This window comes from Sinomicrobium pectinilyticum (assembly GCF_003725735.1).
Taxonomy (GTDB): Bacteria; Bacteroidota; Bacteroidia; order Flavobacteriales; family Flavobacteriaceae; genus Sinomicrobium; species Sinomicrobium pectinilyticum.
This window is the reverse complement of the sequence record NZ_RJTM01000107.1, coordinates 1-57671: the sequence shown is the minus strand read 5'-3', so window position 1 is coordinate 57671 and position 57671 is coordinate 1. Positions and strand designations below refer to the sequence as shown.

General features: G+C 44.8%; 38 protein-coding genes (1 of these 38 running past the window's edge). 8 read left to right on the top strand and 30 right to left on the bottom strand.

Annotation, left to right across the window (positions count from 1 at the left end; genetic code table 11):
• The 28 genes from ED312_RS15625 to trmB form a co-directional block, all read right to left on the bottom strand.
• Nucleotides 1–1498, bottom strand: the 5' portion of a protein-coding gene (locus ED312_RS15625) for a RagB/SusD family nutrient uptake outer membrane protein (RefSeq protein WP_123216953.1). The gene continues 152 nt to the left of window position 1, outside the view; only the first 1498 of its 1650 coding nucleotides appear in the window; its start codon is at nt 1496–1498; its stop codon lies beyond the left edge, outside the window.
• A 30-nt stretch (nt 1499–1528) separates the two neighbouring features.
• Nucleotides 1529–4981, bottom strand: coding sequence for a TonB-dependent receptor (locus tag ED312_RS15620; protein WP_123216952.1), 3453 nt, complete (start codon nt 4979–4981; stop codon nt 1529–1531).
• Between the two features lie 173 nt (nt 4982–5154).
• Nucleotides 5155–6315 carry a FecR family protein gene (locus ED312_RS15615; RefSeq protein WP_123216951.1) on the bottom strand — a complete coding sequence of 387 codons (1161 nt, stop codon included), beginning with the start codon at nt 6313–6315 and terminating at the stop codon, nt 5155–5157.
• 150 nt (nt 6316–6465) lie between these two features.
• The gene (locus ED312_RS15610; RefSeq protein ID WP_123216950.1) at nt 6466–7062 is read right to left on the bottom strand and encodes an RNA polymerase sigma-70 factor; all 597 of its coding nucleotides are present in this window, start codon (nt 7060–7062) and stop codon (nt 6466–6468) included.
• A gap of 361 nt (nt 7063–7423) precedes the next feature.
• A complete protein-coding gene (locus tag ED312_RS15605; RefSeq protein ID WP_123217006.1) occupies nt 7424–8866 on the bottom strand; it encodes an alpha-L-fucosidase in 1443 nt (480 codons plus the stop codon).
• Between the two features lie 97 nt (nt 8867–8963).
• Nucleotides 8964–11042 (bottom strand): glycoside hydrolase family 2 protein, encoded by a 2079-nt coding sequence (locus tag ED312_RS15600; RefSeq protein WP_123217005.1) that lies wholly within the window; start codon nt 11040–11042, stop codon nt 8964–8966.
• A 307-nt stretch (nt 11043–11349) separates the two neighbouring features.
• A complete protein-coding gene (locus tag ED312_RS15595) occupies nt 11350–12714 on the bottom strand; it encodes a M60 family metallopeptidase (protein WP_123216949.1) in 1365 nt (454 codons plus the stop codon).
• Between the two features lie 59 nt (nt 12715–12773).
• A complete protein-coding gene (locus tag ED312_RS15590; RefSeq protein ID WP_148044311.1) occupies nt 12774–14159 on the bottom strand; it encodes a beta/gamma crystallin family protein in 1386 nt (461 codons plus the stop codon).
• A 47-nt stretch (nt 14160–14206) separates the two neighbouring features.
• Nucleotides 14207–15991 carry a RagB/SusD family nutrient uptake outer membrane protein gene (locus tag ED312_RS15585; protein ID WP_123216947.1) on the bottom strand — a complete coding sequence of 595 codons (1785 nt, stop codon included), beginning with the start codon at nt 15989–15991 and terminating at the stop codon, nt 14207–14209.
• A 21-nt stretch (nt 15992–16012) separates the two neighbouring features.
• On the bottom strand, nt 16013–19492 hold the full coding sequence (locus tag ED312_RS15580) for a TonB-dependent receptor (RefSeq protein ID WP_123216946.1): 3480 nt from the start codon (nt 19490–19492) through the stop codon (nt 16013–16015).
• A gap of 126 nt (nt 19493–19618) precedes the next feature.
• A complete protein-coding gene (locus ED312_RS15575) occupies nt 19619–20599 on the bottom strand; it encodes a FecR family protein (protein WP_170164536.1) in 981 nt (326 codons plus the stop codon).
• Between the two features lie 530 nt (nt 20600–21129).
• The gene (locus ED312_RS15570) at nt 21130–21726 is read right to left on the bottom strand and encodes an RNA polymerase sigma factor (protein WP_170164535.1); all 597 of its coding nucleotides are present in this window, start codon (nt 21724–21726) and stop codon (nt 21130–21132) included.
• A 435-nt stretch (nt 21727–22161) separates the two neighbouring features.
• Entirely contained in the window at nt 22162–22902 is a 741-nt protein-coding gene (locus tag ED312_RS15565) for a rhamnogalacturonan acetylesterase (protein ID WP_123217004.1), read from the bottom strand.
• A gap of 81 nt (nt 22903–22983) precedes the next feature.
• Nucleotides 22984–24612 carry a glycoside hydrolase family 43 protein gene (locus ED312_RS15560; RefSeq protein ID WP_123216943.1) on the bottom strand — a complete coding sequence of 543 codons (1629 nt, stop codon included), beginning with the start codon at nt 24610–24612 and terminating at the stop codon, nt 22984–22986.
• Nucleotides 24613–24802: 190 nt separating this feature from the next.
• Nucleotides 24803–26041 (bottom strand): glycoside hydrolase family 88/105 protein, encoded by a 1239-nt coding sequence (locus ED312_RS15555; RefSeq protein ID WP_123216942.1) that lies wholly within the window; start codon nt 26039–26041, stop codon nt 24803–24805.
• Between the two features lie 43 nt (nt 26042–26084).
• The gene (locus ED312_RS15550) at nt 26085–27101 is read right to left on the bottom strand and encodes a DUF4861 family protein (RefSeq protein ID WP_123216941.1); all 1017 of its coding nucleotides are present in this window, start codon (nt 27099–27101) and stop codon (nt 26085–26087) included.
• A gap of 191 nt (nt 27102–27292) precedes the next feature.
• Nucleotides 27293–28942, bottom strand: a complete 1650-nt coding sequence (locus tag ED312_RS15545) for a RagB/SusD family nutrient uptake outer membrane protein (protein ID WP_123216940.1) — start codon at nt 28940–28942, stop codon at nt 27293–27295.
• 23 nt (nt 28943–28965) lie between these two features.
• On the bottom strand, nt 28966–31962 hold the full coding sequence (locus ED312_RS15540; RefSeq protein ID WP_206363267.1) for a SusC/RagA family TonB-linked outer membrane protein: 2997 nt from the start codon (nt 31960–31962) through the stop codon (nt 28966–28968).
• A gap of 242 nt (nt 31963–32204) precedes the next feature.
• Nucleotides 32205–33698, bottom strand: coding sequence for a pectate lyase (locus ED312_RS15535; RefSeq protein ID WP_206363266.1), 1494 nt, complete (start codon nt 33696–33698; stop codon nt 32205–32207).
• A gap of 100 nt (nt 33699–33798) precedes the next feature.
• A complete protein-coding gene (locus tag ED312_RS15530; RefSeq protein ID WP_170164534.1) occupies nt 33799–35454 on the bottom strand; it encodes a DUF4957 domain-containing protein in 1656 nt (551 codons plus the stop codon).
• A 34-nt stretch (nt 35455–35488) separates the two neighbouring features.
• On the bottom strand, nt 35489–37315 hold the full coding sequence (locus ED312_RS15525; protein ID WP_123216937.1) for a RagB/SusD family nutrient uptake outer membrane protein: 1827 nt from the start codon (nt 37313–37315) through the stop codon (nt 35489–35491).
• Nucleotides 37316–37338: 23 nt separating this feature from the next.
• Nucleotides 37339–40575, bottom strand: coding sequence for a SusC/RagA family TonB-linked outer membrane protein (locus tag ED312_RS15520; RefSeq protein WP_206363265.1), 3237 nt, complete (start codon nt 40573–40575; stop codon nt 37339–37341).
• A 447-nt stretch (nt 40576–41022) separates the two neighbouring features.
• Nucleotides 41023–42075, bottom strand: a complete 1053-nt coding sequence (locus ED312_RS15515) for an NAD(P)/FAD-dependent oxidoreductase (RefSeq protein WP_123216936.1) — start codon at nt 42073–42075, stop codon at nt 41023–41025.
• Nucleotides 42076–42193: 118 nt separating this feature from the next.
• On the bottom strand, nt 42194–42433 hold the full coding sequence (locus ED312_RS15510; protein ID WP_123216935.1) for a NifU family protein: 240 nt from the start codon (nt 42431–42433) through the stop codon (nt 42194–42196).
• A 61-nt stretch (nt 42434–42494) separates the two neighbouring features.
• Nucleotides 42495–43628 carry an Mrp/NBP35 family ATP-binding protein gene (locus tag ED312_RS15505; protein WP_123216934.1) on the bottom strand — a complete coding sequence of 378 codons (1134 nt, stop codon included), beginning with the start codon at nt 43626–43628 and terminating at the stop codon, nt 42495–42497.
• A gap of 167 nt (nt 43629–43795) precedes the next feature.
• Complete coding sequence (locus tag ED312_RS15500) at nt 43796–44152, bottom strand: MGMT family protein (protein ID WP_123217002.1); 357 nt, start codon at nt 44150–44152, stop codon at nt 43796–43798.
• A 145-nt stretch (nt 44153–44297) separates the two neighbouring features.
• Nucleotides 44298–44939 carry a LysE family transporter gene (locus ED312_RS15495; RefSeq protein WP_123216933.1) on the bottom strand — a complete coding sequence of 214 codons (642 nt, stop codon included), beginning with the start codon at nt 44937–44939 and terminating at the stop codon, nt 44298–44300.
• 61 nt (nt 44940–45000) lie between these two features.
• Nucleotides 45001–45672, bottom strand: coding sequence for a tRNA (guanosine(46)-N7)-methyltransferase TrmB (trmB, locus tag ED312_RS15490; RefSeq protein ID WP_123216932.1), 672 nt, complete (start codon nt 45670–45672; stop codon nt 45001–45003).
• Nucleotides 45673–45742: 70 nt separating this feature from the next.
• Between trmB and ED312_RS15485 the strand changes: the two genes are divergently transcribed.
• A complete protein-coding gene (locus ED312_RS15485) occupies nt 45743–46822 on the top strand; it encodes a glycosyltransferase (RefSeq protein WP_123217001.1) in 1080 nt (359 codons plus the stop codon).
• A gap of 154 nt (nt 46823–46976) precedes the next feature.
• On the opposite strand, the gene ED312_RS15480 is transcribed toward ED312_RS15485, so the two are convergent.
• Together ED312_RS15480 and ED312_RS15475 are read right to left on the bottom strand one after the other, a co-directional pair.
• Nucleotides 46977–48059 carry a sensor histidine kinase gene (locus ED312_RS15480; protein WP_123216931.1) on the bottom strand — a complete coding sequence of 361 codons (1083 nt, stop codon included), beginning with the start codon at nt 48057–48059 and terminating at the stop codon, nt 46977–46979.
• Nucleotides 48060–48309: 250 nt separating this feature from the next.
• The gene (locus tag ED312_RS15475; RefSeq protein ID WP_123216930.1) at nt 48310–48996 is read right to left on the bottom strand and encodes a response regulator transcription factor; all 687 of its coding nucleotides are present in this window, start codon (nt 48994–48996) and stop codon (nt 48310–48312) included.
• 241 nt (nt 48997–49237) lie between these two features.
• Here ED312_RS15475 and ED312_RS15470 point away from each other — a divergent pair, with 241 nt between their 5' ends.
• The 7 genes from ED312_RS15470 (at nt 49238) to ED312_RS15440 (ending at nt 57229) form a co-directional block, all read left to right on the top strand.
• A complete protein-coding gene (locus ED312_RS15470; protein ID WP_123216929.1) occupies nt 49238–50506 on the top strand; it encodes a hypothetical protein in 1269 nt (422 codons plus the stop codon).
• Between the two features lie 104 nt (nt 50507–50610).
• Nucleotides 50611–53427: a TonB-dependent receptor gene (locus ED312_RS15465; protein WP_123216928.1), complete on the top strand. Its 2817-nt coding sequence runs from the start codon at nt 50611–50613 to the stop codon at nt 53425–53427.
• A 366-nt stretch (nt 53428–53793) separates the two neighbouring features.
• On the top strand, nt 53794–54747 hold the full coding sequence (locus ED312_RS15460; RefSeq protein WP_123216927.1) for a CARDB domain-containing protein: 954 nt from the start codon (nt 53794–53796) through the stop codon (nt 54745–54747).
• Nucleotides 54748–54805: 58 nt separating this feature from the next.
• Nucleotides 54806–55333, top strand: coding sequence for a hypothetical protein (locus ED312_RS15455; RefSeq protein WP_123216926.1), 528 nt, complete (start codon nt 54806–54808; stop codon nt 55331–55333).
• A gap of 251 nt (nt 55334–55584) precedes the next feature.
• A complete protein-coding gene (locus ED312_RS15450; RefSeq protein WP_170164533.1) occupies nt 55585–55959 on the top strand; it encodes a T9SS type A sorting domain-containing protein in 375 nt (124 codons plus the stop codon).
• Between the two features lie 437 nt (nt 55960–56396).
• Nucleotides 56397–56882: a DUF6265 family protein gene (locus ED312_RS15445; RefSeq protein WP_123216924.1), complete on the top strand. Its 486-nt coding sequence runs from the start codon at nt 56397–56399 to the stop codon at nt 56880–56882.
• Nucleotides 56882–57229, top strand: a complete 348-nt coding sequence (locus ED312_RS15440; protein WP_123216923.1) for a hypothetical protein — start codon at nt 56882–56884, stop codon at nt 57227–57229. The genes ED312_RS15445 and ED312_RS15440 overlap by 1 nt, the downstream gene beginning before the upstream one ends.
• Nucleotides 57230–57671: the final 442 nt, after the last annotated feature.

Sequence of the window (57671 nt, the reverse complement as noted above, 5' to 3'; positions counted from 1 at the left end):
GCCATCTGCGGATATCCATATACCGATGACCTTCCAGGGCAAGCTCTACTCTTCTTTCATTGCGGATCACTTCCCGCAATTTCTCCTGGGTGTTATATAAATTCCTGTCTACAGAAGGCATGCCCGCTCTTTCCCGTATATCGTCCAGGACATCATAAATACCGGTATCGGGACCGCTCAGTTCATTTTTGGCTTCGGCATAGGTCAGCAGGACTTCGGCATAGCGCAGGAGAATAACATTGGCGTAGTTCCCTATATTTTCCCGGTATATCTTCGGATCGACAAGTTTCCGGAAGTTATAACCGGTCTGCGACATATTGGAAGCCCCTTGTACCCATTCGAATACAAATCCGTCTTCTATGGCATTCCACGGTGCCCCGGGAAACATTACAGTTGCGTACAGGCGCGGGTCCCGGTTGCGGAACTCTTCTTCAAAGGCAGGATCTCCGCTGTTGTACCATTCAGCCCTTTGTTCCGGTGCGGGAAGGATTACTGGTTCTCCTGTCTTATAACTGTTGTAGCTGTTTACCAGTTCCTGTGTGGGGGTTACGGAACTCCATCCGCCGATAGTACCGGGAGGCAGATAGGTGTTGAGAAAATTATCATCGATCTGGGCTATACGTTGCCTGTCCAGGATCACTTCGCTATTTCCTTCATATTCTTCGTGAAATAATGTCTCATAACTGCGTAAGCCCAGCCTGAAGTTCTGCTTGTCCTGTTCATCGTCGAAGTCAACCCAATGACTGTAGTTATCTTCCAGGTTAATATCGCTTTCGGCATCCAGTTTAAAGAGGTCGTATATCCCCAGGTCCATTACTTTTTGGGCGGCATCCACAGCTTCCTGCCATTGCCCTTCGTAAAGATGGGCCCTTGCTTTAAGGGCTAGGGCTGCCCCACGGGTGATCCTGCCTTTTTCATGGGGTTTTCCTCCCGGATAAGTTACCGGGAGTATTTCCGCAATGTCTTCCAGTTCCGTTACAATGAAATCCAGTACTTCTTCTCTCGGGGTACGGGGAATATCCACTTCATTTATTTCGAGCGTACGGGTCACCAGGGGAACGGCTCCGAATTTACACATCATCCGGAAATAGGAATAAGCCCGTACAAAACGCACTTCTGCCTTGTACCTGTTAAGCAGGTCCGGGTCCGCATTTTCCACGGCATCCGCATTTTCCAGGAAATAGTTACAGCGACGCTTGTCTTCATATCCCCAGCCTGCATCATCTGCGGTAATTATACTTCCTGCCGAGATTACCGTGGCTTTACTTTCCCAGGGGTATTGCGCATGTGCATTATCGGAAGAACCGTCGTCATAGATAAATCCCTCGGCGGGCAACTGGCTGTAGATACCGTTTACAGCCTTGTACAGGTCTTCTTCCGTTTTCCAGAATGTTTCTTCGGAAACGTCATCCAGCGGCGGTCTTTCCAGGAAATCATCGGAACAGGATACGGTAAACATTAGAAGTGCCGTACATGTATATAGAATTGTCTTTCTCATTTTTTTATACTTTATACCATTAACAAGGGGTTAAAACCTGAAATTGAATCCGAGGGAAAAGGTCTTTATCCCGGGATAACCTCCCCGGCCCGATCCCAGTTCCGGATCGTAATCAGCCAGGCGTTTGTCGGCCATGAACGTAAGCGGGTTGTTGGAAGTGCCGTATACGCGCAGCATGGTCATCCCCAGTTTTTTGCTGATCTCCTCCGGAAAAGTATACCCGAGGGTAATGGAACGTACCCGGAAATAAGCAGCATTGAATAACCAGAAGGAGGATATATTTTCGTAATTATGTGTTCCGTCCTGTGACAGTAACAACCGTGGAAAGTCTGCATCCGGATCCGGATTGGCTTCTGTCCACCTGTTTTTCAGTTCTTCTTTTATCCCCGCACCGTTAAAGAAAGGGAAAGAGGCTTCATTGGCCAGGTAGGTCTTTACTTTACCGACCCCATAGGTAAGTACCTCAAAACTGATCCCTTTGTATTCGGCACTCAGGTTAAAACCGTAATTGAACCACGGAACATCGTTACCGATAACCACACGGTCCTGTTCATTGATCATCCCGTCACCATTCACATCCCTGTATTTAATATCTCCGGGAGCAGTCGCGGCCGACTGGTACGCGTGATTTTCCACATCTGCAACATCCCTGAAAAGGCCATCGGCCCGATAACCGTAAAAATCACCTACGGACCCACCTACTCTTTCTATCCAGTAGCTGTTTATCCTTTCTTCGACACCCTGCCCCAGGTTCAGTATCTCGTTATCTATGGAGGAAAGGTTTCCGCCGATAGTAAACCGGAAATCCTCTCCTATCCTGTCGGAATAATTGACCGCAAGTTCAAAACCTCTGTTCCTGATTTCGGCAGCATTGACATAAGGAATGCCGCTATTCGGAAATCCGTAAGTACTCAAGACGGGTAATTGTGTGAGTATACCTTCGGTTCTTTTAACATAGTAATCGGTTACAATATTTACCCTGTTACCAAAGAGGTTAATATCTAGCCCTATATCCAGCATTTTCACCTTTTCCCAGGTGGCTGAAATATTAGAACCCCGGCCCTGCCAGGCCCCGCCTTGTGCGGTATCTTCGAAATTATAGGAATAATCAAGGTTCAGCACATCGAAATAGTTACCTATCGTAACGACATTCTGGTTCCCCAACGAACCCCAGGACCCACGGATTTTCAGGTGATCGAGCCAGGAAATGTTTTCCATAAAGGATTCCTTCGAAACAATCCACCCGGCAGAGAAAGACGGGAATACGGCCCGCCTGTGATCGGGATGAAAACGGGAAGAATAATCTATCCGTGTATTGGCTTCCAGCAGGTATTTATCGGCAAACGTGTAATTGAGCCTTCCGAAAAAGGAACGCATGGCCCATTCTTCCTGGTTGCTCCTGTTGGCCTGTCCGTCGTTGTCAGAACTTATGTCTTCCGAATTCCCGGAGCCACTGCCTACGGTTTCCATATCGTTGTTGGGGAAATTTTTCCTCCCGATGAAAGCAGTCCTGAAAACATTGCTTTCCTGGCTGGCACCAACGGTGATCTTCGCAAAGTGTTGCTCTCCGAAACGGCGTTCGTAATCTACAGTTCCCTGGATGAGGAATTCCTGTCTTTTTCTCCAGTATTCCGTCATTTCATTAGGTGTTACCCTCGTGGAGTTCATTATATCCCCGGTGAGGAAATTGTTTATGGGATCTATGGTACTGTTAAAAGACCAGGAATTGGAATTGGTATATTTGAGAGAGGTAAGTCCATTAATGGTCAGTCCTTCCAGGGGAGTAAGCGTTGCATTTGTGGCGAGCTGCAGGTAATTGTCCCTGTCCCAGCCGCTACCTCCTTCTTCCAGTATGCGTAACTGGTTGCGTTGTGCCGTTTGTGCATTGGCAACCCCTCCGTCTATGGAGCCCCACTCTCCGTTGGACTGGCGTACTACCGATGTAGGAAGGGAGCGATTGAGCTCTGTCCAGCTCATGTTTCCACCGTCACGATCAAAATCCTGTTTGATAAAAGAGAAATTTGTGGCGACTTTCAACAAGTTCTCTACGATATGGCTTTCGGTATTGAGTTTGGCAACGATACGGTCCTGTTTTTTACCCGGTATCAGGGATTCCTGGTCAAAATATGTAAGGCCCAGGTAGTAATTGGTAATTTTCCCCGGTGCACTGATATTAAGACTGGCTTCCCTTTGCGGCGCTGCCGAGTGCAGTACGGTCTTATACCAGTCCGTATTGGGATACAGGTCCGGCTCGGAACCATCTGCAAACTTTCTTATCTGGTCTTCGGTATAAAGCGGGTCCCTTCCCTTATTGCCCAATGCTTCATTATACAAAGCAGCATAGTCCGCAGAATTTACATAATCGGGTAACCTGGTAGCGGATTGCCATCCGTAGCTGGTATTGAACTGTACAGTGGCCTTTTCCCCTCCTCCGCGGTTGGTCGTAACCACAATGACCCCGTTTGCTGCGCGTGAACCGTAAAGAGCGGCAGAAGAAGCATCTTTAAGCACCGACATACTTGCTATATCATTGGCATTCAACGATGCAAATTCCTGTGATGTTGCAGGGATTCCGTCTATGACATACATAGGACCGGGAGAACCGAGGTTACTGCGTCCCCTTATGGTTATCCCCCCGGTATTACCGCTTGTTCCGTCGGAATTACGCCCCACATCCCCGGGGCGTTGCAGTATGGTTACCCCCGGGGCTATTCCCTGAAGGGCATTTTGCGTGGAGGCTACGGGACGGTTAGCCAGTTTTTCGCTGCTTACGGAAACTACAGCACCCGTAAGGTTTTCCTTTTTCTGTGTTCCGTATGCCACTACGATAACCTCATCTAGTTCGGAAACGTCTTCTTTCAGAACCACATCTATCGCAGTAAGGCCGTTTACAGGGACTTCTTTTGTTACAAACCCAATATAGCTAAAGGATAAAACAGCATTTGTCCCCGAGACCAAAAGTTCGTAATTCCCGTCAAAATCGGTCGCCGTTCCGTTCTGTGTGCCCTTCTCCATGACGGTTACACCTGGCAGAACATTTCCATTCCCGTCCTTCACTATACCACTTATCTGTATTTGCCGGATTTCTGCTGTTCCTTGGCCATCCGTCTTTTCTTTTGTTTCCTTAACGGTGAGAAATATTTGTTTTTTTACAATATTATATGCGGTTCCGGTATTTCCGAAAATGCGGTCCAGCACCGAGGTGATCTCTTCTTCCTCGGCTTTGACGGATACTTTTCGTTCCAGGTCCACATCCCTGGTCTTGTACACAAAATGGTAATCGCTCTTACTTTCTATAACATCTATCAGACGTGCTATAGTGATGTTATGCATGTCCAGGGATATCCTGGATTTTTGGGAATAGGAAGTATTTGCCTGTGCTGTCAACAATACAATACTCAAGAGTATGGTACTGATCTTCGTTTTTGTTTTAAATTTGACATACAGCATCCACCCCTTCCTTCCGGAAAGAAATTTTTTCATACTTTTAAACGTGTTTAAGTGTGGTTAAATTTTGATTTAATCACCATTTTCAAATCGGGAAATGGTCCGACATTTTCCGATTTTTTGTTGATGATCCTGCCTGCACGGCATTAGTGCCATGAATAATAGCTACTGGCTTACTGATCGTTTCATAGGTATTTGAATTTTAAGTGTTAGTTTATTATTATGTTGTCTCCTTCTACCGTATACCGGATGCCATAAGTCATCTTAAAATATTCCAGTACTTCCTCCACAGGTTCCCGGTCGAAACTGGCATTGAACTCTTCCCCCGCCAAAGTTCTGTTTTTCATAGTTATATCGACATTATATTGTCTTTCAAGCTTTTTGAGAATATTTTCAAATGTCATATTCCGGAAAACCAGTTCCCCGCCTATCCACGAAGTGTAAACCGAAGTTTCCACCGCACTTATCTCTATATTTTTGTCATTCCGGTGAAAACTTCCTTTATGGCCGGGGGTGAGCATAATCCCTTTCTCCGTATGCCGTATATCTTCATACATACCTACCGACCCTTCCACCAATACCACATCGGTGAGATCATCTTCCGGGTAGGCAGAGATATTGAAACGGGTACCGAATACTTTTACATTTAATTCTTTCGTATTTACTACAAAAGAATGTTCTTTATCTTCGGCCACTTCAAAAAATGCTTCTCCGGTGAGCTCTACTTCTCTCCTGCCTTCACCGGGAAAATTTTCCGGATATTTCAGGGAACTGCCCGAATTCAGATATACTACAGTGCCGTCCGAGAGTTCCACATCAAAGCGTTTTCCGTAAGGAACTTTTAAAGTGTTATAGGAAATATGCTTTTCGCTCTTCCCGTTTGCGACGTAGGAAATCCGGTTTTTATCCTGTTTCCCCACTACATCACCGGAAGCGTTGTGTACTTCCCCGGAACCTTCGGATTTTATAACTTTTATTTGCCCGTTATCCAACTCAAGGGTAATTTCCTCGCGGACCTCAATCACCCCGTCTTTTTTTAACAGGGAACTTCCGAAGAAAAGACTACCTGCGGAGATCAGGACCACGGCCATTGCTGCGGCCATATAATATTTTCTCCGCACCTGTTTTCCCGCTTTCCGTCTCTCTATGACTTCAGCGTTTTTCCGTATCCGGTTGTAAACATGATCGGCAGCACTTTCTTCCATCCGCGGACTTTCCCTAAGCAGGGCCAATACTTCGTCAACCGAAGGTATTCCTTCCGAATGTTTATGTGTTTTTAAATACGCTACGATCTCTGCGATCTCCTCCGGCGAACATTGTCCCAAAGAATATTTTTTAAAGAGTCCGCGTATATTCTTATGATCTTTCATTAAAAATGTTTTCGAGCATATTCTGTATATATAATACAGTTGACAATTCCGTTGGTACTATTCCGAAACGGATTTTTTTTCTTTTTATGAAGATTTGATATTCCGGTTGCTGTTCCGTCAGTGGAAAAATGTCAGGGATAGAGACGAAAATCACAGGTTCCCCAGGAGAAAGGCTGCAATTATAAAAGTGACATCGCTATGTGAAAAAAGAAAATTCCGGATGGTTTCCAATGCGCTGCTCATCTGGTTTTTTACCGTGCTTATGGAAATCCCCAGCTCACTGCTTATCTCTTCGTAACTCTTGCCTTCTTTTCTGGACAATTCGAAAATACGTCTTCTTTTAGGCGGGAGTTTTGCTATGGCCTGTAGCCTGATCTTCTCATAATAGGCATCATCGATCCTGTTTTCTGCGTGGTTATAGGTTTCTCCCCTGCCATAGAATATTTCTTCCCGGAGCTTACCGTCATTTGCCGCCTTATGCAGAAAGTTAATGGCGAGATTCCGGGTTATGGTGAATACGTAGGCCCGGAAGGACAGGTCGGGATTCAGGTTTTCCCTGTTCAGCCATATTTTTAGAAAAACATCCTGGACAATCTCTTCGGCATACACGTCATACTTCAATATACTTTTGCCATATGCATACACATCCTGGCTATAACTGTCAAAGAGATCCCGGAACGCTTTTTCATTATGTCTCATCAGTTCTTTCACCAGTAATTTCTCCCTGTTGTTCTCTCTTGTATGCATGGACTTTACATTTCTAACATTAAGGTTGTTACCACTTTATACCGCTAAAAAAACGACCGCTTTCCGAAGATAAATTTTGGAAAAACTAAAACGGGTACGAGCACATTTTGTTTTACACAAAATCACTTAAATGTTCGTTTGACTCTTAATTTTTCACAAAAAATCTTAAATAAATCTTAAAAAACATAGCTAATATATGATTTTTTTTATGTCTACAAAATAATTATTTCATTTTCCCATCCCGGAATTCTGCCAATGTTCCTAAAATTAAAGGCCGTTTTTTCTCTGTAGAATAGAGAAAAAACGGCCTTTAAGGTTTGGTCAGTCCGAAAGGCTATACGCGCCGTTAAGACTGGAATACTCAGGTTTTAGCTTTCTGATAATGTCCCTCATCGGCATCAGACTCCGTGGTTTCTATTACAATAACAAAAGGTTTTTTTACAGGGGTCATCGGTTTGTAATGAACAAAATATTCATTGCGATGTATTTCTTCTATAGTGATGTCGCTTTCGGGTTGCTCCAACAGATATGCTTTATCCGGTCTGGTATTGTCGGGTACTTTTACACGAAGCGCCCCTGACACCGGCATATTGAATACTACCATATATTTTTTACCGGTTTCCCGGTTTACGGTATAATATCCCCAATCTTGTTTCTTCCAATCCAGGTACCCGCATCCATAAACCACCTCTTTATTTACATCCATCCAGGCTCCTATTTCCGCTGCCAGTTTTGTTTCTTCCGGGCGTATATTTCCCTCACCGTCAGGCCCGAAATTAAGAACAAAATTGCCATCCAGTGATACGGATTTAACGAGCATCTCTATCAGTTCGTTACTCGTTTTCACATGACCTTTCCAATCGGAGTGATACCCCCATTGATTCTCCGGAATGGTCATCACACAATCCCAGTCATTTCCGTGAATATCTTCTATCGTTTCCGGTATTTTTCGTTCCCAGCCCTGTTCGTAATCTCCCATCATATCGCCATTGGTATCGAAGTGGCGATTGCCGTTTTCATCGGCCCGGAAACGGCTTCCTATGATCAGGCCGGGGATCATTTCACGCAGTTCCCTGCCCAATTCGTCTGCAAATTCCGCCTGTTCTATCCAGGCTTTGTCCCAGCTGCCGTCAAACCAAAGCCCTTTGGTGGAGGGATAACGTTCCAGTAATTCCACCAACTGGTTCCTGGTAAAGGTCTTGAAATCTTCATATTCCTTCCTGTCGGCCTCAGTTTTCAGACTGCTTCGGTAACCGGGGTGGTTCCAGTCTATAATGGAAAAATAGAGATATACATCAATACCTTCGGCATCGTAAGCATCGACCAGTTGGCCGATAATGTCCTTTTTATACGGGCTTTTGGCTATGGTATAATCCGTGTACTTACTGGGCCACAAGCAAAAGCCGTCGTGGTGCTTGGTGGTGATGATCACATATTTTGCTCCCATTTCCTTAGCTTGTTTTGCCCATCCCCTGGCATTGAATTTCTCCGGATTGAATTGCTTGTAGAGATTATCATAGGCTTCTTTGGGCATTTCTTTCCATGAGCGTATCCATTCCGCAGCCCCGGGATAGTATTTACCTTCCCAATGCCCGCCGGGGATGGCGTATACCCCCCAGTGGATAAACTGCCCCAGACCGTAGTTCCGCCAGGTTTGCATTTGTTTATCAGTTCGTTTTCCCAGGCGATGGGCTCCATGTTTCAGCGTTATGGAAACCCGTTTCTCCGGTTTCGTCTGGGCCATGGTCGCTGTCGTAAATGCAAAAAATGCTGTTAACACATAAATAAACGGTGATCTTCTCATATTTTCTTGTTTCTTTTTGGTACGGACCGGTTCCGGCATATATTCCGGAAACCGGACCGTTGTTATTTGTTTCTTTATTTCAGAGTGTTCATTTACTTCACTGTACCAGCCATTCCATTTCATCCGAAAGGTCTTTTCCTTTACTTTTCCCTACTGCCCTGATCTTGTTTTTACCTTTTTGCAATTCCACCTCGAATACCCAATGCCGGGAATTCACGCCCTGTTTCCCGGAAACTTCTTCTCCGTTGACAGTGAGTGTTAGGGTATTGAGATTGGAAAAGACCTGTACGCGGGTATGTAATTTGGTGCGTTGGTCATCCCTGCGATTGGCGAGGTAGATCATGGGCTCCGGGTTCCAGTTGGCCTTGTACCAGTAAAAGGAATCTTTTTTCCGTTTGCGGTCAAAGGTGATCAATCCTTTCAGGTTCCGGGCATTTACACCGCCGCGGTTCCACATGGGTACGGCAAATTCGAACATATTCCATAAATAGGAGGCTGTGATATAGGGGTGTTTTTCAATGATCGCCCATTGCTGAATATGGGTTTCGGTCTGGTAGTTTTCAGGGAAAAATTTACCGCTTACGGGATTGCGGTTTTCCGGTAAATCTTCGGCGCCCTGGTCCATATTTCCATCGGCACCGTATTCGGCGAGGACAACCTTATAAGCGGGATATTCTTTTTCCAATCCGCTTACCCAGTTTTCGAGATCGTCTATTTTTCCTTCATACCAGCCATAATAGCGGTTCATTCCCTGTACATCTCCTGCCAGGTTTGCCGGCCTGTCCATTTCACCGTATCCGCTTACGGCACCTGTAAGCCTGTCCGGATCATTGGTTTTAGCTATATTGTTGAGTTCGCGCGTCAGTACGGCGACATACTCATCCGGATTTCTGGAGTACACCTCGTTATGCATGCCCCAGATGTATATGGAAGGGTGATTGAAGTTTTGCCGGACCAGTTCGGTCATCTGTTGCTTGGCATTGGCAGCTTCTTCCAGGCTGTAATTATTTACAAAGGGAATTTCGGCCCAGATAAGAAAGCCCATTTTGTCAGCCAGGGAATAGATATTATCGGATTGCTGGTAGTGTGCCAGCCGGATGGTAGTAGCCCCCATTTCCCGGATGAGTTCCATATCCTCCTTTTCCTGTTCGGGGGAAAGGGCATTGCCGTATTGCCAGCGGTCCTGGTGACGGGTTACGCCATACATGGGATATTTTTTACCGTTCAGGAACATCCCTTCTCCCGCCCTTAATTCGAACTTTCTTATCCCCAAAGGTTGTGTTACGGCGTCTGTTTCTTTTCCATCCCTTTTTACGGAAGTGGTAAGGGAATACAGGTAAGGGTCTTCCACGCCCTGCCATAAACGGGGTGACCTGAGGGTTAGTTGTTGCTCGGCAACTGTAATTCCCTGCGGACTTACGGCTACTTCTTTTTCTTCTTTGGCGACCTGTTTTCCTTCGGCGTTTCGGATAACGGTTTGCAGTATAACCTGTTTTGTTACTCTTTCCTTGTTTTCGAGTTTTGCTTTGACGGTTATATCTGACTTTTTACCGGATACATTCTTTTGTGAGATAAAAATACCGGGAGAAGCATGGTCGGTAACCGTGATGTTTATTTTGTCGGTAACGATCAGGTTGACGGGACGGTATATTCCCCCGTATATGGGGAACAAAAAATGATTTACCGGGAGGACATCGGGTCTTGCTTCATTATTGACTTTAACTTCGATGTTATTGTCTTTACCGTAATCCACACTATGTGTAATTTCGAAAGCAAATGCGGAATAGCTTCCCTTGTGCTCCCCGATAAACCTGCCGTTTACATAGAGGGACGCTACGGAACCAACACCCTCAAACCTGAGAAAAAGCCTTTTTCCCTTCCATTCTTTGTTGACATGGAGTTTTTTACGATAGAAGGCATCCCCGGTATAGAAGTTTTTTCCGAGTTGCATATCTTCTTTATTATAAGAATGCGGTACTTCTACTTCTTCCCATTCCCGGCTGATAAAGCCGATACTTTTATCATAATCTTTTTCTCCTTTTTTGAATTCCCAGTTTTTATTGAGATTAATAACCTCCCTGCCCTGGGCATATCCGCCGGAAACATAAAGGATACTTATGGCAATAAAAACAGCAATTCTGCGGACAGACAGGTCCCTGCCATTACACTTTGACATTAGACCGGTCCGGGTTACTTTTCTTCTCAGTTGATAATCTTTTATTCTCATGTTTACGGTTACAGTATTTTCAGTCAGGTTATTTCTTGCAATATAAAATAATTCTAAAAATGGGTTCGAACACAATATACTTATATCTCCGTTTGTTTGTCAAATTAAGGCTCTCCCTCCGGATCAGGAAGAGGAGAGCCTGTGAAATAAACTAACTAACTCAAAACTCAAATCGAGTATGAGACTTTTATCTGCCTTCCTATTCCCGTAAGCGGGATGGGGGGCAGTTTTCCCGGGGTCGAAAGTTTTATTTCAACTATTCGTCCCGTAACAATGTAAGGTCTTCTGCCGGTGCCGGCAGGTTCAGTGCTTCAATTTCGTCATATACGCTTTCGGGTACGGGCAATCCCCATTTCCGGAAGAAACCGGTAAGGTCGTTACCGGATACACTACATGATTTCAGCATAAAATACCGCATTTTGTCATTGTCATCTCCCGGTTCCGGGTTTTCTTCCCTGGTTTCTTTGTGCAGCTGAATATAAAAATCGTCCCCGTAGGCCAGCCATAGCTGGTGGAACAGGGCCATACGTACACCATTGGAAGCTGCTGAAGTATTAAAATCACGATCTTCATCCGGCAATGCCAGGAAAGTTTCTACGGCGGGCCATTCGTTATTCGTGCTTACCCTGGAAGGCGACAACCCGAATTCTCTTTCAGCTGCAAGAGCGTAGATATTTACCGTAGATTCCACTACTGCAGACCAGGTCCAGGCAGCCTGCTGGTGTACATGCCCGGCTTCGTGCCACGGTCCCCAGCCATTGGTACCTCCCAGTTTTTCGGGCATCAGTAATCTATCTATAACGCCCTGGGTAAAATACAGGGCTATACTTGCCGCCATATATCCCCCGGATTCCGGGTCACGCACGGTAAGCAGGAACCTGTAATCCCGGTTTTCGTGAACGGGAGCCGATCCGTCCAGGCCGCTTATTGCCGCCTCAGCCTCCATAATCCTGTCCAGGTAGTCGCACATCAGGTCCTGGTCTTCGTCTTTATGAGTGATGGCGTCTTCTACTCCAACAGTGAGCATGGTATGATCGGTAACGAACATGACATCCCTTACATCCCCGAAAACATCCAGCATCTGTAACCACTCACCCTTTGTGGTTTCTCCTTTTACATAATAAGGCACTTTTTTAAACCCGTCCCCGAATTCGATCTCTGCGGAACTGTTGGGGTCTTCGGTAGTGACGTAACGAACGTAAACTGTTCCGCCGTATTCATCGGCTATAAAGGTGTTTTCCCCTTGTTCTACGTCGTAATACGTCCGTATGGGCCTTACGTTATCCCGGAACGGGGTTCCCACCACGACCTGTGGCATCCGGTTCCCGGTAAGCTTATTGACTGTTACTTTCAGGGTATCGAAAGGGTCAACATGAAACCCGGTAGGTAACATGTCATTGTGATTCCCCCGCTGTGCCAGGCGTTCCTTTACCTGGCCCTGGGTAGGCCCTTCTTCGAATGTTTGCAGACGACTGGCCCCGAGCGATTCTTCAATCGGAATGCTGTCTCCCGGTTGCGGAAGGTCGTCTCCCGTTCCCGGGGGAAAATCACAGGACGCCGCCAAAACGGACAGGGCTCCCCAAAACAATACGTTTTTTACTCTTTTTGTGCAGGTTTTCATGATTTGTGGTTTTTTATTTGGTCACTACTTATTGAACTCATCTTCACTTTTCCCATTGGCTAATCTTCTTCCACAACTATGGAGGATGTCTTGTCGTTGAAAGCGGATAAGAAGGAGACATTCCCCGTGGTTACCTCGTAAGATTCCCCCGTAAAATTATCTTCGGAATAAAGGGTGACTTTAAGACCGAGGGGCACTCTTACGGAACTGATATCGTTGTCTATTCCTCCCAGGGCTACGAGCTGACTTGTTGTGTATGATCCCGCTTCGAGTTCTACTCCCCACCCGTTATAACTGGAATGCTGGTACACTCCTGCTTTGGTTTCCGGGGTATATTCGCCATTTACAAATTCAAAAGAATAGGTATGGGTTTTAATGGTTCCGTTTTGCATGAGCAGTTTTATTTTCAGCTCATACTGCCAATCTCCGTGGTCCTGTATTTCCTGAACCGGCAAGTTTATGTTATAGGTATTACCACTCAAAACCAGACCTCTCCAGCCTACGGAATTGTAATCTTTGTTTACTCCTGACCCTTCATTGTTCACGTTGGGATCTAACCAGAACAGTATATCGCTTACGGTCTTGTCACTGGTAAAGCTGCCTTGTACATGGAGGCTCTGGGTAGCATCATCAAAAGTCAGCTGCGGACTGGCCGTGGTTGTAGCCCCTTCGTATATGCCAGGTACCGGTGTAGATTGAAATATCTGGTTCCTGTTGAGGATTGCACAGTCTACTTCAGTGATAAAGGTAGGCTGTCTTCCGAAAGTGGTGTTCCCCGATCCCATCAGAGAAGTCCCGAGAGATTGCTGTTCGGAAACTGTTGCTTTATTGTGGGAAAGTCCCAGTCCGTGACCGAGTTCATGGAGCATTCCCCCGATATAGTTCGAAGAAGTTACGGGAATCTCTTCTACTTTGATATTGGGATTATCCAGGGCAAAACAGCTTCTCCCGGAACCGTAGAAAGGCTGACTTCCGCCATCCGTCCGCTCCGGAAGGATGATAAGCGTATGCTCACTGCTGAAATCTTCCGGGTGAGCCTGTTTGTAGGCATTGATCTCACTGATAATGGTACTCCCGCTTCCGTAATCGTACGTAGCCTGGTCGTGTTCTCCCTGAATGGTAACCAGCTTAACGCGATTATTTATGGTATCTACAGGAAGACCGAAAGTTTTCTGACCGAAACCGTTACGGTCCATTTCCGACTTTACATAGTCCTGAAAATAGATGAGAAGTTCACTCAAACGTTCTTCGTAATCTGTTACTGCCGGGTTATCGGTAGGAACAAAATACACGATATTCAGGTTTTCCGGGTGCGTTACAAACCCGGGGGTTGGTTCTTCCGGGAGAACGCCGTCTTCTCCTTCCTCCGGAAAGTCACAGGAAACAGCAAACAACAAGGCAATCCATAGCACTGCGGACAATGTCCACTTATACATAGTTTTCATAATTAAAGGATTTTGGTTAATAATTAAGGTTAAAGAATTTCATGGTATTAATTGGATTCCCAGCCCGGGTTTTGTTCCAGGTTCGGGTTGAGTACCAGGTCTTCTATGGGTATGGGGAACAGGTACTGACGATCATCCCAGGTGCGGCCTTCGGGCAGTACCTGATAGTAGGGCAAAATATACCCTTCTCCACTTAGAAACACATCTGCTCCCACCACAACTCCGGGGAATTGCTCCTGTACGAATTTGATGCCTTCCACCGGTTTTTCGAGAAATTTCCCGGCTTTCCACCGCATCAGATCATCCCACCGGAAGTTCTCAAAGGCCAGTTCCACACGTCTTTCCCTTCGGATTTCCCGGAGTACGGGTTCGGGGACATAATCGCAATACGTAGCATAATCGTTGTCCAGTGCCGGATCGGCAGGTATATTACCGAGATTAAGCGCCGGCATGTTTACCCTGGACCTTACCCGGTTTATCGTTTGATCTATAATATCCTGCGATAGCTGTCCCAGTTCGTATTTGGCTTCGGCATAATTGAGCAAAATTTCAGCATAGCGGAATACAGGAGCGGCCTGCATACCATTCGTTAGCCGCCCCCAGTCGTCCGGCTCATTAAAGAACCATTTGCCAACCCGGTATCCCGTAGGGCATTTGTTCCCGCTAAGGCCGGGAATATTGGGCAAGGGGGCATTATCGGCTCCCATTGCCCCTTCTGCCAGGGCATATTCCCCGAAATTACAGATGGTTTGCCTCAACCTGGGATCGCGATTGAGCATTTCCTGTTGTATGGAATCTTTCCCCTGGAACAGCGGGCTGTTGGCTATAGGTTGCCCGTCAATACACAGATAAGAATCTACCAGGGCCCTGGTAGCTCCATGTCGATGACGTAAATTCTGGGCGTAATACCTGCTGAAGGCTACACCCAGATTTTCATTGGCACTGTATTCTTTCCATAAAATAATTTCTGGGTTATCGGCATAGGAATACTGCGCAAAAAGGTTGTGGTAATCTTCATTGATATTCCCCGTGGTATATATGGAATACCCGGCATTCATCAGTTTTTCGGAGGCATCGGCACTGGCTTCCAGAAATGCCGTTCCTTCCAGGCCAAGTTCGGTATGATATTTCCGGTAGGTTCCTTCAAAAAGGCCTATGCGCGATTTCAGATGTAAGGCTACATCCTTATGGATCCTTCCCGGTTTTTGTGCTCCTTTTTCAGGGAGATAACCAATAGCCTCATCAAGCAGTTTCATTACGGAATCCATAACTTCTACCCTGGGTGTTCTGGGTGCATACAGTTCTTCTGAATTGGTTTCCAGGACATGGGTATACCACGGTACATCTCCGAAGATCTTTACTTTTTCATAATAGTCCCAGGCTTTAAAGAACATTACTTCCCCCAGGTATACATTCCTCACATCGGGATCTACATCGCCTCTCAGGTAATTATCGAGAAAATAATTGAGTTTTCTCATGTTTCCCCAACTCCAGCCTCCGCTGCCACTACCCCCGGTAACATGGCCGTTATATTCGTTGGCAGCTACCCTGGAATAGGAATCGGGTGCAGCATTGTCGGTAATAACATCCCCGTACGGAATAGTGGCTTCGTTATAGCCATAAGGGCTAACGTTATTTTGACCCCAGCCATAACTAAAACCACGGATATACTGGGCATAAAGATCATTGCAATACAATTCCAGGTCCTGCTCCGTCTGCCAGAAGTTTTCATCCGTAACTTCATCCAGTGGATACCTTTCCATAAAATCATCGTTACAGCTACCCGCCAGGAGCCCGGCACATACCGTTAAGACTATATATAATTTCTTCATTTGGAAATATTTTAAACGTTGTTAAAAGGTTACCTGCAGGCCAAGTGCAAAAGACCGCATCATGGGGTAATCGGCACTCATGAGTTCGGGGTCAAATACATCAGGGACTTTAGTATATTCCCAGATATTGTAGGCGGAGGCGGATAAACGCAATCTTTCTACCTTTATCTTCTCACTGATCTCCTGTGGCAACGTATAACCCAATGCCAGGTTTTTCAGGCGTATATAGGCTGCATTTTGTATAAACCTGCTTTGTACCTGCCTGTTGGCTGCTTTGTTTTTATATACGGGGAAATGAGCATCTCTTTGCTCGGGTGTCCAGGTATTGTTATAAATCTCCCAGGTCCCTGCCCCGTTGGACAATCCTCCCCAGTACAGACTTTGCGAACCATCTATCCAGTAATCTCTTTTCCCAACTCCCTGAAAAAAGATGTTCAGATCGAAATTTTTCCATAAAGCGTTCATATTCAGGCCAAACTGGTATCTCGGGGTGCTGTTTCCTATTATTTTCCGGTCTCCGGGATTTTCCACTGTCTGTTCTCCCGGGCTTATCTCACCGTTACCATCCAGGTCGGCATAACGAACATCTCCCGGGAACCACTGGGAATTGAGTAAATGCTGACTTGGAGCGGCTTCTATCTCTTCCTCAGTCTGAAAGATCCCGGAAGTCTCATAACCCCAGATCTCTCCCATTTTTTGTCCTTCGTATAAACTACTCAATAATTTATTCGGGTTCCCGTCAAAAGTCACGACCTCGCTTTGATAATCCCAAAGGTTCAGGGCCACATCATACCTGAAGCCAGATTCGAACCGGTCTTTCCATCTCACTTCCAGTTCCCAACCTTCGGTTTGCATAGCTCCCGAATTCTTTGTAGGTGAGGACGCTCCCAGAACAGCCGGGAATTTATCGCCTGCTATCAGTATATCTGTGGTTTTTCTCCTGTACCAATCAAAAGAAAGATCGAGTTTATTACCCAATAGTGCCATATCCACCCCGAAATCCAGGGTCGTGGAAGTCTCCCAGGTAAGATCGGGGTCCACCAGTCCGGGAGGTGTAATGCCTATGGGACGTACCCCGTTAAGCATGTGCTGTACCTGTGAAACTGTTCCGTATGAAGGGATATAGATATAGTTGTCTACGTTCTGGTTACCAAGGCTACCGTAACTCGCCCTGAACTTCAATTCGTCAAATGTTGGTTTTAAGAATCCGGTGAAAGATTCTTCCGAAACCCTCCAGGCTCCGGAAATGGAAGGGAAGAATTTAAACCTCCGGTCTTTCGGGAACCTGGAAGTGCCGTCATAACGCCCGTTGGATTCCAGCAAATAACGATTGTCATAATTATAGGTTATCCGGTAAAAAGCTCCCCTTACGGCCCAATGGCTTTCGCTATCATAAGCATATTCATTTCCGGTAGTCTGATTGATTACCGGAATATTAGGCGATAAAATTCCCTCTCCTCTTCCCCTGAGATGTTCGTACCTCAACCATTCCTGGTTAAACCCGGCCAACAGGGAAATATCGTGTTTTCCCAGCGTAGTATCGTAATTGGTGTAGACATTCAGGGTATACTGATCTGTGCGATCACTCGTTTTATCGATGTAAGACGGGTTGGTATGGGAGTTTATAAGATTGTTCCAATCCGTATCCACACGCAATAATTCGGGCAATACTTCTTTTTGTCTGTAATTCCTGGACATATACGAAAAATCCGCTTTCAGGTTCCATCCTTTCAAAAGTTTTATGGTAGGAGCTATTTTCATAAGCAAGCGTTCGTTCATGCTTTTTCTGTTCGATCCGTAACTCATAAAGGACAGGATATTATCCGTATACATCTCACCCACGGGAGAATCTGCCGGGGTTTTTATGGGCATATTGATATTCCGGAAAGGTTCCTGCGCCATAGCATACCACCAGCTACCTTTTCCTGCCGGACTAATGGGCTCTTCATATATGGTATTATTCCAGGAGATCTGGTAATCCATACCGAGCCAGTCCGTGATTTCGGAGCCTACATTAACCAATACATTATACCTTTTGAACTTATCCGTATTTATTTTATAGATCCCTTCCTGGTCCTGGTAGCCCAGGGATATCATATAGGTATTTTTTTCCGAACCTCCCCTCAGGCTCAGGTTGTGCTTCATCATGGGTGCGGCATTGCGTACCGCTTCGTCATATGGCCTCGTATTCGCTACCCATATTATACTCCCTCCCGGGCTCATTATATAAGGCGGATTCTCCTCCGGATTATCCATATATGCCTTAATGGCATTGAGTTTATCGTACATATCTCCGGAAGGGGTACGGTTTTCATACTCCACCGCTTTTATCGCTGCATCCTGTATGGTATAGGCATCCAGGAGGTCCGGACGGGCAGAAGGACGGTTAAACTGGAAAGAAGTACTGTACGTGATCTGCGGTTTTTGTGACCGCCTTCCTTTCTTGGTCGTTACCAGTACCACACCATTAGCGGCACGGGCACCATAAATTGCTGCCGAAGCAGCATCTTTCAGAATACTTATGCTTTCGATATCTTCCGGGTTGAGCATGTTAATATCCATTTGCACTCCGTCTACCAGTATGAAAGGGCTACCGGACTGAAATTCATACTTACTGTCATCAGAATTATATTGGAGTGAAGTCCCTCCCCTGACATTAAAAGAAGGTGTAGCATTGGGGTTCCCGCTAGGTATACTGATATTGAGGTTGGGAAGCACGCCCTGTAAAGCCTGCCCCAGATTTGCCACGGGCCGGTTTTCAATGGCTTCTGCCGTTACCTGGCTCACGGCCCCGGTGAGGTTTACTTTCTTCTGGGTTCCGTATCCTACCACAACTACTTCTTCGAGGTTGGAAACGTCTTCCTCTAAGGTAACCTGTATTTCCGTTTGTCCCTTTACCGGGATCTCCCGGCTTATAAAGCCCATATACGAAACCAGCAATACCGCATTTTCACCGGAAACGGTTAGAGCATAATTCCCGTCAAAATCGGTTTGTGTGCCATGTGTCGTTCCCTTCTCCACTACATTGGCTCCGGGCAGGGGCATGCCTTCGGAATCTTTTACCGTACCGGATATTTCTATGCCTTGCACAACCGGAACGTTAGTACCGGTTTCGTTAGTTTCGGGTATTTTTGCCGGTTTTTTACGAACAACTACCTGCCTGCCATCCAATTCGTAAGTAAGATCGGTCTGGCCGAATACCCGGTTCAGGATATCCTGTAATGTAATGTCTTTTGCCGTAAAGGAAACCTGTTTGTTTTCATCTAAGGTGCCATCCTTATAAAAGAATATGTACTCGCTCTTTTTTTGTATTTCTTCGAATAAATATTTTACCGTAACGTTTTTGACATCGATATCCATTCGCGTCTGGGCGGAGGAATGACTTGCATAAACCGAAGATAATCCGATGCCGATAAAAAGAAGAAAAATTCTCATCGCAGTCCACAAGTACCTCCGTAAGGGAAATTTCCCCCGGGAGCCAAGGTTAGCATTTTTATTCATACTTTTGTCGTGTTTGTTGATTAATTTTTACTGGTAAAGCACAGTAAGGTTAATTTCTTTCCACCGGGGGATGTTGGAGCATCTTCCGGTTTCTTTTTGTAATTCTATGGTTTCATAAATAAAGTTTTAGTTAATAATCCATTGGTTGTTTTCTTCTGATCTGAAATATTTGAAATCAGTGGTCTTGTTTATTGTCCGTATTACGTTTTCCACACTTTCCTTTAAATCGAGATGGCCGGAAAATGTCTCTTTTGCCAATTTCTCATCTTCGATCTTTATCTCTATGTTATAATACCTGGACAGCTTTTTTACGATATCCTCCATTTTACTGCTTTTGAGGATCAGCACGCCTTCCTTCCAGGAAAAGAAATCTTCTACATCAACTTCCCCGGATGTCATTTTTCCGGTGTTCTTTTCGTATTCGGTCATGGTTCCCGGTGCAATTTTAATGGTTTCCTTTCCCTTCCAGATTCCGTCTCCTCTATACTCCACCTCAACGCTTCCACTCTTTAACACGGTCTTTACGGAATTATCTTCTTTGTAGTTACTCACATTAAATACCGTTCCCAATACCCGGATTTTATGGTTATCGGCAAGTACCATAAAAGGCTTTTTCTTATTATGGGCCACTTCAAAAATTCCTTCCCCTTCCAGGTAAACTTCTCTTTTATCATCCGGAAAAGCAGTCGGGTACACCAGTCGGGAACCGGAATTCAGCCAAACCACTGTGCCGTCCGAAAGTTCTATCCTGGACCTCCTGCCATAGGGTACAACAAGCGTGTTGTATGCTGTTTTTTCTTTACCCGTATTCTCCCGGGAAATAATTTTTGACTTTCCTATAGTTACCTTGCTCCCCGTCTGCGAATAGGTTATGGTAGAATCGCTCTCCGCCAGTTTAACACGCTGTCCTTTTTCTAAAATAAGTTCTACTTTGCCCCCGTTTTTTTGACTATCCCTATCCAGGGTTCGGGCATAATCATAAATAGCGGAAGGTTGCTCTCCTCCCAAATAAAACCACCCTGCCGATAACATCAGTACGGCACATCCGAGAACAAGAGTTCCCCGTTTTATTCTTTCGCGCCTTTTATAGCCTGTTACGGACCTCATTATCCGTTCTTTTAATTCCCTCTTTTCTTCCTTTTGGATATCCACCGTAGCTCGTATTGTTTATTTTTTTCGTTTACCGTAATTCGGTCATTATCTCTTATCGGAAAATAATGTCATCGAACACAATAAAAACGCCTTTACTATATAAGAGAGCGTTTTTGCTCCCGCATAGACAATTTTTTAAAGATTTTTTTAAAAATATTTAACCTCTTTTTCAAAAAATAGGAAAAACGGGGCTTCGGGAAAATTAAAAAAGAGAAACGCGGTCCATAAGAACCATAAATTCGATAATCCACAAAAAAGACCATGTAACTCTTTTCTTTTCTTCGAAGCTTCGGCCTTCTTTGACAACCGCAAACAATCCTTTCAATCTTTTGCGCAGAATGCATCAGCAATGCTGATACCACAACAGGACATGAGTTGGTGAAATAACCAGTATACCATATCTAAAGATAGATTTTACGGGTATATTCAGGAGTGTACCTGTTTTTTTTCAGGGTAAGGTATACCCACATGGTATAAATCGAAGTCTATTTTCCGAAAAAGAGGCCCGAAAGGATGAGCAGGCAGGGAAGCAAATGGGCACGCAGTACTTTTACCGCCCGATAGATCAACGTTCTGGAAGTTTCTATGGAAATATTCATGATCTCCGCTATTTCTTCGTATGGTTTTTCTTCCTTGAACTTCAGGAATAATGCCTGTCGCTGTCTGTCGGTGAGTAAACCAAATGACGATTCCATACGTATTACCTTCTCCGTGTGCAACTCCCTGCTGATATATTCTTCTTCTGTGGAATTAACCACGTACAGCGGTGCAGGGATACTTTGTTCCGTATTTTCTACAGAAACTGTCTTCCCCTCTGTTTTGTATTGTTGATTGATCTTTCGCTGCAAAGACCGGACAAGATATGATTGCACATTGGAACAGGGTGAAAGTTTTTTCCGGTACTTATACAGGTCCAGGAAAAGGTCATGTATGGCATCGAGAACCTTTTCACGATCTCCGGACATCCGCATGCCATAGGAGAACAGGACATCGGCATATTCGTCGTATAGGGAACCAAGAGCGACTGTACTCCCTTTCCGGAGTTCCTCCCACAAATCGTCTGTTTTCCTGTTTGTCTCCAAAATAACTGAAATCCGTTTATCTTAAAAAAGATCTTTTATAAGTATATTCATGAATATTTGTGTAACTAGTCCAGCAGACCGAACGAGAATCCGGTTACAGAAACAAGAGCCGTTCAAAATTTCTTACAATAGTGCTCATATTTTATGTTATCGAACACATCGACAAAAGTAAAGTTAACATAATTTTCACAAAAACAAATTTTTAAACCTGAAAATTCGATTAAAGCAACAAATAAGACTGAACATCGCGAATATTTCCTACAATTGTATTAACAATTATTTTTCTTGTAATCAGACTTTCCTTAAAGGCAGATTGTACCGGGAAACAAGGATTAGGATTAACCGAGATACAATGATTTAACCATCCCCCTGGATACAACCTGATAAACAAAGTTGTATTCCGGGGGATTATTACTCTTAGAGAGCCAATGCAGGCTATTTCACATACTCATACAAGCCTAAGTCTATATCTTTCAGTGCCTTTACGGCAAGTCCGGAAACTTCTCTTGCCCCCTTAACAGACAAGTGGGTATCGTCCTGCTTTCCATCGGGATAAATATCCAGTTGTCCGGGAGCATACCATAAATGGAGTTCTTTGGATTTTTCAGGCCCGTAGGACAGCTCCATATTTTCCGTAAGCCGTTGCAGGTCCACAAAGGGTACTTCCATGGCATCGGCAACCAACCTCACCACTAACGGATAATCTCCATGCGTATCGATAAGTGTCCCGTACTCATTGAAATTCCTGCGTACTATAGACGTGAAAAGTACGGGAGTGGCACCCTTCTCCCGTGTCTCTTTTACAAATTTCTCCAGGTTTTGCCGGTACCCCGTATACGGATTGGTATACCTGGAAGGGTCCTTCGACTTCTGATCGTTATGACCGAACTGTATGAATACGAAATCTCCTTTCCTCAGGCGGGAAAGCACTTCGCCCCACCGTCCTTCCGAAATAAAACTCCTGGAGCTTCTGCCGTTGACCGCATGATTTTCCACTATCACATCACCGGTGAGAAATTCCGGAAGCAACTGGCACCATCCACGCTCTGGGTTTCCCCCTTCCAGGGGTTTGTCTGCCATGGTGGAATCTCCAATAGTAAAGATCGTCACCGGCCAGTTTTGTTCTTTGTCCGTAGCCTGAGCAAGACAAATGGCGGTGAATAATATAAAACACATGCTAAAACAGATCTTCCGACCTAGCGCATCATATCTTTTCATATCACTCCTATTTTTCAATACTGAATCCCATACCACTCTTTACTGTTCAATGCGAAACCAGTCGATATCCGCGAAACCGGAATCATTGATCTTCGTATCCCTTATGGCAAAAAGCCCTACTTTAGCCCCGATCCATTTTCCGGGGACCGCCGTGAAAGTCTCCCCTAAAGACTTAAACTTACTTCCATTGGTACTATAGCCGAACGTACATTTCCCTCCCTTGGTCACTTCTACCCGGAACTGAACTTTATTTCCTTTCAACTTCACTGTCTCTGCAATTCTTTCCGGTTTACCGTGTTCCGCATCTTCGCAGACCACCTGGCTGATATGTATTTCACCGTCTTTACTTTCCAGCGAAATGTAGGCATAGCTCATCCCCATGACGATGAGTCCTGCTTTTTCATTATCCAGTTTGGGATTAGGATGAAATTCCAGTGCGGTAGTGGCTTTAAATTCTTCCGCCGGAAATTTTTGCAGAAGCAGGTTCGGCGCATCCCAAAGGTTTTTGCTGTCATCCGGCAATTTATCGGTGAATAAACGCAGTTTCCCCGCAGCAGGATTAACAAAAGCCCATGTTGCTTCCGGGTTTGCGTGCCATTGCCATTGCAGGCTAATGTCATTTCCGTCAAACTCATCGGAATCCTGGGGGGTTCCTATGGGATATGACCTTCCCACATCCGGTTTTTTATGCCTTAAAACAGGCTGACCTTTTCCGTCCCCGTCACGATCTTCACCTATTACAGGCCAGTCATTTTTCCATTCCATCGGCTGCAGGTGTACAATACGTCCGTATGCTTCCTTGTCCTGAAAATGTACAAACCAGTTTTCGCCGTTGTCGAGTTCTACCCAACCGCCCTGGTGCGGGCCATTGATATCGGTTTTTCCCTGGTCCATTACTATTCTTTCTTCATAAGGCCCATACGGATGTTTTGCCCTCATGGCCAGTTGCCACCCGGTAGAAACGCCCCCGGCCGGGGCAAATATGTAGTAATAGCCGTTCCTCTTGTAAAATTTGGTTCCTTCTACGGTAGGATGAGCATCGTGACCGTCAAAAACCAGTTTACCTGCCCCGGTAACTTTTGTCCCTTCGGGATTCATGGGTTTCACCACAACAACACTTTTTATCCCGGCCCGGCTTCCCGCGTAAGCATGCACCAGGTATGCTTTTCCGTCGTCATCCCAAAGCGGGCAGGCATCGATAAGGCCTTTCCCCTCTTCCACCAGTACGGGCTCTTCCCACGGTCCGGCCGGATCTTCTGATTTTATCATGTAAATGCCAAAATCCGGGTCGCCATAGTAGATGTAAAATTCTCCGTTATGATGTCTGATGGCCGGCGCCCATACCCCGTTACCGTGCTGGGGCTTACTGAAGTGCTCGAAAGGTGGCTGGCGGTCCAGCGCATAACCTATCAGCTTCCAATTGACCAGGTCCTTCGAATGCAATATGGGCAATCCGGGAATGGCATTAAAACTGGATGCCGTCATATAAAAATCATCGCCTACCTTACATATATCCGGATCGGAATAGTCGGCATGTAAAATTGGATTTTTATAGGTTCCGTCTCCCTGGTCGGATACCCAGGCTTCGGATACGAATTCCTGGGCGAACAGAACTGGTTGTGATAACAATAGGGTAAATAACGCTATGGTCGTACTTATTTTATGCATCGGTAATATTTATTTTTATACGTCCGGCCTAAAAGTGTCATCGGCACCGGAAAAACACACCGGGATCTTACAATTCCCGAACTAATAACTCTTATATTTATATTTTCATCAGGAACACACCCCTAGCCCCTCTCAAGAGGGGAACTTAGAGGCCATAAAGAAAAATACCTGATAATTCACAATTCCGGAACTATTTATCCAGTTCCAGGCTGGCCAGGATGAACGGGCCTGTCCCTTTCGGATCATTGGACCGTATTTTTTCGTTCACGTAATATTCATAGGTACCATCGCGATACGGATTTCCACCCAGTCCTGCTACAGCACATACCTGTGTAAGGTTTACCACACCATTGTCTTCGACTTCTATGAGATGGTCCAGTACACCCTGATATCCTTTTTTTGCTACATCCATATAAGATTCCGGCAGATACCCCTTTCGTACGCCTTTAGCGAGGGAATAAATGAACATACAGGAGCCGGAAGCTTCCAGGTAATTACCTTCCCTGTTCCCTTGATCTGTAACTTGGTACCAGAGTCCGGAATCTTTATCCTGATAATCCGTCAAAGCTACGGCGAGCTGGTTCAGGTATTCGATTAAGTCCTTCCTGGACGGATGATGTTCCGGGAAGAAGTCCAGTACATCTACAAGTGCCATAGCATACCATCCGAGGGCACGGGACCAGAAATGCGGAGAAGTCCCGGTCTCTTTATCCGCCCATTTTTGTTCGCGGCTTTCATCCCATCCGTGGTATAACAATCCTGTTTCCTCGTCCCTGGAATGTTTTTGTATCTGCTGAAATTGCAGGGCAATGTCGTCAAAAGCCTTTTCCGCAGCTTCTCCTTTTTCAAAAGTCTTAGTGTATTCCGCATAGAACGGTTGTCCCATATAGAGACCGTCCAGCCACATCTGCCAGGGGTATATTTTTTTGTGCCAGAACCCGCCTTCGGAAGTCCTGGGGTGATTGTCCAGTTGCTTTCTAAGTGTTTGAATGGCCAGGAGATATTTTTCCTCCCCGGTTTTATCGTAAAGATATAGCAGCGTCTTACCGGCATTGATCATATCTATGTTATACTTTTCCATATCATAGGTGAGTATCTCTCCTTTGGCATTGACCATCTTATCTCCGAAAGCTTTTATATAATTATAATAGACTTCCTTGCCGGTTTTTTTATACAGTTCTTCAAATCCTTTCAAAACCAGTCCCTGGGTATAACTCCATTTGGGTTTGGTATGAAAATCGAGTTGCCAGGCTTCGGGAAAACGCTCCATTTCAGACAAAGCCATTCTCTCGGACCATTTCAGGTTCTCGGCGACTATTTTTGTTTCTTTCTGAGTTTCGGTTTTTTCTTCTTGTTTGGATTTACAGGAAAAAACAGCTACTGAAAGCAGCAACAAACAAGTGGTTTTTATCAGGTTGATGATTTTCATTCTAAAACGGTTAATCTGGTTAAATTTCTAAAAAAAGGAACAATTACTCCAGCTTCCCTTCGGAATCCAATTGGGTTAATAGTTCATTCAAATGTGTAGTAAATCCTTCCCGGGTTGTAATTCCATCCTTTTCCTGGTCCCAGGCGGCAAGAAGGTAATACGTTACCGTATCGGCCGGTTTAAAGATAACGAGGTGGTCGTGTTCACCTTTAGTGGTTTCTGCGGTTTCCGAAAGCTTATAGAAAACAGCCATTCCAAGGTCATCGTCGTTACCCGACAGGGATTGCTTGCCATAAGTGGCGATGTACCCCCATTGTTCACCTTCCTTTTGAAGAAAATCGATATTGTCAAATTTAACGATACCGGTACAAAGTCCTTCTACCTTTTCAGAGGGTTTCAGCACGGCTTTCATATATCGCCCTTCGGGATACATGCTGAGTTCGCTTTGCAGATCGATAGTAGCGCCGGGAGTTTCCCAACCTTTGTAATTGATGGTTACCCGGGCTTCATTATCCGTATTTTCAACTTGGGCCGAGGTATTTGCCACAACATTAAAATGATGGGTAGTCCCTTCAACCTGGCGGCCGTAACTACCAACACCCAAACCCTGGGCTACTTTAAGTACATCCATTCCCCAATCGGCAGGTTCGTGGTAGGAATCGAAACCGTCCTGTCCTACGTAAGGCAGTACGAGACTATCCACTTTTTTTCCCCACACGTCAATAGCATTACGCCAATCGAGGTACAGGCGATAGCCTACATTTTTATTTTCCCATCCCGGACCTTCGTAACGGATGTACCAGGTGTGATCGGTGTGTTCTTCGGGAACTTCCAGGCTATTAACGTTCTTAAACGTCCCCCCCACGTATTCTTTATGGTCCCGGGGGCCGTCCTGCCATTGACCGCCTTCCTTGATCGAAATTTCGGCATAGACAGGTTTTGACGAAACTACGGTTTCTACCTTTTCTGTTCCGGGTTCTTTTTCTTCTTTTTTTTCTTTGTCTTTACAAGATATCAGGGCAAGTAGAGACAAAACGACTGTGATTTTAAGTGTATTCATGGTTTGATCGTTATGATTAAACTTTAAATTCCAAATTTCCCTTCAATGGGATTCTTTGCTTTAGCCTGCCTTGAGCGACAGTCGAAGGGCTCAGAATGACATTGAGGATTGAAATTTTAAAAAAAGGAGCCCCTTAAACAACACACTAACCGGGCTCCTTTCAAACACTAAACTAAATTTATGAGAACATGCTATCTGTTGTAGCCTTCGTTTTGGGTAAACTCACTTTTATTGGTAACGGCATCGAGCTGGGACTGCGGTATCGGCCTTACCTGGTGATAAGGCTGAATGTTGGCTGACGCATCCGGGTTCCATTGCTGTACTCTTTCAACAAGTTTTCCGGTACGTTTCAGGTCAAACCAGCGCAACTGCTCTCCGGCAAATTCCCTCGCTCTTTCGTCGAGTATCATGTCTATATTGAGGTCCCCTTCGGAAATTTCCATATCATCTTCATGCCCCGGCAGCGCTGCCCTTCTTCTCACTTCGTTAAAATATTGTACGGCTTCCCCCGTATTTCCAAGGTTCATTTCCGCTTCGGCGACAATGAGGTACATCTCCGCAAGCCTTATAACAAAAGCATCTCTTTTTCCCTGTTGCTGGGAGATGGTCTGGCGTGAAGGATCGAGGAATTTTCGCAGGGATACATAGCGGTCCCTTACCTGCGGAGCATCATTGTCGTTATATGTCCTGCTACGGTCTATAACCGTGTAGGGTTTGCTGTCTTTCACAGATTGAGGGATCACATACTTGGTTGCATAGATTGCCGTATCCCCGAGCTGCATCCCTTCCGGGGCATTGTTCAGGTTGTTGCAATACCAGACACTCTGGAATGTGGCATCGAAACGGGAATCCATCGTTTCGTCAAACAGGTCCAGTAAATGCGCAGTGGGCATAAAACGGGCAAAAGGACGACCGTTTTCTATATCCCTGGTCATTCCGGGCAACTGGTCGTATGTCATCAGGAAGAACAAGTGGGAGTTATTGCCCCCGTCCCGGAGCAGGATATCATCATCCGGGTGTTCCAGTTCCAGGTTCAGCACCAGGTCGGCCGTAAAGTTTACCAGCCACACGATCTCCGGGTTCCTTACATTATTTATATCCCAGAGATCGGCATAGTTGTCCTCCAGTGAAAAACCATAGTCGTTTATTACATTTTTAGCATGCCGGGAGGCAAGGGCATCTTCACCCCTGGTGAGATACATCCTGGCCAGAAAGGCTTCTGCCGCTGCCCTGTTAGCTCTTCCGTAGTCCTCGGATGAAGGCGGCAGGTTTTCAACCGCAAATTCCAGGTCTTCGAATATCTGGTCGTAAAAACTGTCTACCGGGGTACGGGTAGCGGTTTCCTGGATGTTTTTCACTTCTTCGGTAAAGAGATGTACGCTACCCCAGGTCTCTACAATATGCCACAGGTAAAATGCCCGCAGAAACCTTGCCTCTGCTATGCGGACCGGTTTGAGGTTTTCTGCCAGCGGGGATTCCGGTATACGTTCTACTGCAGCATTACAGGTATTCAATGCCGAATAAAACCGGGTCCAGTAAAATTCTATAGGTGTATTGGCCCCGGACAGGTCCGAGTTATACAGCGCCACCGGCGGGTTCTCCATGCCGTTACCCCGGGTAAAAATATCGGTCCCCGTTTCGGTTAAGGCTATCCCGTTCTCTTTCCCATACCAGAAACGCATGGGGGTGTAACAGGCATTTACCAGTGCCTCTATACCTTCTAAAGTGGAATAGTAAGCATCAGCGGTGAGGCCGGACTTGTTATCTTCTTCGAGGAAGCTTTCACAGGAAGCGAACACGCCGGCTATAAGTGTAATAAGTGTTATGAATCTTAATTTCATGATTTCCAGCTTTTCTTGAGTTCTTACAATTCTAAATTAATTCCGAATACCAACTGTCGTGTCATAGGGAAACTCAGGTTTCCTCCTCGTTCGGGATCGTAAGGATCTATTTTGCTAAACACAAAATAATTCTTGGCGGTAGCATAGCAGCGAAGTTTGGCTATCTTCAGATATTCTGTCACGGACTGCGGAAAGCTGTAGGCCAGGGTAATATCCCGGATCTTTATAAAAGAACCGTCCACATACTGCAAGGTGGAGTAATATTGGGTACTTGCCCGGCTTGTTCCCGCATCGGGTCTCGGGTAGGCATTGGTAGGATTCTCCGGGGTCCAGTAATCCACTTTCGGGCCGTTTTCCAGGGCATCTACCTTATAGGAACCTGCAGCTTCACTGATAATGCTCTGTCCCTGTCTTGCATATACAAACACATTAAGTTCCAGCCCCCTATAGCTGAACCTGTTGTTAAACCCAAGGGTATAGTCGGGTACGGTACTTCCTATGATAGTCCTGTCTTCCGGGGTGATCACCCCGTCACCGTCCTGGTCTTTTACTTTTATATCTCCCGGTTCCTGTCCGTAGGATGCTGCCTGATCCGCTTCGTCGAGCTGCCAGATCCCCAGTTTTTCATAATCGTAGAAAGATTCGATGGGTTGTCCGACAAACCATCCGTTTGCCAGGTCGCGGTCTCCTTCCGGAAGTTCCCGTATTTCTTCTTTATTAGTCGTAAATGTAATATCGGAACTCCAGCCGAAACCATTGTTTTGAGGAACAATATTCATGGTGTTCACATACAGCTCAACGCCCCTGTTACGGGTTTTACCGATATTGTCCCATGCCGTACTAAACCCGGATGACGTAGGTAATGCCCTTTGCATCAGCAGGTCGCTGGTGTTTTGCTGATATACGTCAAGAGACCCGGAGATCCTGTTATTGAAAAAACCGAAATCGAGACCGAGGTTGGTCGTTGCCGTGGTTTCCCAGCTCAGGTTATTGGAAGCTATAAGCGAAGGATAGTAACCGAATGCAGGGGTCTCGTCCGTACCGTGGTCATAAGCATAAGTACTTTTGGAAAGGCTTCCGAGAGTTTGATATGGCGATACCGCACTGTTACCGGAGATACCGTAACTCACCCTTGCTTTTAACTGTGATATCGTCTGGCTGTCTTTCAGGAAATTCTCTTCCTTGAGCACCCATGAGAAGGCCCCGGAAGGAAAATACCCCCACTTGTTGCCCGGAGAGAGAACGGAAGAACCGTCTGCCCGCATCAACAGGGTAAAGAGGTACTTGTCTGCATATTTATAATTGACCCTTCCGAAGAAAGAGGCCAGTTGTTTTTCCTCCAGATTACTGTTTACCCGTATCTGGGACTGCAATCCGCCCAAATTATGGAACAACATCGTTGCCGAAGCCAGGTCTCTTCCTTCAGCGGTATAATTTTCTTCTACGGTTTTCCATATACTGGTACCGAGTAACCCGGATATTTCGTGTTTCCCTGTAGTATAGGTATAATTGGCAAAGTTTTCCCAGGTAGTCCGGTTAAAGGTCCCATTCTCCGCACTGGCCAGTGACAGGCCATCCGCCCCTACTTCCAGGGTATTGGTAGCGGAAAAAATACCTCTTCGGAAATTCATATGATCTATGCCGAGGCGGGAGGTGAATGTAAGGTTTTCTATAGGTGTCCAGTCCAGGCTGATATTACCGAAAAAACGCTTGTTGTCTTCGTTGTCCGTATAATTCCCCGGCAGTTCGTCCACCAGCGGGTTAAGTGTAGAGCTATCACCTACGGGAAAAGTAATAAGGTTTCCTTCATCATCATAGGGCCTGCCCAGCGGGCTCATTTTGTTGGCCTGGTTGAGCGGGTCCCTCCTCCGGTCATGGTCTTTCATGGTATACATAATGTTGGAGGAAACTTTCAGGTTGTCCAGTACTTTATGGTCTACGGTCAAACGACCGCTGTAACGGTCCAGGTTATCATTTTGCAAAAGGCCTTCTTCGCGGAAGTATTCCATAGAGAAATAATATGTCGTTTTTTCCGATCCTCCCGAAATACTTACCTGGTGATTTTGCTGACTACCGGTACCGAGAAGCTGGTCTGCCCAGTCCGTCCAGATACCGTTCTGAAAATTCTCCAGTTGGGTTGGGTTAAAGATATTGGCATCATCGGCCGGACTGCTCCACTCTCCCACGGTTCTCCTGGACTCCCTTCGTAATTGTACCCATTCCGGTCCGCTCATGATATCCGCATATCCTCCCAGGGTTTGCAAACTGTAATAACTGTTTACGGAGACTTTGCTCTTTCCGGATCTCCCTTTTTTAGTGGTGATCAGTACAACCCCGTTTGCTCCCAATGTACCATATATAGCTGTTGCGGATGCATCTTTAAGCACCTCTACGGAGGCAATATCATTGGGGTTTACATCCAGTGTGGAGCCATAGATCATACCGTCCACTACTACAAGCGGGCCATTATCGGCATTCAGGGAGCGGTTTCCGCGTATGGAAAAATTGAGTCCGGCTCCTGCTTGTCCACTGGATTTGGTAAGGTCTACTCCCGGCACTTTTCCCTGCATGGTTTCCAGGGCATTGGTAACAGGTATGGACGTAAGATCACGTTCTTTTACGGAAGCCACGGAACCGGTAAGGTCAGATTTTTTTACTGTCCCGTATCCTATAACCACCACCTCATCCAATGCCTCGGCATCTTCACTCATTTGCAGGCTTATCGTGTCCGAATTTCCCACAGTCCTTTCTTCCTTCTTTAGTCCGATATAAGTGAACACCAGGACCTGTCCCGGTGCGGCTTCAATTGAATAATTACCGTCAAAATCGGTCTGGGTTCCGGTTGATGTACCCTGTACCAGGATGTTTACTCCCGGTAACGGCACGCCCTGCTCATCGGTTATCGTACCTGTAATTGTCTTTTCCTGGGCATGGACAGGTTGTAATAAAAACAAACTCCCCAATAAAAAGAAAGCCCAAACGGTCTTTACAGGCACCATAGAGAATAGCTTACAATTCATTATTGTTAAAAAATTAGTTAGTTAATAGATGATTGACTATTTTGTAATCGATTGCACTAAAGTATACAAAAATAAACTATCCACAAATTTTTTAGTGTATTTTTTACAAAAAACCCGAATAAAGCAGTGTTCTTTAATACTATGGTGTATTTCAACCGATGTCCGTATGTTTATTATATCTTTTTTAGAACCTTTTTATTCCGGATTTTTAACATATTATCTATAACAGCTTTATAAACAGGTTATCTCTGTCCGTTTGTTACAGGTTTTACCAGGTCGTTTATATAAACTTCTACATTGTCATAGGCTGTACTTAAGTCCCGGCCGCCGGAGTCTGCCAGTTGCGGGTTCAACCCGTGGTTCTTTTCCCACGCATCCGGCATTCCGTCCCCATCAGAATCTTCCGGGATGGTTCCTTTATCAAGTGCGGGCCATCCCCCTACATCTCCCTGGGTATCTATAATACCATTGGTACTGCCATTAGATCCTTCAAAAGTATAGCTTCCGTTTACTACCTCTTCCGCTATCCTTTGATCCACCTTATCCCGGTTTACCGATGCTCCGCCAAATCGTATGACTTTCTCATAAGCTTCTTGTGCCGTATGGGTAACTACATTGTTTTTAATATCCAGCGGGGAAGACAAACGGAGTGATTCCTTTTCTTTTTCCGTGATGTTGTATTTATCGTGGATCTGGTTATATATTCCGTATTGCCAATTACTCTGAGTAGCCCTGTCGCTTCCTTCCACATAATTACCGTCTATATAAAACTTTCCCCAGATATTGTATACCGGTGAATCTTCATCCAGGGACTTGTCTATTGAAATGATACGTTCTCTTTTTGAATGCGGGGTAGCCGGTCCCGGTTTGTAATAGCAGTTTACAATATTAATATTCATGGCTTCGGCTCCGTAAGCACTGTTGTTCCCCCAATTATATATTACATTATTCCGGAGATCAACCAAACCGGTGAGCGCAAAAGCTTCATCGGCACGCTCACCCAGCCTGGGGTTACGACTGTCGTGATGTGCCAGCAGGTTATGATGGAAAGAGGCATTTTTTCCTCCCCATATCCCCCCGTAGCCATGTGCTCCTTTTCCATGTACGGAATTGCGAAGGCTTTCGGTGATAAAGCACCATTGTACGGTAGTATTTTCGTTACTGTAAAAAGTGGCACATTCGTCGGTAGACCAGCTCATGGAACAATGATCTATAATGATATTCTTCTGAAAGCGGGATTCGAGGGCATCGGCCTGCTGCTGTGCCGCATCTCCCATCCGGAAACGCATGTAGCGTACTATAATATTATCGGCCGCAATAACCACCGGATAGTCCTTTATACAAATACCTCCGCCGGGGGCTGTTTGTCCCGCAATGGTCAGGTCGCTGTTACGGATGACCAGGCGGCTCTGCAAAGCAATATTGCCTGATATTTCAAATACCACGATCCTTGCCCCCTCTGCTTCCAGGGCACTGCGAAAACTTCCGGGGCCCGAATCATTAAGATTGATCACTTTAATAACCCGGCCTCCCCGGCCTCCCGTAGCATTCCTGCCAAAACCTTCCGCTCCGGGAAATGCCAAAGCTTCTTCTTGTATCGGGTCGGTTTGCTGCTCCTCCAATTCCCCGGAAGGTTCTCCCTTCGGGTTATCTGTTATGTCCTGTTCGGCGCTACTACTGCAATACACTAAAGCAATAAACAGCAATGTTAATCCTAAGCCGTATTTTAGTCTCATGGTAACCGGATGTTTTTATATTCTATTTTATTCACTAGCCCTATAACATAAACGGTATCCCCGGGCACGGATGGCACCGGGAACACCGGTATTTATTGTCTCAATACGTCCAGCGAACATCTCCCAGTGCACGCCCCTCCGTACTTAAAGTACGAAGCGGGGAATCCTGTGGCAGGGAAAAATCTTCGGTAGAAGCATTCCAGTCCAGAGTCTCTTCCAGGTTATTCTGCATGGTCAGATAGCTATAGTCCGGGAAGGTTGCAAACTGTTCTCCGTCGGCAGTAAGATTGTAGAAATTATTATTACTGATGTTCACCTTTGCCGCATCGTTGTTTACACGCAATACACTTGTCCCCACCGTGCTGCCTTCGTATGGCATATTGGCCAGGATACTGTTTTGAATAGTAAGATCAATGATGTTACTTCCTCCGTCAAATAATGTATTATTGGTTCCATTTCCACCGAAGTTGTTAAAAGTACAGTGGTTGATGACTACCTTGGGTGCCATATCGAGGGATTTGGTCATCCGGATTATTCCCCGACCAATATTATTTACAGTACAATTGTCCAGTTCCAGGAGTTTAACTTCTGTTTTTTCTATATGGAGCATCCAGTAATTACTTCCTTCCATATTCCGGAACCGGGTATTGCTAAATTGTATGGTATCTATTCTATACAGGTCAGCCCTGTCCGTACGGAAGGCAGACGTGGCCGCATTTTCAATGATACAATTGTTGACCTTCACATTTTTAAAGGTAGCACCTGCCCCGCTGGCCACATCCAGGAAATAAAGATTTCCGCCCAGGTCAAAAGTGATCCCCGAAAAGCTGAGTCCGGCATTGTCGTTCATCAACGTAAACTGATTGGTCCGCAAGATGGTATTTTCAGGATTGCCTGAGGTCGACATCAGCACCACGGTTTTTCCGTCAATATTGAATTTGGTTCCTGAAAGTTCATATACTCCGGGTTCCAATCCTATAACTTCTCCATCTCCGGCATTGTCAATTACTGCTTTAAGATCATCTCCCGGGCTGACGGTGTAGGCATAAACCGTTTGTAATCGTGTAGTAAAGGCCACATACCCCATACTGCTGCTGTTCTGGTATATTTCTACCTGGTAGGACCTGCGGGGTTCCAGGTTTTCCAATACTTTAAACCCGGAAGCAACATCATCGGCGTTCAGTGGTATTTCCACCGGGTCTCCTAAAATAGCCTCTCCGTTTTCCTCCGCTCCGATTACCGGTGTCATCTCCATACGGTTAAATTCCGTACCTTCTTTCCACCTCAGGGTTACGGAAGTGGCCCTGCGTTCCGGATCGTAAACAGGCAGCATATTCTGAACGCCCTGTATAGCAAAACTTCCGCTGGTCATCCAGTAGGACTCCGCGGTATTGTCCAGGGCATTGGCCTTGATACGTGCAAAATATTTACGCCTGGCAGCAATGTTTTCATCCGTAAGCGTTATACCTGCGGTATCTACTACTTCTTCATATTCCACACCACTGGCGTCGGCAAACAGGGTGTCCCGGGACACCTGTACGGTATAGGTAACATCCAGTCCCCCGGTATACAAAGAAGGCTGCCAGGTGAGTTTTACCGAGGTAGTCCGGCTTTCGGCGTCTATCTTACCGGGGGTAAACATTCTGCTCAACCCGTCCCCTTCCGCATTGTTATCGTCATCGCTACAGTTCCACAGAAACAATGCCAGTGCTACGATCAGCATCCATTGTCGGTATTTCTTATATTTTGGTTTCATCGGTTCTTTTTTTGGTATGGCGAAATGGTTGTATCTAGTATCCATAATCCTGGGTCAGGTTATAGTTCTGTTGTAATATCTCATCGTAAAGCGGGAATAATTCCTTATGGTCAGGCTCGAAATACTGGGCCCAGCCTTTCCTTTCGCTATTGATCAGATCTTCATTTATAGCATCTCTCCAGGATACACGCACATAATCTTCCCCTTCAGGAGCTTCGGCCGGAGTGGGAAAGAAAAACACACGTTCTGTTCCGCCGCCGTAAAATTCAATACGGTTAATCATTTCCCCGGATGAGACCGTAGCGTCGTAATCTTCCGGAATGCTGTATATAAATTCCGGTACGTTACTATAACGTCCCGTGCCATCCATAAACTGCCGTAACTTATCTCTGGTCTCCGCAATTTTGGTCCCGAGAAGATTCCACCGGATGAGATCGTATTTTCGAATTCCTTCTCCCCCGAATTCCAGCAGCCTTTCTTTTACTATGGCATCAAAAAAGCCTTGTTTGTCTGCCGGGATAACTCCTGTGTCCGAACTTCCGGCATAGGCTCGTTGCCTGACTTCCTTAAGAGCGTTCACAGCATCGGCGGAGGGGGCTCCGTTCACTTCATTATCTGCTTCGGCATACATGAGCAAGACATCGGCAAAACGCAGCAACGGCCAGTTCACGGCAAGATTTTGCGAGGTTCCCGTAATATTGGTCCACGACCTGCGGAATTTACCGTCTTTAAAACCGGAAGCGCTGACCATACTGGCCTTACTTTCTTTATCCACTTCATAAATAGCCAGGGTGACATCTCTTCTTACATCAGCAATAGAATCAAATTCGTAAAAATAGGTAGGAGTGGCCTCAATTCCCCCGCCACCACGGCCATAACGACTGTTTACATTGTGTACCATACCATTATAGTATGCCAGTTTGCTATCGGTCTTGGAATTTCCCCCGAAGGCGCCTACTTCAAACAGTATTTCCCCGGTGGGGTCACTACCCTGCCCGTGAAGGTACCTGAAGATGCTTTCGTAATCCGGATTGAGATTGTGCTGATCTCTGCGTGCCATGATCTCTTTGCACTCCTGCATGGCAATCCTGTAAAAATCCAGGTAATCCGGCTTTCGTTCCATCATATTCGTTTCCCTGCGCAGGGCGTACCCCCCTCTTGCCAATGCAATACGTGCACGTAATCCTTTGGCCGTCCCTTTGGTTACCCTTACATTCTGAAAGGGGCTTTCGGTACGCCAGGGCAATAATTCGGAAGCGAGTTCCAGGTCTTCGAGAAGCTGATCGTATATCTCATCCCGGTCTGTTTTGGGCAGAAAGAGGTCCTGCATATCCGCGGAAGGGACAAACTGCGCGGGAAGGTCTCCCCAGTTACGCAATAATTCGTGATAGAACTGGGCCCTTAGCGTCAAGGCTTCCCCGTAATGGATACGCATCATTGCTTTCTCCTCCTCCGTACCGTTTTCGTAAAGATTGGAAAGCGGTATGTATTTAATGCAAATATTGGCCCTTTCTATCCCGGTATACAGTTGTTTGAAAGGATTATTGAGTTCTACATTGGACGAGCAGGCCCCGTACATCCCTATCCCCCTGCGATCGTTACAATTGTAATCGCCGGAGGTTTTAAAATCGTCCGCTGTCTGCGGGTACAGGCAGGATATACGGTTGCCATAGGCGTTGTCGCCGATAAGCTGGTTGTAGATACCTACCACGGCAGAATTGGTATACGAAAGACTGTTGAACACAGCCTGTTCGGATACGGTTGCGTTATTTTCCACATCCAGGACATCCTCACAGGAAGAGCTAAAGAACAGTGCCAGGACTATCCCGAAGAACTGTTTTATATGGTTTATTTTTTTCATGATTCCAGTTTTAGTGGTTGCGGTTAAAAGGTTACGTTAATTCCGGTAAGTACATACCTGCTCCTCGGGTAGGCGGAATAATCCACCCCGGGCGTAAGAGGGGTAGACCTCCGGGTATTGGCTTCCGGATCATAACCGCTGTAACCGGTAATTGTCCAGACGTTGTTTACGGTAGCATATACCCGGATATTTGAAAGAAAGCCTGTTTTGCGGACAATCTCCTCAGGAAGCGTATAACCAAGGGTAATATTGCTTATGCGGAGAAAAGAACCATCCTCTATAGCGGCCGAATGCAACGTATAATATCCGCCGGGAGGTGTCCAGTATTTGGTGTCCTTATTCATTTCGGCCAAAGCCTGCGGATCAGTGACCTTAACCCCGTTGGCATCATACCATTTCCAGCGGTCTGTCATTATACTGAGCATATTATTGTCTTTGTACAAATAAGCGGTGGTATACTCCATTTTATTGGCGTTATACACTTTATTACCATAAGACCAGTTCACAAAAACGCTCATATCAAAGTTTTTGTAAATGAATTGCTGATTAAACCCTCCGAAATGTTTGGGTTGTGCATTTCCCAGTACGGTACGGTCTTCTTCTCCAATAACTCCATCGCCATTGAGGTCCACGAGTTTCAGGTCTCCCGGTTGCACTCCTTTGGCTCCAAGGGCTGCAGCACTGGAACTCGGCACTCCTTCTTTAAGCGTATAGGTTTGTGTGGAGGCATCATAATTGAAATCGTTTATACCATAGAAACCGTCGGTTATAAATCCGTAGAACTGCCCGAGGGGTTTACCGACCTCCACTTTGAAGTCCAGCATGTTGTTCACCCAACCGGAACCCTGCAGAAAGTATTGCTGCGGATTTCCCTGTGGATCGTTTCCCAGACTGACTATTTTATTTTTATTGAATGCTATATTAAAATTGGCGGTCCAGCTAAAATCGCGGGTACGGATGATGTCTCCCGACAACTGGAATTCCAGTCCCCTGTTCTCCGTTTTCCCGACGTTCTGTATCTGGCGGGAATACCCGCTGGTCTGCGGGATATCTTTATTGAGCAGCAAATCCCTGGTACGATTGAGATATGCATCTACGGAGCCGCTCAACCGGTTGTTAAAAAATGAGAAATCCACCCCGGCATTGCTGGAAACCGTAGTTTCCCATTTCAGGAACGGATTGGCAAGGCTTGTAGAGGCAAAGCCGGGGGTTACCGCATCTCCGAATGCATAGCCATAATCTCCAGAAGCGGAAAACATCGTTTTGTACAGGTCATTGTCTATACGATTGTTACCTGCCAATCCCATACTTACCCGAAGCTTCAGGTTAGAAATAAAATCGGCATTTTCCAGGAAAGACTCTTCCGACATTCTCCAGGACAATGCCCCGGAAGGAAAATAGGCATAGCGGTTGCCACTCATAAACTTGGAAGAGCCATCGGCACGTAGTGTAAATGTGGCCAGGTATTTACCTGCATAACTATAGTTGATACGTCCGAAAAATGACAGCAAACGGTGTATAGATTCTCCCGTAGTGGGGGCATCCTGGATCTGCCCTTCGGGCGGTGTTGCTTTCTGTATTCCGGCAAAAGCCTCTTTCGCAGTTATATCTTCCGGAAACCATTTTATGGTACTGTTATGGCTATTTCCCTCCCCCTGCAAAAATTCGGTCCCCAACAGGAAATCCATTTTATGGTCACCAATGGTTGTTTTGTAATTCAGGGTATTCGAAAAATTCAAAGTAAGGCTCTCACTCTTGCGAAGCTGTACAACGGGCATATCCGCATTTTGCCTCGCTACGCCGGTGACCCTCCCGTTAAAGGTTTGATCGGTACGCCAGTTTTGCACCATACCGGCAACACTGCGAAAAGAAAGCCCTTTCATTAACTCCAGTTGTAGCCACCCGTTCAGGTTAAAGTTTGTCCGGTAATCATTGCGGATCTCGTTATTGGCCAATAACACAGGGTTGGTAAGGTTGGTAAGGTTAGCATATTCCGGATCAAATACATCCACTTCATTTTCCTGTTCGCCCATAGAAAAAGGCCTGTAGCGGACAGAATTCCGCAGCCTGTTAGTCCCCTGACTTCCCGTAGAAGAAGTCCCTACGCCATCGATACGCTGACGGCTGTAGCGGGTATTGACTCCTATTTTCAGTCTATCCGAAGCATTGTGAGTGAACTTGAATGCCATCAGGCTTCTCTTGTTTGCGGAATTCAGCATGATCCCGTCTTCTTCCACATGATTGAGATTGAGGCTGAAAGTAGTTTTTTCCGATCCCCCGGTAGCGGTAAGCACATGTGTCTGGCTCCAGGCTGCACGCCCGAAAACTTCTTCCTGCCAGTCCGTATAAGGCATACTCTTATATATATCAAGATCTTCCCAGCGTCCGTACCGCTCTATAAAATTATTCCGGTCTTCTTCGGAACCGTCATATACCTGATATTGATACAAAACAAAATCATAGGGCTTCATTACCTCCAGTTTATTGGTAATCTCCCTCACTCCTGCAAAAGTATTATAGGTAATCTGGGTAGGCATCGCTTTCCCTCCCTTGGTTGTGATAAGTATCACTCCATTGGCCCCTCTTGCCCCATAAATAGCAGTAGAAGCGGCATCCTTTAAGACATCGATGGTTTCTATTTCCTGCATGGAAAGAATGGAGAGTGCATTGTCCATCTGCACGCCGTCCACTATATACAACGGGGTGTTATCCTGGGTAATGGATGTACCTCCCCGCACGGTGATCTCTATATCCGCCCCCGGCCGGCCCTCCGTGGAAGTTACTTTTACCCCGGCCAGTCTTCCTGTTATGGCCTCGGCGGCGGAACTGAGCGGAATGTCGCGGATCTGGGCATTGCTTACGGAAGATACGGACCCGGTAAGGTCTTTTCTCTCTACTTCCCCGTATCCTATGACCACAACTTCCTCAAGGGCCTGAGCATCTTCGGACATCCGTACATTGATGACGGCGGATGTTTCCACCGTCCTCTCTTCGGTTCTTTGTCCGACATAAGTATAGAGCAGGATTTCTCCGGGAGCCGCATTGATAGTATAATTACCATCAAAATCGGTCGTCGTTCCCCTATTCGTACCCTTTACTATTACATTGACTCCCGGTAAGGGGACCCCTTCCTGGTCCGTAACCGCTCCGCTGACGGTTTTTTGTTGGGCGTATCCCCCGAAAGAGAATACAAAGCACATCAAGAAAAGTAAAGGTGAGAAGTACCTGTACAGTACTATCGAACGTAGTTTTGTTTTCATTTTCCTTTAAGTTAAAGTTAATAACAGCTTGGTGGTCCTGGCCGTCAGCTCTTGAATTTATTGTCGATATGACAATAAGAAATGGTGTATGCTGACTTAATTTTGTAATCGATTGCACTAAAGTATACATATTTTGTGAATTAACACAATTTTTTAATAAAAAAATACTAAAAAAAGAATAAAACACCCCTTAAATATATCACAATAGGAACTCATACGACTGAAAAAGTAAGAAAATACAATCGATTACAGTCTTGCAAGCATTGTCGGATGGCGCATATATCAAAAGAAACAGGGGGCTCATTTTGTCTGTACGGGTCACAATTAATGATCTCTGCACACTGCAAATATAATATGTGCATTAATGAGGTTTCACCCGTTTACCGGCAATAAAAAAGGAGGGGTGTCTTTTCCCCTCCCAAAAATAGGCTTGTATTCCCAAAAATATTATTCAATAGACTTTATAACGGCCTTGGGAGCCTCTTTACGGCTTCCGTCAAAGCCATCCACTCCACTCACCGTAGTATATTTCATTACGTATTTTTTACCAGGATTAATGATCTGGTATGCGGTTTGACACATTAAGGTAGCTTCATGGAATCCGCACAGGATAAGTTTCAGTTTTCCGGGATACGTATTCACATCCCCTATGGCAAAAATACCGGGAATATTGGTCTGAAAGTCCAGTGCGTTATTAACTTTTATAGCATTTTTTTCAATCTCAAGTCCCCAATTGGCTATCGGACCGAGCTTGGGTGCAAGTCCGAAAAGAGGTATAAAATGATCGGTTTCCAACAGTTCCGTTTCCCCGTCGCGGTCAATGGAAAGTGCTTCGAGTTTACCATTTCCGTGCAGGGCGGTAACTTCTGCGGGAGTGATCAGATTTATTTTTCCCAGTTTTTTGAGTTCCTGAACTTTTTCCACGGAATCCAGTGCTCCGCGAAACTCGTTCCGGCGGTGCACCAGGGTAACTTCTGAGGCCACATCTGCCAGGAAGATACTCCAGTCCAGGGCAGAATCACCTCCCCCGGCGATAACAACTTTCCGGTCCCTGTACATTTCAGGGTTCTTTATAAAATAGGCTACACCATTGTCTTCATACGCATCTATATTTTCCAACGGAGGTTTTCTCGGTTCAAAACTCCCGAGTCCGCCGGCAATGGCGATAACCGGGGCATGGTGCCTGGTTCCTTTATTCGTAGTTACAATAAAAGTACCGTCTTCCAGCTTTTCAATGGTTTCCGCCCGTTCTCCGAGGGTAAAACCAGGTTCGAAAGACCTGATCTGTTCCATCAGATTGTCTATCAGGTCTGCTGCCAGTACTTCGGGAAAACCGGGAATATCGTAGATGGGTTTTTTCGGATATATTTCGGACAATTGTCCGCCGGGTTGTGGCAGGGCATCAATAATGTGACATTTCAATTTTAATAACCCGGCCTCAAAAACTGCAAACAATCCCGTTGGACCGGCACCGATAATAAGTATATCTGTTTTAATCATTGTATAGTAAATTAGGATTTTCAACTTCTTTTTCCGGAATCCCGGAAAAATATGGCAATACAAATCCCTTTCCCTTTACCCCAAGCATAAAGGGAACTTCATACTGCCTTATCGTGCCCTAACTAACGCCTACGACCTGTTCTATCTGAGGAGCGTATTTTTTTATGGTAGTCTCCACTCCTGCCTTAAGTGTCATATGATTTACATGGCAGTCCGTGCAGGCCCCTTCCAGGCGTACTTTTACCAGTTTGCCGTCATCTATGGAAACCAGAGATATATTACCACCATCGCTTTTGAGAAAGGGGCGGATTTCTTCCAAGGCTTTTTCTACATTCAGTTTTAATTCTTCTTTTGTCATCTTTCCGAGTTTAAGACCTCTACCGGGATAATTACCATAATCTTCCTTCGGGGTCAGAATACTATTTTTTTTTCACTGCCGAACATCCGGCCATCGTCGTTATTTTTATTGCTTCGGTAGGTGGCAGGCTTTCGTTGCGGTTCACCACTTCCTGTACTACATTCTTCATAAGTTCTTCAAAGGCTTCCTCCAGAGGAGTTGCGGTCTGCAAAGCTACGGGACGTCCCACGTCTCCTGCTTCGCGGATACTCTGCACCAGCGGAATTTCTCCCAGGAAAGGAACATCCAGGTCCTCAGCCAGGTTTCTGGCTCCTTCCCTGCCGAAGATATAGTATTTGTTCTCCGGTAACTCTTCGGGGGTAAAATATGCCATATTCTCCACTATCCCCAGTACCGGTACATTAATACTCTCCTGCTGGAACATCGCTACTCCTTTTCTCGCATCGGCCAGTGCCACATTCTGCGGCGTGCTCACCACTACCGCCCCCGTGACCGGAAGCGACTGCATAATACTCAAATGAATGTCTCCTGTTCCCGGAGGAAGGTCTACCAGCAGAAAATCGAGTTCTCCCCATGCCGCATCAAAGATCATCTGGTTCAAGGCCTTGGAAGCCATAGGCCCACGCCATATTACCGCCTGGTTGGGCTGTGTAAAAAATCCGATAGACAGGACTTTAACGCCGTAGTTCTCTACGGGTTTCATTTTAGACTTTCCATCCACCTGCACGGCCAGGGGCCTTTCCCGCTCCACGTCGAGCATTATCGGGGCTGACGGGCCGTAGATATCGGCATCCAGCAATCCTACGTTAAATCCCATTTTGGCCAGGGTCACGGCCAAATTAACGGTTATAGTAGATTTCCCTACTCCTCCTTTTCCGGAAGCGACCGCTATGACATTCTTGATCCCCGGTATGGATTTTCCTTTTATCTGCGGCTTTTTTTCCGGGGCCTCTACCTTGAGGTTCACTTTTATTTTTGCCTTTTCATATACCTCATTGTGGATAGCCTTCAACACCTCCACTTCGGTCTTCTTCCGTGCCTGTAAACTGGGATTTTTTATAGTAATATCCACCACAACCTCATCGCCGAAGGTCATCACATTGGTCACAGCACCGCTGTCGACCATGTTTGTACCTTCACCGGGAACGGTTATGGTTTCCAATGCTTTTAATATTTCTTTTTTATCTAATTTCATTAGTACAGATTCATTCTAAATTAAATTCATTCTAAATTACAAAGATAAGGTTTCGCCGCCATATTTTAAAACCTTTATATAGAAATACTCAATTCCGGGATAGGTATCGTTTATTTCATACCGACGGCACTATCTCTTTTCGACCGGTCCGGATTTCTTCCCCGTATTTATTCTTTATCTCCCGTTACCCGGCCGAGTTCTTCGGAAGGGTCCCAAAAGATCTCCCCGAAGTTTTTTATCCGGCTGTCTTCAACCTCGGCTCCTTCGTTTTCCAGCAGTTGCTGCATGAGGTTGGTGCCTTCAAAATGGTGCTTGCCCGTCAGTATTCCCTTGCGGTTCACTACCCGGTGTGCCGGAACGTCTTCTCTGCCGTTGCAGGCGTTCATGGCCCAGCCCACCATACGTGCAGAACGGGCAGTGCCCAGATAACGGGCTATAGCTCCGTAGGACGTAACTCTTCCGTAAGGGATTTTCCTGGCTACGGCATATACTTTTTCAAAAAAGTTTTCATTATCGGGGTTCATGGAAATGTTTTCTGGTTTCAACTGGTTGGATTCTTTACGGGTAATCCCCCCTCTGCCTTCGGCATCTTCCCCCAAGGGTAGAAATTATTCATCTTTTTAACTTCATTATCCCATTATCAAATTATCTCATTGACACATTATCATATCAGCCAACCTCAAATTCGCTGTAAAAGATACGGATCAGCGTTATAATTACCAAAACCAGCATCAAACCGCTGAGTATGTAATCCGAATACTTGGTAAACCTCCCTTTACCCTGCATTTTGTTAAAGTAGACTACATAAATATACAGTGTAGCGAAAGTACCAAGCCCGGCAGCGAGGATAAAAATAAGGATATCCGTTACCTGGAACTTGATCCACCCGGAAACATTCCAGGCCGCATTAAGGCCGCAAAAATACGGAATAGGCAAGAGATTGACGGAAGATAGCAACATCCCCTTGAAAAAACTCTTTCGCTTGCTCACATAAACAGACCGTATTTTCTTTTCTTTCCGCTTTCTTCCGATCATAAAAAAATAGATGGCAAAAAAGGTAAAGACGATCACTGCCACCTTAAGCAGGGTATCTATAATATGCGGGTTCCTGTACAGGTATTTGGATACGAGCACCCCGATATAGGCCTGTCCTATGACAATCAGGGATGCACCGACAGAAAATAAAATGCCGTTTATTCTGCCCTTTAATGCACTTGTCTTTGCTGCCGTCATATTTACCAGTCCCGGGAGCATAACGCCCATAGAGGCCGCAGAAAATGTGGCAAAAAAGAGAATTACAGCATGTGTCATTGTCGGTTGGTTCTGTTTTCGGGAAATACGTATTTCCCTGTTATTTTCATTTCGGAAGGTCTCAGAGCCTGAATTTAATGTATGTTATCGGTTTTTGCTGCTCAAGATACTGTTTTTCGTAGAAAGTCTGTATACCGGTCACTTCCTCCGGCGAATATTCGTTGCCATACACATCGTGGTGCGCATAGAGTATTTCGCATCCCAGTCCATGCAGCAGGCCCAGGGTATAGCCGTGCATGAATTCGCTGTCTGTCTTGAGGTGAACAACCCCGTTTTCCTTTAAAATCCTTTTGTACTTTCTGAGAAAGTCCGGATTCGTAAGCCGGTGTTTGGTCCTTTTGTACTTTATCTGAGGATCGGGAAAGGTAATCCATATTTCATCCACTTCGCCCTGATCACAGAACAGGTCGATAAGTTCTATCTGGGTCCTCAGAAAAGCCACATTGCCCAGGTTTTCCTCCAGGGCGGTTTTTGCTCCTCTCCAGAAACGGGCACCTTTAATATCTACCCCTATGAAGTTCTTATCCGGGTATTTACGGGCAAGGTTCACCGCATATTCCCCTTTGCCGCAACCGAGTTCCAGCACAAGAGGGTTTTCGTTTTTAAAAAAATCGGATCTCCATTTTCCTTTAAGTGGAAACCCTCCGGAAATTATTTCGTCTCTCTCCGGTTGTATAACATTGGAAAATGTTTCGTTTTCCTTAAACCGCTTTAGCTTGTTTTTGCTGCCCACAACAATTATTTAATTTTTTGGCAAAATTAAGGAAATATTTATCTGTTTGGGAAATCCTTATTTTGCAGGTATGAATAACCGTATACTCGTTGCCCCCCTGAACTGGGGCCTGGGGCATGCTACCAGGTGTATTCCCGTCATACGGGCACTACAGCAAAACGGCTTTTGCCCCGTTATTGCTTCCGACGGCATTGCCCTGGAACTGCTGAAAAAGGAATTTCCTGAACTGGAAAGCCTTTACCTGCCTTCATACCAGGTAGAATATGCCAAGGAAGGGAAGTTTTTTAAATTGAAAATGATATGGGACTCCCCGAAAATGGTCAAAGCGATCGCCCGGGAAAAAAAACTGGTAAAAAAGATCATCCGCGAACGAAAGATACACGGTATTATTTCGGATAACCGGCTTGGTGTATATAACAAAAATGTCCCGTCGGTCTTTATAACTCACCAGCTTAACGTACTTACCGGGAGTACTTCCTGGCTCAGTTCGAGGGTACATCGCAAATTCATCCGCAAATTCGACCAGTGCTGGGTTCCGGATGTAGCGGGAAAACCCAACCTCAGCGGAAAACTCGGGCACCTGAAGAAAGAATCCCTCCCCGTTAAATATATCGGCCCCCTGAGCAGATTGCAGAAAAAGGAACTGGATCTCCGCTATGACCTGGCCATTATTCTCTCCGGACCGGAACCGCAACGCACTTTACTTGAAAACAAACTGGTAGGGGAAATCGGGGATTACCCCGGTAATATCCTTTTTGTAAGGGGTGAGATCGAGGTCACCCAGCATATAGAGAAAAAAGACAATATTGTCGTATATAATTTTATGCGGTCCGAAGAGCTGGAAACCGCCCTTAACCAGAGTGCCATGGTACTTTCCAGGTCGGGCTATACCACGATCATGGACCTGGTAAACCTGGGGAAAAAAGCATTTTTTATCCCCACCCCGGGGCAGTACGAACAGGAATACCTGGCAAAACGCCTGCATAAAAAAGGTATGGTTCCTTATGCCAGGCAAAAAGATTTCCGGATACAAATGCTTTCGGAAGTAGAAAAATACGACGGCCTTCCGGAGCTTCCCGTTAATAGCTTTGATTTTTCCGAATTATTTGAAATTTTTACAGTCCCGAAAGAGAATTTCGAAGTTTTGTAGAAAGTATTATTAGGAAGCTATGAAACTATTACTGGTTGCAGGCTTTTTAAACATGTCTACCTGAACCGTATTGTCACGAAATGCTGCTTAAGGTTCAGCATCAACTCCCCAACTAACAAACTCCCGGACAACATCAGGTTAAAATATGACCCGTCTACTTTGCAGATACGTTCTGCGGTTCTTCCGCTTTTTCCAATGTAAATGAGAATTCGGAACCGATACCGAAAACACTTTCCACGTATATTTTTTCGTTATGTGCTTCCATAATATGTTTTACTATGGAAAGTCCCAGGCCGGACCCTCCTTCTTTCCTGCTCCCGCTCTTGTCTACCCTGAAAAAACGCTCGAACAGTCGCGGGATATGCTGCTTTTCGATACCTTCTCCGTTATCCGTAACCCGGACAATTACTTTATTCTTTATCAGGTTCTCAATGCTCACCTCCGTCGTACCGTCGGGTTTTCCGTATTTTATAGAATTGACCATCAGGTTTGTAACCACCTGCTGAATGCGCTCTTTATCGGCACGCACCATGATCGGGTCTTCATATACCATATCGAAAGTGAGGGTAATATTCTTTTTTGCCGCTTTCATTTCCAGCAGGTCAAAAGAATTTTCCACCACCTCAACAATATTGAATACTTCGTAATCGAGGTGCAGGTCCCCCACCTCCAGTTTGGTTATCATGTCCAGATCGCGGACAATGTATATAAGCCGTTCCACACCCTTAGCCGCCCTTTGCAGGTATTTTTTACGGATGGCCTTATCTTTAATGGCGCCATCCAGCAAGGTGAGGATATACCCCTGTACGGTAAAAAGCGGTGTTTTCAGTTCGTGCGACACATTGCCTATGAATTCCTTACGATAAGTTTCCCTCACTTTCAGGGTTTCGATCTCCAGTTTCTTTCCCTGTGCAAACTTCTCGATCTCACGGGTCAGGGTAGCCATATCGGTAGTTATGGGTTGCTGGTGAAAAGAGGTGGATTCAAGGAGAGAGACATCATCATAGATCTTTTTTACCCTTTTATAGATAAAGCGCTCCACCCGGAACTGGATAATAAAGAAACAGAAGAGAAAATTGGCTAAGACAAAAACAGTTAATACCTTCCAGTAGACCTCAGCAGTCTCCGGGATAGAGAACAAATAGAGCAATAAGGTCACAAAAGCACCGGAAATTATAGTAATATATAAGGAAGAACGCAGTGCGAATTTATAGGATTTCTTTAGTTTTGCAGGCATCTCACAGGATTGATCTTTTCTTCCTTGCAAAGAAACGGAAAAAATATGGTTTGGTTTTAAACCGGTTGGACAGGGAAAGATAAATTTTGTATAGCAGCAGGCTGTAAAAGTGTAGCGAGGATAAACCGGACACCCTATACCTCCAACACCTCCCCCTGAAGGGGAGAGAGATCATTAATCTTTTAAATTTTACTTTTTGCCTTGAATCCTTTACTCCTTAACTCATCATCAAATTTCTCACATTGGTACATTACAACACAAACTTATACCCTACTCCTTTTACCGTATTGAAATGGTCGTCACCGATCTTTTCGCGGAGTTTACGGATATGGACATCGATAGTACGGCCACCGACAATAACTTCGTTACCCCATACTTTGTCAAGAATCTCTTCGCGCTTAAAGACTTTACCGGGCCTGGAAGCAAGAAGTGACAGCAGTTCGAATTCCTTTCGGGGCAGGATAATCTCATTGCCCTTTTGCACTATCTTATACTCATCCCTGTTTATGGTTATCTCCCCTACTTTCACCACAGTTTCCTCCGGTTCCTGCTGGTCCTTTAACCGGCGTAAAAGAGCTTTGACCTTGCTTATCAGAACTTTCGGTTTAATCGGTTTGGTGATATAGTCGTCGGCTCCCGCGTCAAAACCGGCCACCTGCGAATAATCCTCTCCCCTGGCTGTCAGGAAGGTGATTACGGTATTGGAAAGTTCAGGTATTTTACGAAGCTGTTCACAGGCTTCAATACCGTCCATTTCCGGCATCATCACGTCCAGGATAACCAGGTGCGGACGTTCTCTTTTGGCTTTTGATATGGCTTCCACACCATTGCCTGCCGTAGACACATTATACCCTTCGGTAGAAAGGTTATAACCTACGATTTCCAGAATATCCGGTTCGTCATCGACCAGTAAAATCCGGATGTCTCTTTTTTTCATGTGAATGTTAATTTACGTGGTGTTATTCATGCCAAAAGTAAAGATAATATTAAAAAATTAAAGCGGTTAACATTCTTTTAATCTCGTAACATAAATCTAACATCAGGGTTACATACATTTAATTTGTACGTAACACCATCTTTACAAAGTGCCCCTTTCTTTGCGGCAGAACAATTCCAAGTAACTGTTCTGAAAAACACAATTTCAGAAAACACAAAGAAATTAATTAAACCTGATTAAAATGAAGAAAATCAAATTTTTATCCATTTTTGCTTTACTGGCAGTATTTATCTCAGCTTGTTCCAGCGATGACGATTCTTCTACTCCGGAACCGGAACCAGGAGAGGAAGGAATAACTAAAAGTGGTATTCTTACAGAGAACGAAACCTGGACTGCCGATAATATTTACCTTTTGGAAGGTAAAGTAGTGGTTAATGACGGTGTAACACTGACTATTGAACCCGGTACTATTATAAAAGGTAAGGCCGGACAGGAATCTCTGGCCTCCGCATTGGTAGTAGATCAGGGAGGCAAACTTATGGCAGAAGGTACTGCAGATAATCCAATTATCTTCACTGCTGAATCTGACAATATCCAGCCTGGTGAGTTACAAGGTACCAACCTGGATCAAAATGATGTAGGTCTCTGGGGTGGTGTTATTGTTTTGGGAAGAGCGCCTATTTCTTATTCCGGTGATAATGAAACCGGTCAGATAGAAGGTATTCCTACTTCCGAGGATTTTGGAGAGTATGGAGGAAATGATCCTGAAGACAACTCTGGTGTACTTAAGTATATTTCTATTCGCCACGGTGGTATTACCATTGGCCAGGATAACGAAATCAACGGTCTTACCCTAGGTGGTGTTGGTAACGGTACCGTAGTGGAGAATATAGAGATTGTAGCTAATCAGGATGATGGTATTGAATGGTTTGGCGGTACTGTCAATGTAACCAATGCTTTGGTTTGGTCTCAAGGTGATGACGGTTTTGATACTGACGAAGCCTGGAGTGGAACTTTAGATAACGGAGTTGTGATCATGGGTACAGAATCCGGGACCGGTCTTGAAATGGACGGACCAGCCGGGGCCACTACTCATCCGAATCCCGATCAACAACATACCCTTAAAAACATTACTTTGATAGGTGCAGGAACTTCCAGCAATTATGCCGATCTGAGAGATGGCCTGTTGGTTAATCTTGAAAATGTATTTGCGTATGGTTTTGGAGAAACCGCTAGGGTAAAAATTAATGGTCAAGATTCCCGTGATGAACTTGCTAATGATAATATTACGTTCTCAAACTGGCAAATAATATTACCCGAAGGCGTAGCCATAGAAGACATTATTATAGGTAAATATCCTGATCCTAATGACAGTGATAACGAATTAGACATGGAGATAGCTTCAGAAAAATTCATCGACAATGCCGAAGGTGTAGAAGCAGGAAGCGTGGGTGCCAATACCTCTGTATTTGAATGGACGTATGCATTTGCTATGGGTGTTGAGTTCTAAATAACAACATGCTAAATCCAACATTTCAGTAAAAAATGTCCAGAGGTCTTTCCCCTGGGCATTTTCTTTAATTTATAAAAAAACTAAAATTTCCACTTGACACGATGTTAAAGAATCTTTTTTCAGTTATTTTAATTTCGGCCGTTACACAGCTGTTGTCCGCCCAGTCGGGTACGGTTACCGGAAAAATAATGGACGGTGAGTTTAATGATGTACTGCCCTTTGCCAATATAGTAGTAAAGGGTACCACTACCGGGACCACTTCTGATTTTGACGGTCTTTATTCCTTAGATATGGAAGCCGGAACCCATACCCTGGTATTTTCGTTCGTAGGCTATGAAACTAAGGAAATCACCGGAGTAGAGGTATCTCCCGACGGTACTGTAGAATTGAATGTTACCTTAAACCTTTCTTCTACGGCCCTGGATGAAGTAGTAGTAACCACTACCACCCGGAAAAACACCGAAGCTTCGGTACTCAATCTTCAGAAAAATTCCGTTTCTCTCATGGACGGGCTTTCTTCCGAAGGAATTAAAAAAACAGGGGCCAGTGACATTGCTTCGGCAGTGAAGCGGGTACCAGGCGTATCGGTACAAGACGGAAAGTATGTATATGTACGTGGTCTGGGTGACCGTTATACCAAATCCATTCTCAACGGTATGGATATCCCTGGTCTGGACCCTGACAAAAACACGGTGCAGATGGATATTTTTCCTACCAATATCCTTGAAAACCTTATCGTACTGAAATCAGCTTCTGCTGAACTCCCAGCCGACTTTACCGGAGGGGTGGTAAATATTGTGACCAAGGATTTTCCTTCTTCAAAGCAAATGTCCTTTTCCATATCAGGTGGCTTTAATCCGGATATGCATTTTAAAGACAATTACCTGAGTTATGAGGGTGGCGGCACCGATTTTCTGGGATTTGACGACGGCACCAGGAAACTACCTATTTCATCCAAAACCAATGTACCTCTTCCCCCCTCCGACAATGGGACTCTGGAAGGTATAACCCGTTCTTTTGATCCTAACATGGCCGCGCAACGGGAAAATTCAATGCCAAATTTAAGCCTGAGTTTCAGCTACGGGAACCAGTTCGATGTAGGGAATGGGAACAAATTAGGCCTTATTGCCTCTGTGGATTATAAAAACACCACTTCTTTTTATGAAGGTTTTGACGATGGAATATATCAAAAATGGACGGAACCTGACCTGTATGAACTACGGTACGATCGCAGGAGGGTAGGTGATCTGGGAATCAATAATGTATTACTTTCCGGGTTGGCCGGACTCTCTTATAAAACAGAAAGGTCCAAATACCGATTCAATATCCTGCACCTTCAGAATGGAGAAAACCAAGCCTCACTTTACAACCAGGATACACAGGTTTCTAACTCTATCCGGGTGTTCAAAAATTACCTGGAATACAAGCAACGTTCGGTAACCAACCTGTTATTCTCAGGTAAGCATTCCAATGAGGACGCTTCATTCACCACGGAGTGGAGTGTATCGCCTACCCGGGCCAACGTGCAGGACAAGGATGCCAGGCTTACTACCTTTATCATCAATAATGATGGGACCAATAGTATAAGTTCTGATGCCGGTTACCCGGTACGGCTTTGGCGCGATTTGGTAGAGACCAATCTCGTGGGGAAAGTTGATTTCACCAAAAACTTTTCCATGTTCAACAGGAAATCCCTGTTGAAGTTCGGGGGGCTTTACAGTTACAAGCAACGGGATTACAGCATATACAGTTACGATATCGGATTTCGTGCCATCAGCACCGTAGGTTTTAACGGCGATCCCGATGCCATACTTGCCCCGGAAAACATCTGGACACCCGAAACTAACTCAGGATCTTTCATCCGGGGTAATTTTCAACCGGCTAATACTTTCGATGCGAACCAGAATACAGCAGCCCTTTACGTTTCAGGAGAGTTTAAGCCCTTTGAAAAACTCAGGGCGGTGATTGGTCTGAGGGGCGAATATTTTACGCATTTCTTTACCGGGCAAAACAATAACGGTACAAGAGAACTGAATGACGAGAAAGTCCTGGATGATTTTAACCTGTTCCCTTCAGCTAACCTGATTTATGAATTAAGGGACAATATGAACCTTCGTGGCTCGTACTCCAGAACTATTGCACGTCCGAGTTTTAAAGAAAAATCACTCGTTGAAATTTCCGACCTCCTTACCGGAATGGTATTTATCGGAAATCTGGATTTAGCACCTACTGAAATTGACAATATAGATTTGAGATGGGAATTATTTGGTGAAGATGCCCAAATATTTGCTGTCAGCGGGTTCTACAAGAATTTTAAAAATCCTATTGAAATTGTAGCTTATGATAATAGGGCTCCGACCAATATTACTCCCCGGAACTCTCCATCCGCACAAGTAGTGGGAGTAGAATTTGAAGCTCGTAAGCATTTAGGATTTATTACCGAAGGATTGAAAAACCTATCCTTAAACCTGAATGTTTCCCTGATAGACTCTAAAATTGATATGGCCCCTCAGGAATATGAAGGCCGTACTAATTTTCGTAAGGAAGGTGAGACTATTGATGATACAAGGGAACTTCAGGGGCAATCCCCTTATTTGATCAATGCCGGATTAAATTATAAAAGTGAAGAAATAGGGTTGGAAAGCGGGCTATTCTATAATGTTCAGGGTAAAACCCTGGAGGTAGTAGGTTCCGCCGGACTAAACCCCGACGTGTATACCATGCCCTTTAATAGCCTAAACTTTAATTTTTCCAAAATGTTTGGCAAAGATCAACGTTCTAAAATAAGCATCAAAGTAGATAACTTACTGGACGATGACAGGGAAAGCCAGTATGAGTCCTTCCGTGCCGAAAACCAGAACTTCTCTTTCCGTGCACCAGGCAGGGAGTTTTCAATCGGATATAGTTACCGGTTTTAGTAATATAGCTTTATATTTTATCAGGTTTGAGGTTGTCTTCTATGGGAGGCAACCTCTTTTTGTTTGTATGGTTTTATTTCCATGCTTTCCGGACAAGTATATACACCTCGAAATAAAGAAGAAGGGTAAATCCTTTCCTATTCGTTTTATGGAAGCACTCTGTTGTTCAAAATAAAAAATCCACGGCCCAAAAATGTTCAGAAAAGTAAGGGTTTGATAAAAATGTCCCTCTCAGAGAAGTTAGGGGTTCAGGTAAAGAGTTGACACAATCGCTCGATATTTGTTAACGTAAGAATAACCCTACTGTAACATTACAGATAATCATTCAATCTATTTTAGTCACACCTAATCTTTAAAAAATTTACCATGAAAAAAACTTTTGTACTATTATTCCTTTTATTTATATCCCTTATTACATATTCCCAATCTTTAAATATTAGGAATTTTAAAATTACTGCCGAAAGGAATAAATTATTTACTTTCGGTTCAGGAAAATTTGATTATCAATTTGAAATCAAAGGGGATTACTCATACAACACAAATGGTCATTATCAAATTGACCTCATAATATATTACGAAAGCGTCACCCCAAATAATGAGATAGGCAGAATATACTGGAATCGGGAAAATGATGAAGATTTAATATTTGATTCCTATACCCTAACAAAGATGTGGGTCAATCCCTTTACAAATTGGGAAGATAGAAATTTTTATACAAATCCTGGTAAGAAGTTTATTCTGGTAGCAAAATACGCCGGTATTACAAAACAATATACTTACACCATACCGGACGGAGATAATGATGGTGATGGAGTTCCAAACGGTCAAGATGACTGCCCTAATGAACCCGGCCCCTCTTCTAACGATGGTTGTCCGGAAGGAGAAGCCGATCTTGTCCTTGACAAATCCGGTACAATAATTAGCAGTGAGTGTAGTAGCTGTCCCGGACCTCTCAGTAACCTGGGTTCGCAACGTCATATCATTTCCAGAAACGCGGGGATACTTAGTTTCAACCTGATTATTGTAGATAACCAAGGTAGTGCCAGTGCAGGAAGTTCAAAAATAGGATTGTATCTATCTTCAGATAACAAACTCGACAGTAACGATTTTAAATTTAGTACGACCTTTTCTCTTTCTTCCATCAATGCGGGAAGTTCAAAAGATTCTTCGGGAAGCATATTCGGTTCTGATTTTGACTACAATCAAGCATTTGGCAATTATTACCTGCTATTGGTCCTGGATGTTAATAAATCCATAGATGAAAGTAACGAGGCCAATAATGTAACAGCCATCCCTATCAGATACAGGGAAAATTTTTAAATACAGACAACAAAATTCATTATTAACGCCGCTTTTTAAAAGCCATAATACTAAAAAAATGAAAACTCAATTTATAACATACTGTTCTATACTTTTGTTTAGTATCTGTTTCATTTCATGCTCTAATGATGACAATAACCTTGACCAGGAAGGTCCTGAACTCAGTGCTAAAGGAGACGCCATTATGTTCAGTTATCAAGATCAATCTTTTCGGGACAGCCTTAATCTTCAACTCATTTTTCCCGCTCAGGATACTATTACATCAAAGTCGAACAGATGGGTCTACCTCGGGTTTTATAATGAATCTGAAAAAAATGAGTGGTACTCTATTCCGGGAGTCAGACAGGAGAAAAATTATAAAATTTATAATGAGCATGAAAAAGATTCATCAAATCCCGAACTTGTAAAGTTTAAAATCATTACCGAACAGGCCAAAAGCTCAGAATCATATGGAAACACGCTCAATTATAAAGAATTAAAAATCATAGCCATAAAACCTGAGGCCATACGCAACCTTACCCCGGCCGACCTTGACTTTAAAGATTTTTTTGCTGTAATGGACTATTTCGGCCTGAATAAGGAATAAGCTATTTACATTCTCCGGCACCGTTTTTAAACAGAGGGCAATTTTCATTTGCATACAACCGTTATTACACTTCGTAATAGCGGTTTTTTTTCATTGCCGTGAACGGTTTGGAATAAAAATTGAACCGTTTGAGTTAGTCTCTGTATGAATTCTGATATACTTTTATAAATAATATCGTATCGGATTAACAAAATATTAGCAACGGGGAAATGATTTTTTAATAAATTTGTATATACCTAATAATGTGGCCAATGAAAAAAATTTACCTTCTGATCCTAATGCTCGGTTTTTTATCTGCGGGGCACTCCCAGGAAAAACAAACGAAAACGCCTTACAGGACCAACTACAGGGCTCTTGTAACCAGGCCTAAACAGGATACGATCCCGAAGAAGGACATAGAAGAACTTCGCTTGTTTCCCAATCCGGTTACTGACGGTATGGTAGTGATACATTCCAGGAAAAACCTTCCCAAAAACGTATCCATTTACGATGTACTCGGAAAAGAAGTGCTGCGTACCAAAATAAACGGAAAAACCCTCAATGTCTCCTCCCTCAATGCAGGGGTTTATATCATAAAGGTCACGGAGACGAATAATATATCCACCAGAAAACTGGTCATAAAGTAGGATTCCGGCCCGTACAATCAACTACCTCGGGACAACCCACGAGATATCCAAAGGAGTCACGCCTTAGCCCATTTCGATGCAGAGCATCGGGGAATTAAACCCATTTAATGGGATTAAAACTACTCCCTACCCTTTCAAAGGGAAATAATATACATTTCCACAAAAACTGTGTAGGTTTTACACATTCCCCCTCATCTCATATTCCCACCCGAAAGAACAACATAACAAATGATTTCGGATTTGAACTGAAGCTTAAAACTTATCCTCTATAACCAGGGGTACATTTGCCAATCCGCGGTTAAAAAATATCCGCCGGGCATCATTTCCTTCCCGTTCCGGCTGATGTCTGCAAAAATGCTTTCGGATAATTTTATTATATTTATCCTATCCCCATAATATATTTCACTAAACATTAATTACCAGCAAAACCGTGTTCAATGAAAACATTTATACTTCTGTGCTTTATTCCGATTAGTATTACTTATGCACAACATACCGTCCAATGGCAGGCAGATTCTGTATCGCCGTCCGCCCAACTCTCCGAACTTTCCTGGATAGCCGGTTACTGGGAAGGTACAGCCTTAGGAGGGACAACCGAAGAAATATGGAGTTCCCCCCTGGGCGGCTCCATGATGGGATCTTTTAAACTCGTAGTGAACGACCTGGTAAAATTTTATGAATTGTGCACCATCAGCCAGCAGGAAGGAACCCTGCTGTTGCGTATCAAACATTTTGACCGGGATTTAAAAGGCTGGGAAGAAAAAGACGAAAGTGAAGAGTTCCGCCTGGTCCGTATGGAAAAAGACAAAGCATATTTTGACGGGCTCACCTTTGAAAAGATCGGGGAGGACGAAATTAATATCCATGTCTTTTTCGAGGAATCCGCCGAAGAAATGACGTTTCATTACAAACGTGCGAAGTAATGGCCAGAAATTGCCTGGAATGCGGAGAAAAAGTTTCCGGACGGACCGACAAGAAGTTTTGCAGCGATCATTGCAGGAATACCTATAATAACCGACTGAACAAGGACAGCAAAAACCTTATCCGGAACATTAATAACAAACTCCGCAAAAACTACAGGATATTATCGGAACTCAATCCGAAAGATAAAGCGAGGACCACAAAAATGAGGCTTATGGAAAAAGGATTCGATTTCGAATACTTTACCAATACCTATACCACCAGGAAAGGCACCATATATTATTTTCTCTATGACCTGGGGTATCTTCCCCTGGAAAATGATTTTTATATGCTGGTGAGAAAAAACTGAAATTCACCGGTAATACGTCATTGAAATACCTCTGTATAGCATAAAAATATGCCTGGTAATATATTCTCAGATGCATTTGCCTTATGTGGGGTGTTAACGTTACGGATAAACTACTTTAACATGAATATTATTTAGAGCTTTTGAAAGTAAAGGTATTTTTAAGACTTTAATCTCATTCGGATTTTTCCCTGAAGGCCTCCTTCGATCGGGCTAACACTTGCGCAGATTACCCGGAAACACTACTGATATTCATCGGGACGGTGGAACAAACCAGGGAATTATGTATTCCCGGGTAAGCCTGAATAGTGCCATTTAAGGGATTGGGTATACGCCAAACCCATTCCCTTTAGCGGTCAACGTAACTGTATATGCCGCTAAACAAATCCCTTTAACGGCTAACCCATTCCCTTTAGCCGTCAACATAACCCGGTTAACCGCTTAA

Excerpts from the sequence above, each read along its gene's own strand:
- ED312_RS15620 (WP_123216952.1), bottom strand. The coding sequence starts at position 4,981 with ATGAAAAAATTTCTTTCCGGAAGGAAGGGGTGGATGCTGTATGTCAAA.
- ED312_RS15615 (WP_123216951.1), bottom strand. The coding sequence starts at position 6,315 with ATGAAAGATCATAAGAATATACGCGGACTCTTTAAAAAATATTCTTTG.
- ED312_RS15610 (WP_123216950.1), bottom strand. The coding sequence starts at position 7,062 with ATGCATACAAGAGAGAACAACAGGGAGAAATTACTGGTGAAAGAACTG.
- ED312_RS15605 (WP_123217006.1), bottom strand. The coding sequence starts at position 8,866 with ATGAGAAGATCACCGTTTATTTATGTGTTAACAGCATTTTTTGCATTT.
- ED312_RS15600 (WP_123217005.1), bottom strand. The coding sequence starts at position 11,042 with ATGTCAAAGTGTAATGGCAGGGACCTGTCTGTCCGCAGAATTGCTGTT.
- ED312_RS15595 (WP_123216949.1), bottom strand. The coding sequence starts at position 12,714 with ATGAAAACCTGCACAAAAAGAGTAAAAAACGTATTGTTTTGGGGAGCC.
- ED312_RS15590 (WP_148044311.1), bottom strand. The coding sequence starts at position 14,159 with ATGAAAACTATGTATAAGTGGACATTGTCCGCAGTGCTATGGATTGCC.
- ED312_RS15585 (WP_123216947.1), bottom strand. The coding sequence starts at position 15,991 with ATGAAGAAATTATATATAGTCTTAACGGTATGTGCCGGGCTCCTGGCG.
- ED312_RS15580 (WP_123216946.1), bottom strand. The coding sequence starts at position 19,492 with ATGAATAAAAATGCTAACCTTGGCTCCCGGGGGAAATTTCCCTTACGG.
- ED312_RS15575 (WP_170164536.1), bottom strand. The coding sequence starts at position 20,599 with ATGAGGTCCGTAACAGGCTATAAAAGGCGCGAAAGAATAAAACGGGGA.
- ED312_RS15565 (WP_123217004.1), bottom strand. The coding sequence starts at position 22,902 with ATGTGTTTTATATTATTCACCGCCATTTGTCTTGCTCAGGCTACGGAC.
- ED312_RS15560 (WP_123216943.1), bottom strand. The coding sequence starts at position 24,612 with ATGCATAAAATAAGTACGACCATAGCGTTATTTACCCTATTGTTATCA.
- ED312_RS15555 (WP_123216942.1), bottom strand. The coding sequence starts at position 26,041 with ATGAAAATCATCAACCTGATAAAAACCACTTGTTTGTTGCTGCTTTCA.
- ED312_RS15550 (WP_123216941.1), bottom strand. The coding sequence starts at position 27,101 with ATGAATACACTTAAAATCACAGTCGTTTTGTCTCTACTTGCCCTGATA.
- ED312_RS15545 (WP_123216940.1), bottom strand. The coding sequence starts at position 28,942 with ATGAAATTAAGATTCATAACACTTATTACACTTATAGCCGGCGTGTTC.
- ED312_RS15540 (WP_206363267.1), bottom strand. The coding sequence starts at position 31,962 with ATGAATTGTAAGCTATTCTCTATGGTGCCTGTAAAGACCGTTTGGGCT.
- ED312_RS15535 (WP_206363266.1), bottom strand. The coding sequence starts at position 33,698 with ATGAGACTAAAATACGGCTTAGGATTAACATTGCTGTTTATTGCTTTA.
- ED312_RS15530 (WP_170164534.1), bottom strand. The coding sequence starts at position 35,454 with ATGAAACCAAAATATAAGAAATACCGACAATGGATGCTGATCGTAGCA.
- ED312_RS15525 (WP_123216937.1), bottom strand. The coding sequence starts at position 37,315 with ATGAAAAAAATAAACCATATAAAACAGTTCTTCGGGATAGTCCTGGCA.
- ED312_RS15520 (WP_206363265.1), bottom strand. The coding sequence starts at position 40,575 with ATGAAAACAAAACTACGTTCGATAGTACTGTACAGGTACTTCTCACCT.
- ED312_RS15515 (WP_123216936.1), bottom strand. The coding sequence starts at position 42,075 with ATGATTAAAACAGATATACTTATTATCGGTGCCGGTCCAACGGGATTG.
- ED312_RS15510 (WP_123216935.1), bottom strand. The coding sequence starts at position 42,433 with ATGACAAAAGAAGAATTAAAACTGAATGTAGAAAAAGCCTTGGAAGAA.
- ED312_RS15505 (WP_123216934.1), bottom strand. The coding sequence starts at position 43,628 with ATGAAATTAGATAAAAAAGAAATATTAAAAGCATTGGAAACCATAACC.
- ED312_RS15500 (WP_123217002.1), bottom strand. The coding sequence starts at position 44,152 with ATGAACCCCGATAATGAAAACTTTTTTGAAAAAGTATATGCCGTAGCC.
- ED312_RS15495 (WP_123216933.1), bottom strand. The coding sequence starts at position 44,939 with ATGACACATGCTGTAATTCTCTTTTTTGCCACATTTTCTGCGGCCTCT.
- ED312_RS15485 (WP_123217001.1), top strand. The coding sequence starts at position 45,743 with ATGAATAACCGTATACTCGTTGCCCCCCTGAACTGGGGCCTGGGGCAT.
- ED312_RS15480 (WP_123216931.1), bottom strand. The coding sequence starts at position 48,059 with ATGCCTGCAAAACTAAAGAAATCCTATAAATTCGCACTGCGTTCTTCC.
- ED312_RS15475 (WP_123216930.1), bottom strand. The coding sequence starts at position 48,996 with ATGAAAAAAAGAGACATCCGGATTTTACTGGTCGATGACGAACCGGAT.
- ED312_RS15470 (WP_123216929.1), top strand. The coding sequence starts at position 49,238 with ATGAAGAAAATCAAATTTTTATCCATTTTTGCTTTACTGGCAGTATTT.
- ED312_RS15465 (WP_123216928.1), top strand. The coding sequence starts at position 50,611 with ATGTTAAAGAATCTTTTTTCAGTTATTTTAATTTCGGCCGTTACACAG.
- ED312_RS15460 (WP_123216927.1), top strand. The coding sequence starts at position 53,794 with ATGAAAAAAACTTTTGTACTATTATTCCTTTTATTTATATCCCTTATT.
- ED312_RS15455 (WP_123216926.1), top strand. The coding sequence starts at position 54,806 with ATGAAAACTCAATTTATAACATACTGTTCTATACTTTTGTTTAGTATC.
- ED312_RS15450 (WP_170164533.1), top strand. The coding sequence starts at position 55,585 with ATGAAAAAAATTTACCTTCTGATCCTAATGCTCGGTTTTTTATCTGCG.
- ED312_RS15445 (WP_123216924.1), top strand. The coding sequence starts at position 56,397 with ATGAAAACATTTATACTTCTGTGCTTTATTCCGATTAGTATTACTTAT.
- ED312_RS15440 (WP_123216923.1), top strand. The coding sequence starts at position 56,882 with ATGGCCAGAAATTGCCTGGAATGCGGAGAAAAAGTTTCCGGACGGACC.